47 protein-coding genes, 1 tRNA gene and 1 riboswitch (2 of these 49 running past the window's edge) are annotated in these 57,671 nt (G+C 71.6%); of the genes, 21 read left to right on the top strand and 27 right to left on the bottom strand.

The features are described from left to right. Positions 1-553, top strand: partial view of an ABC transporter permease gene (locus tag M5362_RS25705; protein ID WP_260230118.1) — the end only. 1,985 nt of this gene lie to the left of the window's left edge; 553 of the gene's 2,538 nt are visible here — the last part of the coding sequence; the start codon falls outside the window, past its left edge; it ends in the stop codon at positions 551-553. Between the two features lie 69 nt (positions 554-622). Here M5362_RS25705 and M5362_RS25700 read toward each other — a convergent pair whose 3' ends face one another. The 9 genes from M5362_RS25700 to M5362_RS25655 all read right to left on the bottom strand — a co-directional run bounded on the left by M5362_RS25700 (position 623) and on the right by M5362_RS25655 (position 11,060). Continuing rightward, positions 623-1,927 carry a cyclopropane-fatty-acyl-phospholipid synthase family protein gene (locus M5362_RS25700; RefSeq protein ID WP_260230117.1) on the bottom strand — a complete coding sequence of 435 codons (1,305 nt, stop codon included), beginning with the start codon at positions 1,925-1,927 and terminating at the stop codon, positions 623-625. Between the two features lie 175 nt (positions 1,928-2,102). Continuing rightward, positions 2,103-3,482 carry an NAD(P)/FAD-dependent oxidoreductase gene (locus M5362_RS25695; protein WP_260230116.1) on the bottom strand — a complete coding sequence of 460 codons (1,380 nt, stop codon included), beginning with the start codon at positions 3,480-3,482 and terminating at the stop codon, positions 2,103-2,105. A 369-nt stretch (positions 3,483-3,851) separates the two neighbouring features. Beyond that, positions 3,852-4,766, bottom strand: coding sequence for a Ppx/GppA phosphatase family protein (locus M5362_RS25690; protein WP_260230115.1), 915 nt, complete (start codon positions 4,764-4,766; stop codon positions 3,852-3,854). Then, positions 4,763-5,302, bottom strand: a complete 540-nt coding sequence (locus tag M5362_RS25685) for a DUF501 domain-containing protein (RefSeq protein WP_260230114.1) — start codon at positions 5,300-5,302, stop codon at positions 4,763-4,765. The genes M5362_RS25690 and M5362_RS25685 overlap by 4 nt, the downstream gene beginning before the upstream one ends. A gap of 64 nt (positions 5,303-5,366) precedes the next feature. Next, entirely contained in the window at positions 5,367-5,840 is a 474-nt protein-coding gene (locus M5362_RS25680) for a septum formation initiator family protein (protein ID WP_260230113.1), read from the bottom strand. Between the two features lie 106 nt (positions 5,841-5,946). Further along, positions 5,947-7,233, bottom strand: a complete 1,287-nt coding sequence (eno, locus tag M5362_RS25675; RefSeq protein ID WP_260230112.1) for a phosphopyruvate hydratase — start codon at positions 7,231-7,233, stop codon at positions 5,947-5,949. A gap of 338 nt (positions 7,234-7,571) precedes the next feature. Further along, on the bottom strand, positions 7,572-8,255 hold the full coding sequence (locus tag M5362_RS25670) for a transglycosylase family protein (protein ID WP_260230111.1): 684 nt from the start codon (positions 8,253-8,255) through the stop codon (positions 7,572-7,574). A gap of 2 nt (positions 8,256-8,257) precedes the next feature. Continuing rightward, positions 8,258-8,433, bottom strand: a riboswitch (cyclic di-AMP (ydaO/yuaA leader). Positions 8,434-8,691: 258 nt separating this feature from the next. Next, complete coding sequence (locus M5362_RS33210; RefSeq protein ID WP_308354911.1) at positions 8,692-9,627, bottom strand: transglycosylase family protein; 936 nt, start codon at positions 9,625-9,627, stop codon at positions 8,692-8,694. A gap of 179 nt (positions 9,628-9,806) precedes the next feature. Next, positions 9,807-11,060, bottom strand: coding sequence for a cytochrome P450 (locus M5362_RS25655; protein ID WP_260230110.1), 1,254 nt, complete (start codon positions 11,058-11,060; stop codon positions 9,807-9,809). 98 nt (positions 11,061-11,158) lie between these two features. Between M5362_RS25655 and M5362_RS25650 the strand changes: the two genes are divergently transcribed. After that, on the top strand, positions 11,159-12,364 hold the full coding sequence (locus tag M5362_RS25650) for a globin domain-containing protein (protein ID WP_260230109.1): 1,206 nt from the start codon (positions 11,159-11,161) through the stop codon (positions 12,362-12,364). On the opposite strand, the gene M5362_RS25645 is transcribed toward M5362_RS25650, so the two are convergent. From M5362_RS25645 to M5362_RS25635, 3 genes are all read right to left on the bottom strand, one after another. Then, positions 12,365-13,453: a nucleoside triphosphate pyrophosphohydrolase gene (locus M5362_RS25645; RefSeq protein WP_260230108.1), complete on the bottom strand. Its 1,089-nt coding sequence runs from the start codon at positions 13,451-13,453 to the stop codon at positions 12,365-12,367. It abuts the gene before it with no gap. Between the two features lie 29 nt (positions 13,454-13,482). Continuing rightward, the gene (locus M5362_RS25640; RefSeq protein ID WP_260230107.1) at positions 13,483-14,127 is read right to left on the bottom strand and encodes a SurA N-terminal domain-containing protein; all 645 of its coding nucleotides are present in this window, start codon (positions 14,125-14,127) and stop codon (positions 13,483-13,485) included. Between the two features lie 93 nt (positions 14,128-14,220). Next, complete coding sequence (locus M5362_RS25635) at positions 14,221-15,207, bottom strand: glycosyltransferase family 2 protein (RefSeq protein ID WP_260230212.1); 987 nt, start codon at positions 15,205-15,207, stop codon at positions 14,221-14,223. Positions 15,208-15,332: 125 nt separating this feature from the next. On the opposite strand from M5362_RS25635, the gene M5362_RS25630 reads away from it, so the two are divergent. After that, the gene (locus tag M5362_RS25630; protein WP_260230106.1) at positions 15,333-17,726 is read left to right on the top strand and encodes a YfhO family protein; all 2,394 of its coding nucleotides are present in this window, start codon (positions 15,333-15,335) and stop codon (positions 17,724-17,726) included. 1 nt (position 17,727) lies between these two features. Here the strand turns inward: M5362_RS25630 and M5362_RS25625 are convergent, their stop codons facing one another. Further along, a complete protein-coding gene (locus tag M5362_RS25625) occupies positions 17,728-18,297 on the bottom strand; it encodes a GNAT family N-acetyltransferase (protein ID WP_260230105.1) in 570 nt (189 codons plus the stop codon). Positions 18,298-18,432: 135 nt separating this feature from the next. Here M5362_RS25625 and M5362_RS25620 point away from each other — a divergent pair, with 135 nt between their 5' ends. The 3 genes from M5362_RS25620 to leuE all read left to right on the top strand — a co-directional run bounded on the left by M5362_RS25620 (position 18,433) and on the right by leuE (position 22,260). Next, entirely contained in the window at positions 18,433-19,050 is a 618-nt protein-coding gene (locus tag M5362_RS25620) for a hypothetical protein (protein WP_260230104.1), read from the top strand. 1,028 nt (positions 19,051-20,078) lie between these two features. Next, positions 20,079-21,572, top strand: a complete 1,494-nt coding sequence (locus tag M5362_RS25615) for a B12-binding domain-containing radical SAM protein (RefSeq protein WP_260230103.1) — start codon at positions 20,079-20,081, stop codon at positions 21,570-21,572. A gap of 34 nt (positions 21,573-21,606) precedes the next feature. After that, a complete protein-coding gene (gene leuE / locus M5362_RS25610; RefSeq protein ID WP_260230102.1) occupies positions 21,607-22,260 on the top strand; it encodes a leucine efflux protein LeuE in 654 nt (217 codons plus the stop codon). Between the two features lie 56 nt (positions 22,261-22,316). Here the strand turns inward: leuE and M5362_RS25605 are convergent, their stop codons facing one another. From M5362_RS25605 to M5362_RS25590, 4 genes are all read right to left on the bottom strand, one after another. Beyond that, positions 22,317-22,700, bottom strand: coding sequence for a hypothetical protein (locus M5362_RS25605; RefSeq protein WP_260230101.1), 384 nt, complete (start codon positions 22,698-22,700; stop codon positions 22,317-22,319). 121 nt (positions 22,701-22,821) lie between these two features. Then, positions 22,822-24,342, bottom strand: a complete 1,521-nt coding sequence (locus tag M5362_RS25600; protein ID WP_260230100.1) for a serine/threonine-protein kinase — start codon at positions 24,340-24,342, stop codon at positions 22,822-22,824. Continuing rightward, positions 24,339-24,893, bottom strand: coding sequence for a hypothetical protein (locus M5362_RS25595; protein WP_260230099.1), 555 nt, complete (start codon positions 24,891-24,893; stop codon positions 24,339-24,341). Before M5362_RS25595 ends, M5362_RS25600 begins: the two co-directional genes overlap by 4 nt. A 164-nt stretch (positions 24,894-25,057) precedes the next feature. Then, positions 25,058-27,169, bottom strand: a complete 2,112-nt coding sequence (locus M5362_RS25590; RefSeq protein WP_261366405.1) for an N-6 DNA methylase — start codon at positions 27,167-27,169, stop codon at positions 25,058-25,060. 193 nt (positions 27,170-27,362) lie between these two features. Between M5362_RS25590 and M5362_RS25585 the strand changes: the two genes are divergently transcribed. Then, the gene (locus tag M5362_RS25585; protein ID WP_260230097.1) at positions 27,363-28,133 is read left to right on the top strand and encodes a DUF4352 domain-containing protein; all 771 of its coding nucleotides are present in this window, start codon (positions 27,363-27,365) and stop codon (positions 28,131-28,133) included. Between the two features lie 74 nt (positions 28,134-28,207). After that, on the top strand, positions 28,208-28,969 hold the full coding sequence (locus M5362_RS25580) for a hypothetical protein (protein WP_260230096.1): 762 nt from the start codon (positions 28,208-28,210) through the stop codon (positions 28,967-28,969). Between the two features lie 186 nt (positions 28,970-29,155). Here the strand turns inward: M5362_RS25580 and M5362_RS25575 are convergent, their stop codons facing one another. Together M5362_RS25575 and M5362_RS25570 are read right to left on the bottom strand one after the other, a co-directional pair. Further along, positions 29,156-29,902 carry an N-acetyltransferase gene (locus M5362_RS25575; protein WP_260230095.1) on the bottom strand — a complete coding sequence of 249 codons (747 nt, stop codon included), beginning with the start codon at positions 29,900-29,902 and terminating at the stop codon, positions 29,156-29,158. A 43-nt stretch (positions 29,903-29,945) separates the two neighbouring features. Beyond that, positions 29,946-30,623, bottom strand: coding sequence for an HNH endonuclease family protein (locus tag M5362_RS25570; protein WP_374214525.1), 678 nt, complete (start codon positions 30,621-30,623; stop codon positions 29,946-29,948). Positions 30,624-30,745: 122 nt separating this feature from the next. Here M5362_RS25570 and M5362_RS25565 point away from each other — a divergent pair, with 122 nt between their 5' ends. Further along, on the top strand, positions 30,746-30,940 hold the full coding sequence (locus tag M5362_RS25565; RefSeq protein ID WP_260230094.1) for an antitoxin: 195 nt from the start codon (positions 30,746-30,748) through the stop codon (positions 30,938-30,940). A gap of 209 nt (positions 30,941-31,149) precedes the next feature. On the opposite strand, the gene M5362_RS25560 is transcribed toward M5362_RS25565, so the two are convergent. Beyond that, positions 31,150-32,136 carry a hypothetical protein gene (locus M5362_RS25560; protein WP_260230093.1) on the bottom strand — a complete coding sequence of 329 codons (987 nt, stop codon included), beginning with the start codon at positions 32,134-32,136 and terminating at the stop codon, positions 31,150-31,152. 96 nt (positions 32,137-32,232) lie between these two features. Between M5362_RS25560 and M5362_RS25555 the strand changes: the two genes are divergently transcribed. Both M5362_RS25555 and M5362_RS25550 read left to right on the top strand, forming a co-directional pair. Continuing rightward, the gene (locus tag M5362_RS25555) at positions 32,233-32,829 is read left to right on the top strand and encodes a TetR/AcrR family transcriptional regulator (protein WP_260230092.1); all 597 of its coding nucleotides are present in this window, start codon (positions 32,233-32,235) and stop codon (positions 32,827-32,829) included. Between the two features lie 29 nt (positions 32,830-32,858). Then, a complete protein-coding gene (locus tag M5362_RS25550) occupies positions 32,859-34,151 on the top strand; it encodes an SGNH/GDSL hydrolase family protein (protein ID WP_260230091.1) in 1,293 nt (430 codons plus the stop codon). A gap of 197 nt (positions 34,152-34,348) precedes the next feature. On the opposite strand, the gene mfd is transcribed toward M5362_RS25550, so the two are convergent. The 3 genes from mfd to M5362_RS25535 form a co-directional block, all read right to left on the bottom strand. Beyond that, positions 34,349-37,879, bottom strand: coding sequence for a transcription-repair coupling factor (mfd, locus tag M5362_RS25545; protein ID WP_260230090.1), 3,531 nt, complete (start codon positions 37,877-37,879; stop codon positions 34,349-34,351). A gap of 303 nt (positions 37,880-38,182) precedes the next feature. Then, the gene (locus M5362_RS25540; RefSeq protein WP_260230089.1) at positions 38,183-40,756 is read right to left on the bottom strand and encodes an ABC transporter permease; all 2,574 of its coding nucleotides are present in this window, start codon (positions 40,754-40,756) and stop codon (positions 38,183-38,185) included. After that, a complete protein-coding gene (locus M5362_RS25535; protein ID WP_260230088.1) occupies positions 40,753-41,541 on the bottom strand; it encodes an ABC transporter ATP-binding protein in 789 nt (262 codons plus the stop codon). Before M5362_RS25535 ends, M5362_RS25540 begins: the two co-directional genes overlap by 4 nt. Positions 41,542-41,941: 400 nt before the next feature. On the opposite strand from M5362_RS25535, the gene M5362_RS25530 reads away from it, so the two are divergent. Together M5362_RS25530 and M5362_RS25525 are read left to right on the top strand one after the other, a co-directional pair. After that, positions 41,942-43,519, top strand: a complete 1,578-nt coding sequence (locus tag M5362_RS25530; RefSeq protein WP_374214524.1) for an IS200/IS605 family accessory protein TnpB-related protein — start codon at positions 41,942-41,944, stop codon at positions 43,517-43,519. Between the two features lie 80 nt (positions 43,520-43,599). After that, complete coding sequence (locus M5362_RS25525) at positions 43,600-45,150, top strand: MFS transporter (RefSeq protein ID WP_260230087.1); 1,551 nt, start codon at positions 43,600-43,602, stop codon at positions 45,148-45,150. Here the strand turns inward: M5362_RS25525 and M5362_RS25520 are convergent. The 3 genes from M5362_RS25520 to M5362_RS25510 all read right to left on the bottom strand — a co-directional run bounded on the left by M5362_RS25520 (position 45,135) and on the right by M5362_RS25510 (position 50,182). Continuing rightward, the gene (locus M5362_RS25520; RefSeq protein WP_260230086.1) at positions 45,135-46,100 is read right to left on the bottom strand and encodes a cellulose-binding protein; all 966 of its coding nucleotides are present in this window, start codon (positions 46,098-46,100) and stop codon (positions 45,135-45,137) included. The genes M5362_RS25525 and M5362_RS25520 overlap by 16 nt on opposite strands. Before the next feature lie 106 nt (positions 46,101-46,206). Next, the gene (locus M5362_RS25515) at positions 46,207-49,182 is read right to left on the bottom strand and encodes an SUKH-4 family immunity protein (protein ID WP_260230085.1); all 2,976 of its coding nucleotides are present in this window, start codon (positions 49,180-49,182) and stop codon (positions 46,207-46,209) included. 7 nt (positions 49,183-49,189) lie between these two features. Then, positions 49,190-50,182, bottom strand: coding sequence for an SMI1/KNR4 family protein (locus tag M5362_RS25510; RefSeq protein ID WP_260230084.1), 993 nt, complete (start codon positions 50,180-50,182; stop codon positions 49,190-49,192). Between the two features lie 244 nt (positions 50,183-50,426). Between M5362_RS25510 and M5362_RS25505 the strand changes: the two genes are divergently transcribed. Together M5362_RS25505 and M5362_RS25500 are read left to right on the top strand one after the other, a co-directional pair. After that, a complete protein-coding gene (locus M5362_RS25505; protein WP_260230083.1) occupies positions 50,427-50,936 on the top strand; it encodes a YwqJ-related putative deaminase in 510 nt (169 codons plus the stop codon). 10 nt (positions 50,937-50,946) lie between these two features. Next, complete coding sequence (locus M5362_RS25500; RefSeq protein WP_260230082.1) at positions 50,947-51,462, top strand: SUKH-3 domain-containing protein; 516 nt, start codon at positions 50,947-50,949, stop codon at positions 51,460-51,462. On the opposite strand, the gene M5362_RS25495 is transcribed toward M5362_RS25500, so the two are convergent. Further along, the gene (locus tag M5362_RS25495) at positions 51,459-52,796 is read right to left on the bottom strand and encodes a sensor histidine kinase (protein ID WP_260230081.1); all 1,338 of its coding nucleotides are present in this window, start codon (positions 52,794-52,796) and stop codon (positions 51,459-51,461) included. The genes M5362_RS25500 and M5362_RS25495 overlap by 4 nt on opposite strands. Before the next feature lie 154 nt (positions 52,797-52,950). On the opposite strand from M5362_RS25495, the gene M5362_RS25490 reads away from it, so the two are divergent. The 6 genes from M5362_RS25490 to pth all read left to right on the top strand — a co-directional run. Next, complete coding sequence (locus tag M5362_RS25490) at positions 52,951-53,811, top strand: hypothetical protein (RefSeq protein WP_260230080.1); 861 nt, start codon at positions 52,951-52,953, stop codon at positions 53,809-53,811. Positions 53,812-53,824: 13 nt separating this feature from the next. Beyond that, positions 53,825-53,896, top strand: a tRNA-Gln gene (locus M5362_RS25485). Positions 53,897-54,002: 106 nt separating this feature from the next. Beyond that, entirely contained in the window at positions 54,003-55,448 is a 1,446-nt protein-coding gene (gene glmU / locus M5362_RS25480; protein WP_260230079.1) for a bifunctional UDP-N-acetylglucosamine diphosphorylase/glucosamine-1-phosphate N-acetyltransferase GlmU, read from the top strand. 121 nt (positions 55,449-55,569) lie between these two features. After that, entirely contained in the window at positions 55,570-56,544 is a 975-nt protein-coding gene (locus tag M5362_RS25475; RefSeq protein WP_260230078.1) for a ribose-phosphate diphosphokinase, read from the top strand. A 256-nt stretch (positions 56,545-56,800) separates the two neighbouring features. Then, positions 56,801-57,397 (top strand): 50S ribosomal protein L25/general stress protein Ctc, encoded by a 597-nt coding sequence (locus M5362_RS25470; protein WP_260230077.1) that lies wholly within the window; start codon positions 56,801-56,803, stop codon positions 57,395-57,397. A gap of 132 nt (positions 57,398-57,529) precedes the next feature. Further along, positions 57,530-57,671, top strand: the beginning of a protein-coding gene (gene pth, locus M5362_RS25465) for an aminoacyl-tRNA hydrolase (RefSeq protein ID WP_260230076.1). Its footprint extends 455 nt past the window's final position; 142 of the gene's 597 nt are visible here — the first part of the coding sequence; its start codon is at positions 57,530-57,532; its stop codon lies off the right edge, out of view.

Here is a 57,671-nt window from a genome sequence, read left to right as displayed (position 1 = left end):
GCAGTCCTACATCCCGCAGGTCTTCGTCTCGATGGACGGCGGCGCCTCGGCGGCCAACGAGAAGGCCCTCGCGAAGGCGATGGGCGAGAACCCGGCCATCACCGTCATGGACCAGAAGGACATCCGTGACCTGTTCGGCGGGCAGATCAACCTGCTCCTGAACATCATGTACGGCCTGCTGGCGATGGCCCTGATCATCGCGATCCTGGGCGTCGTGAACACCCTGGCCATGTCCGTCTTCGAGCGTCAGCAGGAGATCGGCATGCTGCGCGCGATCGGTCTGGACCGGCGCCGCGTGAAGCGGATGGTCCGTCTGGAGGCCGTGGTCATCTCGCTCTTCGGCGCGGTGGTCGGCATCGGCCTCGGCGCGTTCCTCGGCTGGGCGATCGGCGAGACGTTCAAGAGCAGCCTGCCGGGCTACGTCCTGGTCCTGCCCTGGGACCGGATCGGGATCTTCCTGGTCCTGGCCGGACTGGTCGGCGTGCTCGCGTCCCTGTGGCCGGCCCGCAGCGCGGCCAGGCTGAACATGCTGACGGCCATCAAGACCGAGTAGCAGGACCCCGAAGCGAAGGGCCGGACTCCCCGACGGGAGCCCGGCCCTTCGCCGTTCGCACGGTCGCGCCTACTCGTTCCACACGCGCGGCCGCAGCGCCACGCCCGAGGTTCCCGACTCCGGTGTCCGCACGGCGAGGAACTGGTTCACGCCGATCCGGTTGCGCTCGAAGGAGACCGCCGATGCGGCCATGTAGAGCCGCCAGATCCTCGCCCGGCCCGGCGAGGTGTGCCGTACGGCCCTGGCCCAGTCGCTCTCCAGATTGGCCACCCAGCGGCGCAGCGTCAGGGCGTAGTGCTCGCGGATCGCCTCCACGTCCCGTACCTCGAAGCCGGCGTCCTCCAGCGTCGCCAGCGTGCGTCCCATCGGGGCGAGTTCGCCGTCGGGGAAGACGTACGCGTCGATGAAGGGGTCGACCTCGTAGGCCGCCTCGTCCGGTTCGGGGCGGCGGGAGATCTGGTGATTGAGCAGCCGGCCGCCCGGCTTGAGCAGGGCGTGCAGTATCCCGGCGTACTCGCGGTACCGGACCTGGCCGACGTGTTCGGCCATGCCGATGGAGGAGATCGCGTCGTACGGGCCGTCCTTGACGTCCCGGTAGTCCTGGACCCGGATCTCGATACGGTCCGTCAGGCCCTCCTCGGCGATCCGCTTGCGGGCGTAGGCGGCCTGCTCGCGGGAGAGGGTGATGCCGACGACCTGCGCGCCGTACTCCCGGGCGGCGTGGATGGCCATGGAGCCCCAGCCGCAGCCGACGTCGAGGAGCCGTTCGCCCTCCTTCAGGTTCAACTTGCGGGCGATGAGGTCCAGCTTGTCGCGCTGGGCCTCTTCGAGGGTCCCGCCGTCGTTCCCGCCGTTCGTCCAGTACGCGCACGAGTAGACCATCGAGGGCCCGAGGACGAGTTCGTAGAAGTCGTTGCCCACGTCGTAGTGGTGACTGATCGCCTGTTTGTCGCGGTGCTTGCTGTGCCGCGATCCGGTGCGCCGGCGCATCTCCTCGGCGGGCGGTGCCGGGGGCGGCAGCGGCCCGGCCAGCTTCAGCAGCGCGGCGGCCGCGGCGCGCAGCCTCGGGTCGCGTACGGACTCCAGGGCGCTCCTGGTCTCCCCGGCGCGTTCCCAGAGCAGCCCCGCGAGCCGGTCGAGGACCTGGTAGAGATCGCCCTCGACGTCGATCTCACCGGCCACCCAGGCCCGGGCGATGCCGAGTTCGCCGGGCTTCCACAGCAGCCGGCGCAGGGCGCGGCGCTGCCGGACGACCAGGACGGGGCCGCCCGTGGGGCCGGCTTCGCTGCCGTCCCAGGCTCGCAGCCGCACCGGGAGCGGGGACCCCAGCAGGTCCTCCGCGAGAGTGGTCAGCCGCAGTGCGGCGTCGGCCATGGTGCACACCTCCGTGATGTCGTGCCCCAGAAATGTTCGTCACCACGTAAACACCGTCCGTAGGCGAAAACAGTCCCGCCGCCGCACAACGACTCGGCAAAAACAGCCGAAAGGGCCGTCCGCACCACGGATGGCGGACGGCCCTTTCGGTTACGACGGGTTCTGCTTCAGCGCGTCAGGAGGCCTTGGCCTTCTCCTGCGCCGGGGCTGCGGGAGCCGGGGCGGGCTTGGCCGCCTCGTAGAACTCCTCGCGCGGCGTCTCCATCGCACCGAGGGAGACGACCTCGCGCTTGAGGAACATCGCGAGGGTCCAGTCGGCGAAGACGCGGATCTTGCGGTTCCAGGTCGGCACGGCCATGCCGTGGTAGCCACGGTGCATGTACCAGGCGAGACGGCCCTTGAGCTTGATCTTCGCCTTGCCCATGACGATCATCGCGACGCCCTTGTGGAGGCCGAGGCCCGCCACCGCACCCTTGTTGGAGTGCGAGTACTCCTTCTGCGGGAAGCCCCGCATGCCGGAGACCACGTTGTCGCCGAGGACCTTCGCCTGGCGCAGCGCGTGCTGGGCGTTCGGCGGGCACCAGGCGTTCTCCACACCGGCCTTGCGGGCGGCGAGGTCCGGCACCTGGGCGTTGTCGCCGGCGGTCCAGATGTAGTCGGTGCCGGTGACCTGGAGGGTCGGCTGGGCGTCCACGTGGCCGCGCGGGCCGAGCGGGAGGCCGAAGCGGGAGAGCGCCGGGTTGGGCTTGACGCCCGCGGTCCACACGATCGTGTTGGAGTCGACCTCGAGGCCGTTCTTCAGCACGACGTGGCCGTCGACGCAGGAGTCCATGGACGTCGAGAGGTAGATCTCGACACCGCGGCCCTCGAGGTGCTCCTTGCCCCAGCGGCCCAGCTCCGGGCCGACCTCGGGAAGGATCTTGTCGGCGGCGTCGACCAGGATGAAGCGCATGTCCTCGCGCTTCACGTTGGTGTAGTACTTCGCCGCGTCGCGGGCCATGTCCTCGACCTCGCCGATGGTCTCCGCGCCGGCGAAGCCGCCGCCCACGAAGACGAAGGTCAGCGCCTTGCGGCGGACCTCCTCGTTGGTCGTGGAGTCGGCCTTGTCGAGCTGCTCCAGGACGTGGTTGCGGAGGCCGATGGCCTCCTCCACGCCCTTCATGCCGATGCCCTGCTCGGCGAGGCCGGGGATCGGGAAGGTACGGGAGACCGCGCCCATCGCGATGACCAGGTAGTCGAACGGCAGGTCGTACGCCTCGCCGACGAGCGGCGCGATCGTGGCGACCTTGCGGTCCTGGTCGATGCTGGTGACGCGACCGGTGAGCACCTCGGCTCCGCGCACGACGCGTCGCAGCGGGACGACGACGTGGCGCGGGGAGATGCTGCCTGCGGCGGCTTCGGGGAGGAAGGGCTGGTACGTCATGTACGAGCGCGGGTCGACGACCGTGACGGTCGCTTCCGCATAACGCATCTTCTTGAGGATGCGTCGAGCTGCGTACAGGCCTACGTACCCACCGCCTACTACGAGGATCCTGGGACGCTCCGTGGTGCTCATGCATCCGAGTATCCACCCCTCTCAGGGGGGTCGCTCGTGCGCCCCTTCACAAGGTCTTGGGGTACCTCTGCTACACTCCGCCGCCCACGTGACCCAGGTCATGGTCGTGCAAAGGAACCAGAGTGCGGGGGCGAACGTTGTTCACCCCTACTGAACTGGCCCGGAGAGCCGCCGTTAACGCGAAACCACCGGGTGCGTTCACACGATGGAAACTTCGAGCGAACCGGGCTCCCCGCCTACGAAAGAGCCCCGACAGGGGCTTCGGAGGCCCCCATGGCCCTCCACAGCCCCCATCAGGGCCCTTTTCCTTGTGAAGAACTTCACGAACTTTCTCGGCGGACCGTTTTCGGACGCGTCGCCGGGTGCCCGTTATGCCACGGACAGTGCGATTCCGTCCAGGATGTCGTGCTCGCTGACCACGACCTCGCGGGCGCCGGTCCGCTCCATGATCTCCAGCAGGACGAGCGCCCCGGAGACGATGACGTCGACCCGGCCCGGGTGCATCACGGAGATCGCGGCGCGCTCGGCGTGGGTGGAGGCGACCAGCGAGTCGACGATCTCGGCGACCTTCTCGTACGGGACACGGGAGTGGTGGATCTTCTCGGAGTCGTACTCCTGGAGCCCCAGCGCGATCGCGGCGACCGTGGTGACCGAGCCCGCGAGCCCGACCAGGGTCCCGGCCTCGCGGATCGGGACGGTCTCCTCGGCCAGGTCGAGGGCGGCCCGGATGTCGGCGCGGATCGCGGCGACCTCCTCGGCGGCCGGCGGATCGCTGCGCACATGCCGTTCGGTGAGCCGCACGCAGCCGATGTCGACGGACCGGGCGGCCTCGACGTGCCGGTCGCCGACGACGAACTCGGTGGAGCCGCCGCCGATGTCCACGACCAGGTACGTCTGCGCGCCCGGCAGCTCGCCCGTGGCGCCGGTGAAGGAGAACTCGGCCTCCTGGTCACCGGTGATCACCTCGGGCTCGACGCCCAGGATGTCCAGGACACCGCGCACGAACTCCTCGCGGTTCTCGGCGTCGCGGGAGGCGGAGGTGGCCACGAAGCGCAGCCTCTCGGCGCCCAGCTCCCTGATGACGGCCGCGTAGTCGCGGCAGGCGGCGAAGGTCCGCTCCAGCGCCTCGGGCGCGAGGCGGCCGGTCCTGTCGACGTCCTGGCCGAGCCGGACGATCGTCATCCGCCGGTCCAGCTCGATCAGTTCGCCCGTCTCGGGGTGGACGTCGGCGACGAGGAGGCGGATGGAGTTCGTACCGCAGTCGATGCCCGCGACCCGGGTCACTCCGCCGACTCCTTCTCGTCCGTGCACGGCGTGACGCAGGGGCCCTTGGCCCACCACTCCGGCAGCATCGCGATCGCCTCGTCGCCCAGCGGGTTCACGCCCGGTCCCGCGGCCAGCGAGTGGCCGACGAGGACGTGCAGGCACTTGACCCGGTCGGGCATGCCGCCGGCGCTGGGGAAGCCCTCCAGGACCTCGATGGCGTCGCGGCGGGCGATGTAGTCCTCGTGCGCGGCCCGGTAGGAGGCGGCCAGCTCCGGGTCGGTGGCGAGCCGGGCCTGCATCTCCTTCATGACCCCGTTGGCCTCGAGCGTGCCGATCGCGGAGGCGGCGCGGGGGCAGGTCAGGTAGTACGTCGTGGGGAACGGGGTGCCGTCCGGGAGCCGCGGCGCGGTCTCGACGACGTCCGGGTTGCCGCAGGGGCAGCGGTGCGCGATGGCGCGCAGACCCCGGGGCGGGCGGCCGAGCTGCTGCTCGAAGGCGGCGACGTCCGCCTCGGTCGGCTCGGTGCGTGCGGTCTGCGGAGGGGGCGTTTCCATCGTTACGTCTTGTCTTCTCGTCGGAGGTCGGTCGGTGGGTCTGCTTCGGTGCGGGCCGCCCGCGCTAGCGGGGCGCGTCCGCGCGGTCGACGCCGTCCCAGAGGTCGGAGTACCAGGGGCGTTCGGCAGCGCCCTGCTCGGTGCGCCGGGCGCGCTCGGCCTCGGGGTCGTTCACGGTGAAGCCGGTCTCGCCGGGCATCACGTAGTGGAGGTGCTCGCGGGCGAGCCTGCGGACGTAGGCGGGGTCCTGGAGCCGGGCCTTCTCGTCCCGCAGCTCCTCGACGCGCGCGGCGGCCTCGGCGGCCTGGCGCTCCTGGTCGGCGATCTCGCCGCGCTGGGAGACGTACTGCCGCATGGGGTACGCGAGCGCGACGATCAGTGAGCAGACGATCAGGGCGAGGAAGGCGGCGCGGCCGGTGAGCCGGGAGCGGCGCGCCTGACGGCGGGTCTGGGAGCGGTAGACACGGGCGGCGGTCTGCTCGCCGAGCAGCCTGATCCTGGTCGCGGTCGAGAACCGGTCGCGGTCCTTCGCGGCCATGTCCTGTCGCCTCCCCTGTGTCGTCCCGTAACGCGTGCGTCCCCGCACACGGTACGGGACCGGGTGCGGGGACGTACGTAACCGAGGGTTCCCCGGGATCAGCTGATCAGCCCTTGAAGCGCGGGAAGGCGCTGCGGCCGGCGTAGACGGCCGCGTCGTCGAGGATCTCCTCGATGCGCAGGAGCTGGTTGTACTTGGCGACGCGCTCGGAGCGGGCCGGGGCGCCGGTCTTGATCTGGCCGCAGTTGGTGGCGACGGCGAGGTCGGCGATGGTGACGTCCTCGGTCTCGCCGGAGCGGTGGGACATCATGCACTTGAAGCCGTTGCGCTGGGCCAGCTCGACGGCGTCCAGGGTCTCGGTCAGCGAACCGATCTGGTTGACCTTGACCAGGAGGGCGTTGGCGGCGCCGTCCTCGATGCCGCGGGCCAGGCGCTCCGGGTTGGTGACGAACAGGTCGTCGCCGACGATCTGGACCTTGGAGCCCAGCTTGTCGGTGAGGACCTTCCAGCCGTCCCAGTCGTCCTCGAACAGCGGGTCCTCGATGGAGACCAGCGGGTACGCGGAGACGAGCTCCTCGTAGTACTCGGTCATCTCGGCGGCCGAGCGGGACTTGCCCTCGAACTCGTACGAGCCGTCCTTGTAGAACTCGGACGCGGCGACGTCGAGCGCCAGCGCGATGTCCTTGCCCGGGGCGTAGCCGGCCTGCTTGATGGCCTCCAGGATGAGGTCGAGCGCCTCACGGTTGGAGTCCAGGTTCGGGGCGAAGCCGCCCTCGTCGCCGAGGCCGGTGGACAGGCCCTTGGTCTTCAGGACGGACTTGAGGGTGTGGTAGACCTCCGTGCCCCAGCGCAGGGCCTCGGAGAAGGACTCCGCGCCGATCGGCGCGATCATGAACTCCTGGATGTCCACGTTGGAGTCGGCGTGCGAGCCGCCGTTCAGGATGTTCATCATCGGAACGGGCAGCAGGTGCGCGTTCGGGCCGCCGAGGTAGCGGAAGAGCGGGAGGTCGGAGGCCTCGGACGCGGCGTGCGCGACGGCGAGGGAGACGCCGAGGATGGCGTTGGCGCCGAGGGAGGCCTTGTTGTCCGTGGCGTCCAGGTCGAACATGGCCTGGTCGATGAGGCGCTGCTCGGTGGCGTCGTAGCCGACGAGCTCCGGGCCGATCTGCTCGATCACGGCGAGGACGGCCTTCTCGACGCCCTTGCCCTGGTAGCGGTTCTTGTCTCCGTCACGGAGCTCAATGGCCTCGAAGGCACCGGTGGAGGCACCGGACGGAACGGCAGCACGGCCGGTGCTGCCGTCGTCGAGGCCGACCTCGACCTCGACCGTGGGGTTGCCTCGGGAGTCCAGGATTTCCCGGGCTACGACGACGTCGATGGACGGCACGAGCATCTCCTTCTGGGATGTGACGCTAGATGTGACGCTTGCGGTGCAGGGTCGCTTTGGCCTTGCGGCAAGAGCCTAACCGGCTCCAGGGCTCCCGTCGGCCGGGCGCCCGCCCCCTGGGACGAAAAAGGACCCAAGGGCATGCATCCGGGGACAAAGACACCCCAACCTACTTGGCGGTAACCCCGGTGGGCCCCCGGGCACGCGGTAACCCCGTCGGCCCCCGGGCGCGCGGAAACCCCGGCCCGGAGCGCACGGGGGAAGAAACGCTCCGGACCGGGGTGGTCACCGCGGGAGGGTCGTATGACCCGCGTGAGCCGCCGGACTCACGCGGGCCGCCGGGCTCACTTCAGGTGAAGCTGCTGGCCCGGGAAGATCAGGTCGGCGTCGTCGACGACGTCCTTGTTGAGCTCGAAGAGCTTCGCCCAGCCGCCCTTGACGTCGTGGGCGGCGGCGATGGTGCTCAGGGTGTCGCCGGCGACGACCTTGTACTCGCCGTCACCCTTCTCGACCTTCTTGCCGGTCGGGGTGGTGACGGTCTTGGACTCGGCCTTCTTCGGCGTCGCCTTCGGGGCCGTGCGCTGCTCGCTGCGGGTGGTCGGCTGCTCGGCCTTCCGCTCCGGCTGCGGGGCGCTCTCGACGGCACCGCCGGGGGTGGCGTTGGACAGGCCCACGCCACAGCTCGGCCAGGCGCCCTTACCCTGGCCGGCCAGGACCTTCTCGCCGATGGCGATCTGCTGGGACTTCGAGGCCTGGTCGGCGGTCGCGGCGTACGCGGTGCCGCCGTAGGCGGCCCAGGTGGAGCTGGAGAACTGCAGGCCGCCGTAGTAGCCGTTGCCGGTGTTGATGGACCAGTTGCCACCGGACTCGCACTGGGCGACGGCGTCCCACTCGGAGGCCGTGGCGGCCGAGGCGGAGCCGGCGGCCATCAGCGGGGCGGCGACGGCGACACCGGCGACACCGGCGAGGGCGACGGCGCGGGTGGCCTTGGAGGCACGACGGTGTTTGCCCTTGGCGGAAAACAGCATGGACTTCTCCTCACCGACGCCTGCGAGGTGAGCTGTCGGGTTCGGGCCATGTGAGTTGCCCGGCCGCGCGACCTAGCGCGCGGCTTCACCCCAAGCCGGTCCGTCGGCCGTCTGTCTCAACGGCCGGGGACGGCACTTACCTTGGGTCCCCCGCTCCTGCCTACGGCGCTTACGCGACGACTGTTCCCATCGGACCGACGGCAGGATTCGGCGTTTCGGTCGACGGGGCCCGCGGTGGCGAGCGGACTGACCGTAGACACAGACCCTGAGGAAGTTCAAAGAGGCCCATGAGGGACAAAACACCCCTACTTGCCACGGGACGAAGGGTATTTACGCAGGTGAGAGGCGACGGGAGCGGAGTTTGCGGACGGGACGCGCCAGTTGAGGCAAAGAGACCCATGTCTCACTGGCGCAGAACCGGACATACATCCTCGAACTACCCCTGCTTCGCCGCCTCGCCGAGACCGAGGCCGAGGTCGAGGTCGAGGCTCTGGCCAGGGAGGATGAGGTCCGGGTCGGCGCCCACCGTCGAGCGGTTGGCGTCATAGAGGGCGTCCCAGCCGCCCGGGAGCTCGTTCTGCTGGGCGATCACGGAGAGGCTGTCGCCCGGCTTGACGGTGTATTCACCGATGGCGCCGGAGATGTCCTGAGCAGCCGTATTGTCCGACGTGTCGCCACTGCCCGCGTTGTCCTTGACGTCCGGCTTCGCCGCATCCGCGTCGGGGGTCACGTCAGATGTCGGGGTGTCGGTCGGCGAGGCATGGCGACCCTTGTCGCCGTTCTTGCCCGGATTGTCCGTCTCCTCCGGGGCCGCGTCACCGCGGTGCTTGCCGGTGCCCGGGGTCGCCGGGCCCGAGGGGCTCGTCGGCGTGGTGGGCGTGAGGGAAGTCTCGGGGGTGGCCGCCGGGTCCTGCGTCGCGGGCGCGCTGGTCTCCGGGGTGGCGGTCTCGGGGACGCCGGTCTCGGAGCCGGCCGGAAGGCCCGTGGTCCGGTTCGACTCCGGGAGCGGGCCCGTGGGCTCCACCGGCTTCACGGCCGGCCCGGGGTCGACCTCGGGCTTGGCGCCGTCGTCGGTCAGCCCGGCGATCGGGGCACAGGTGGCCCACTGCTTGTCACCCGCGGCGAACGCCCGCTCCGCCACCGCGATCTGCTGTGCGCGGCTGGCGAGGTCCGCGCTGGTCGCGTACGCCAGGCCGCCGTGACGCTCCCAGCTCTCCTGGGTGAACTGGAGCCCTCCGTAGAGACCGTTGCCGAAGTGGGCGCTCCACAGGCCTCCCGACTCGCACTCGGCGACCCGGTCCCAGGTCGCGGCGTCGGCGGCGGACGCCGAGCCCGCGCCGAGGAGGGGAAGCGCCAGGGCCGATCCCGTCACGCCTGCGGCGACAACGATGGCGGGGGCCTGGCGGGGTCTGCGGTGTCGTCCGTTCCCGGAGCGCATGGGGAGGGCCTTTCGCGTGACTGCTGAGGTGACGGTGAACGTAGCGGCATTCGAACGTCTGTCACAAGTCGATGCAGCGGAGATCACGTAAAAGTCACAGTCTTGACGAGGTGTCAGCTCGCAAGAGGGGTGAAGTCCACCGGAAGCGTGCGCAATCCACGCATGATGAGCCCTCCGCGCCACCGCAGGTCGTCGGGGTCGGCCGCAAGTCGCAGGTCCGGCAGGCGAGTCAGCAGCGTCGCCAGGGCGATCTGCCCTTCGAGCCGGGCGAGCGGGGCGCCGATGCAGTAGTGGATGCCGTGCCCGTAGCCGAGGTGCTGGTTGTCGCGCCGGGACAGGTCGAGCGTGTCCGGATCGCCGAAGCGCTCCGGATCGCGGTCGGCGGCGGCCAGTACGACGAGGACCGGGTCGCCCGCCGGGATCCGCTGCCCGCCGATCGTCAGCGGCTCCATGGCGTACCGCCAGGTCGCCAGCTCCACCGGCCCGTCGTAGCGCAGCAGCTCCTCGACACCGGTCTCCAGGAGCCCCCGCTCCCCCGCCGCGAGCGAGGCCTGGAGCCGCTCGCGCTGCCCGGGGTCGCGCAGCAGCGCGTAGACGCCGTTGCCCACCAGGTTGACCGTGGTCTCGAAGCCGGCGAAGAGCAGGATGAAGGCCATCGCTGCGGCCTCGTTCTCGGTGAGGTGCTCGCCGTGGTCGGAGGCCTTGATGAGCCCCGAGATCAGGTCGTCGCCGGGATCGAGCCGCTTGCGGTGGATCAGCTCCGCGAGATACCCGCGCATCTTCTTGACCGAGCGCGCCACCCCGCCGCGCGGCCCTCCGCCGTGCCGGATCATCATCCCGGCCCAGTCCCGGAAGTCGTCCTGGTCCTCGCGCGGCACGCCCAGCAGGTCGCAGATCGCGTAGATGGGCAGCGGGAAGGCGAACTCGTGGATGAGGTCGGCCTCGCCCTTCGCCGCGAAGGAGTCGATGAGCCCGTCCGTCAGCTCCTGCACCCGGGGTGCGAACTCGGCGACCCGGCGCGGGGTGAACGCCTTGGAGACCAGTCGGCGCAGCCGGGTGTGGTCGGGTGGGTCGATGTTGAGGAGATGTGTCATCAGCTCGGCCTTGCGCTCCCCCGGGATCCCGGTCTTCCCCTTGGCGTGCGGGGACTCCGCGTGGTGGGCCGGGTTCTTGGAGAGCCGCTGGTCGGCGAGGGCCTGCCGGGCGTCCGCGTACCGCGTCACCAGCCAGGCCTCGACCCCGCTGGGGAGCTTCGCCCGGTGCACCGGCGCGTGCTCGCGCAGCCAGGCGTACGCGGGGTACGGATCGGTGGCGAACTCCCAGGTGAAGAGCTCGGGCGCGGGGGGCTGGGCGGGGGGCGTGCTCACGCTGAGACGGTACAAGGTCGCCGCCGCGCCCGTTCCGCGCCGGCCCGGTCCCCGAGATGTGATCGTCCTGTGAAGACGCGTGGCCTAGATTCTCCCGCGTGGATGCCCAGTTACTCAGAAGCACGTTCGCCGTCGTCGAGAGACGGGCCGAACATGCCGTCACCTTCTTCTACTCCCACCTGTTCTGGCACAATCCGGGCGTCCGTGACCTCTTCCCCGAGGACATGCGGGCCCAGCGGGACCGGCTCTTCGCCGCGCTCACGCAGGTCGTGAGCCGCCTGGAGGACCCGGGACTCCCCGAGTACCTCACCCATCTGGGCCGTGACCACCGCAAGTTCCTCGCCTCACCCGCGCTCTACGCGGCCGTCGGCACCAGCCTGACCGCCGCCTTCGCCCACGCCTCCGGGCCCGCCTGGACCGTCGAGGCCGACAAGGCGTGGACCGAGGCGTACGGGTATGTCGCCGGGCTCATGATGCGGGGCGCCGAGGAGGCCGACGCGGCGGGCGAGCCGGCGTGGTGGGACGCCGTCGTCGTACGGCACGTCCGGCTCGGCGAGGACCTGGCGGTGCTGACCCTGAAGCCGCGCCGGCCCTTCGCCCACCTGCCCGGCCAGTACGTCGGCGTCAGCTCGCTGCGGGTCCCCCGGGTGTGGCGTACGTACTCCCTGGCCAACGCCGTCCGCGCGGACGGCACGCTGGACCTGCACGTCAGCCGGATCCCGGGCGGCGCGATGAGCACGGCGCTGGTCGACGGGACACGGGTGGGCGAGCCGCTGCGGCTGAGCGCCCCCGGCGGCGCGCTGACCGCGCGGACCCCGCCGGGCCGCCCGCGCAGCTACATCGCGGCCGGGACCGGCTGGGCGCCGGTCAAGGCGCTCCTCGAAGAGGCGGCGGAGGGGCCGGAGGCCGTCCCGGCCCGGCTCTTCCTGGTCGCGCGCGCGAAGGAGTACCTGTACGGGAGGGAGGACGTCGAGCGCCTCAGGGAGCGGATACCGGGGCTGAACGTCACGTACATCACCTCCGCGCCCGGCCGTCCCCGCGACCAGGCGACCGAGCGCCTGCTCCACGCGCTGTACACCTGCGGCAACTGGCGGGCCCACGACGTCTACCTGGCGGGACCGCCCGGCTTCCTCGCCGAGACCCTGCCGGTCCTCGACCGCCTCGGCGCGGCCCGCGTGCACCACGACCACCTGCCCGCCGGCGCCGGCCCGCGCGGCCGGCCGACGAGCACGGCGGAGTGGTTCATCGGCCCCCCGGACCCCCACTGGCACGACCCCGAGGCCCGCGCCCCGCGCAGGCCCTGATCAGGACGACGCCGGCCTCGCGGCGCTCTCGGTGCTCCCGGCGTTCCCGGTGCTCCCGGCGTTCCCGGTGCTCGCGGCGTTCCCGGTACTCCCGGCGTTCCCGGCGTTCCCGGTGCGCCCGGTGGCGGTCTCCGTCGCGACGATCGTGTCGCGGTAGACGCGGGCGGCCGCGCGCAGCGCCGCCTCCGGGTCGGTCCCGGCAGCCTCCGCCCGCGCGGCGAGGGCGAGCAGCTCGTAACCGATCCCCTCCCCCGTCGGCAGGTCGACGTCCAGGCCCGCCGTCCGCACGCGGCCCGCCAGCTTCGCGGCGAGCGCGAGGCCGGGCTGGCCCAGCGGCACCCCGTCGGTGACCGAGTCGCGCTGCTTCTCGATCGCCTTGGTCCGCAGCCAGTGCTCCTTGACCTCCTCCGGCGTCTCGGCGGTGGCGTCGCCGAAGACGTGCGGGTGGCGGTGGACCAGCTTCTCCACGATCGTCCCGGCGACGTCGTCGACGGAGAACGGCTCCTCGGCGTCCTCCTCCGCGATCCGGGCGTGGAAGACGACCTGGAGCAGGACGTCCCCGAGCTCCTCGCGCAGCGCCTCGCGGTCGCCGTCCTCGATCGCCTCGACGAGTTCGTACGCCTCCTCGATGCCGTACTTGGCGAGCCCCTTGTGGCTCTGCCGCGAGGACCACGGGCACTCGCGCCGGATCCGGTCCATGACCTGCACCAGGTCGAGGAGGCGGGCGCCCGGCAGATCGTACGAGCCGGGCAGCAGCTCCAGGTCGGGCATCGTGAAGCGGCCGGAGCCGGCCAGCCGGGCAAGACCGTCGGTCAGCGCCCGGTCGCCCTCGCCGGAGGGCAGGACGACGACGGTCCGGCCTCCGGCGCAGGCGTCGACGAGGTCCTGCGCGGCGGGACCGGCGTGCTCCACGGCGATCCCGGCCTCGCGGAGGTACGGCAGCTGCGGGTGGTGCTCGTCCGCGCACAGCACCCGGTCGGCGGCGCGCAGCGCCTGCCACGCGGGCCAGGACAGCAGTCCGGGGGCCACACGGTGGCTGGCGGTGAGCAGGACGATACGGCCGGGCTCGACGGGTGATTCAGCGTTCACCCTTCGACCTTACGTGGACGGCGAACGGGCTACGCACCCGCTTCCGCGGCCGCCGGGTCCTGGCTGATCTGGCGCAGCCAGGGCGCCGAGAACGTGCCCAGCTGGATCTTGGCGTCGTCCCACGTGCCGAAGCGCGGGTTCACGTCGATGCTGAGGTCCTTGGAGGCCGCCGTGAAGACCTCGGTGAGCTTCTTCTGGCCCTCGGGGGTGTTCTCGATGCCCAGCTTGGCGGCGATCTTGTTCATCAGGACCGCCCGGCGGACGACCCCGTCGATCTGGTCCGGGGCGACGCCCTGCTGCTGGAGCAGCGTCGCGGCGAGCTGCTCCTCGCCGCCGCTCTGCTGGGTGAACTCGGCCCGGGTCCGCTGGATCTCGGCGCGGGTGGCCGTGATCCCGTTGTCCTCGGCGACCCGGTCCACCACCCGGTCGAAGATCATCACGTTGAGCTTCTCGCGGTTGAGGTCGCCGGTGGCCTGGATCAGCTGCGCGGCCTGCGGGGAGGCCTCCTGCGCGGTCCGGACGTCCCGCACCTGCGCCTGGAGGCTGGACACCTCGATCCGTTCGCCGCCGACGACGGCCGCCGCCCCTGGGTGGGGCTCACCGCCGCAGGCGGCGAGCAGCGGGGCCGCGGCGAGGAGCGCGGCGGAGACGGAGAGCGCAGTGCGGCGGTGCAAAGGAGCCTCCCGGCGTGGGTCGTGCGTGAGTAACGACCTTGCGGTGATCGATGTTAGGCAGTCACCGGAGCCGGGGCCACTGCTTCGCGGCCACTACTTCGTCGTGACTGTCTCGACCAACGACGTAACGGTTCGGCTGGTGTCGGTCCTGGGCCGCGGAACATCCGCGTTCGTCGCCTTCACCAGGAAGTGCGGCCGCCGTTTCACCTCGTAGTAGATGCGTCCGACGTACTCGCCCACGAGCCCGAGCATCACCATCTGGACACCGGCCAGGGCCGTGACGATGACGAGCAGCGTGACGTATCCGGGCGTGTCCACGCCGTTCACCAGGGCGTCCCCGACAATCCACGCCGCGTACGCCAGCGCCACCGAGACCAGGATCATTCCCAGATAGACGGCGGCCCGCAGCGGCTTGTTGTTGAAGGAGAGCAGCCCGTCGAGTCCGTAGTTGAGCAGCTTTCCGAAGGTCCATTTCGAGCGGCCCTGCTCGCGCACCGCATTCTCGTACTCGAATGTGGTGGTGCGGAATCCGACCCAGGCGAAAAGGCCCTTGGAGAAGCGGTTGTACTCGGTGAGTTCGAGGATCGCGTCGACGGTGCGGCGCGAGAGCAGCCGGAAGTCGCCGACGCCGTCCACCAGCTCCACGTCCACCAGCCGGTTGATCGCCCAGTAGTAGGCGCGCGCGGTCATGGTGCGGGTGACCCGGTCGCCCTTGCGCGTACGCCGGGCGATCACCTGGTCGTACCCCTCGGAGTGCAGGGCCACCATGCGGTGCACGAGCTCCGGCGGATGCTGGAGGTCGGCGTCCATGATGACGACCGCGTCGCCCTCGGCGTGCTGGAGGCCTGCCAGCATCGCGGCCTCCTTGCCGAAGTTCCGGCTGAAGGAGACGTAACGGGCGCGGGGGTCGGAGGAGGCGATCTCCTCCAGAAGGGGGAGAGTCCGGTCGTGGCTTCCGTCGTCCACATAGACCAGCTCGAATTCTCCGTCGAAAGCGGAGAGTTCGGCGGTCACATGGTCGTGGAAGCGACCGATGATCTCCTCTTCGTTGAAACACGGAACCACGATCGAGAGCAGCACGAAGGACACGACAACCCACTCGGATGTCTCCGGCCGATTCGAAACGTGACGGCGAGGCGACCATTGAGTGAACTGGCCCCGCTCGATCACCATTTCGCGTTCCGTACTGGCATATTCACACCATCATGCCTGCTCAGACGAGACCGGCCGTGGGCCGCGCCGCCGCCCTCGCCGCCTTCCTCACGGCGCTCGCGGTGTGCGCGGGGAACGCGGTCGCCCGCACCTTCCCCTTCGGGCCGGAACGCCGCGGCGTCAACGACCTCGCCAACCAGTTCGTCCCGTACCACGCCCATCTGTGGGACCTGCTGCACGGGCGCGGCGACGGCGGGCTGCTGCTCAACTGGCAGTCCGGCTGGGGCACCAGCTTCCTGCCCGACCTCGGGACCTATCTGGGCAGCCCGTTCGCGCTCCTGGTGGCGCTCTTCCCGCGCGAGGACATCGAGTACGCGGTCCATGCCGTCACGGTCCTGAAGACGGCGGCCGCCGCGGCCGCCATGACCGTGGCGCTGCTGCGGCTGCGGCCGGGCCCCTGGTGGGCGGCGGCGGTGCTCGGCGCGTCGTACGGGCTGTGCGGCTGGTCGGTCATCGAGGCCACCTACAACCCGATGTGGCTCGACGGGCTGATCGCGTTCCCGCTGCTGTGCCTGGTCGGCGAGTGGGTGCGGCGGGGCCGCCGGCCGCTTGTCGGCCCGCTGGTGGTCGCGCTGTGCTGGGTCGGGAACTTCTACACGGCGTACATGGCGACCATCGGGGCCGCCCTGGTGCTCCTGGTCCGCCTCGCGGCCGCGCGTGAGCTGCGCGTCCGGGTGGTCGTCCGCGCGGTGGTGACCGTGCTGCTCGGCATCGGGCTCGCCGCGCCGGTCCTGGTGCCGGTGTTCCTCGGCTCCACGCACGCGTACCCGGGCTGGACCAACGAGTTCCAGCCGGCCGGCTGGGCCGACTTCCTCGCCCGGCTCCTCCCGGCGACGTACGACTTCTCCACGCCCGCCGCCTTCCTGGGCACGGGGACCCTGCTGCTCGCCGGCGCGCTGCTCTTCCACCGCGAGGTGCCGCGGCGCGAGCGGTGGCTGTGGGCCGGGTTCGCGGTCGCGGTCGCGCTGTCGCTCCAGTGGGCGCCGACGCATCTGGTGTGGCATGTCTTCGCCACGCCCAACGGCAGCCCGTACCGGCAGACGTTCGTCCTCTCCGGGGTCCTCGTCCTCGCCGCCTGGACCGGCCTCTCGTACGGCTGGCCCGGCCGGCGCGCGCTGCTCGGCGGGGTGGGCGTGGTGGCGGCGGCCGGGGTCGGCGCGGTGGCGAGCGAGCTGGTGACCGGCTGGTCGTACCCGCTGTTCGCCCTCGGACTGGCCGCGGCGGCGGGCGCGCTGTGGCTGGCCGCACGCGGCGGGCCCCCGGTGGTGGCGGCGGTGCTCCTGGCCGGGGCGCTCGTCGGACAGGCGGCCGCGACCACGGCGTACGCGGACCGGGCGCGCCTCGGCCGGCTCGACGACTACCCGGCCTGGGGCGCCGAGCAGGACCGGCGGACCGAAGCGCTCACCGAGGCCGACGGCTGGCCCGCGTACCGCACCGACTCCGGCCGCGAGCAGATCACCGGCAACGAGCCGCTGCTCTTCGGCGGCCAGGGCGCCGCGTACTACAGCAGCCACACGCCCTCCGTGCTGACGACGACGCTGGCCTCGCTCGGCGGCGGCTGGACGTCCCGCGGGCGCAATCTGCAGAGCCTGGACAACCCGGTGACGGACGCGCTGTTCGCCGTCGGCGCGCGGTGGCGGGGCGACGCGCTCGTACGGACGGGACCGGTACTGCCGCTGGTGACGGTGCGCCCGGAGGGTGCCGCCGAACCGCGGTACGGGGCCTCTCCGTTCCGCAACCAGGAGATGCTGCTGGGGGCGTCCGTGTACACGCTGCCGGGGAAGGGGGCCGCCTGCCCGGTCGGGAGCGAGGTCTTCCTCTGGGCGCCCGACTTCAGGGGGACGGCCCGGCTCGGCGCGGGCGGCGCGCCGGTGAGGATGAGCGGTGAGATGCCGAAGCGGCGGGCCGCGATGACCTCGCTGGGCGTCCAGGGGACAGCGGGCACGGAAGTGGTCCTCACGGGGGACCGCGGTCGTGACCACGAGGTCGGCTGCCTGGACCGGCAGCGGCTGACGGCGGCGGTGGAGGGCCTGCGCGCGAAGGCGGCGACCTCGATCGACGTCACCGGCGGCGGCATCCGCGCGGAACTCCCGCCCGGGACGAAGGGGACCGTGGTGGTCGCTGCCCCGAGGATCGCGGGCTGGACCTGCGAGGGCCGGCCGGCGGACGCGTACGGGGGGTTGGTGGCCCTGCGGGCCGACGGCCGCACGTCGGTGAGCTGCGACTTCCGGCCGCCGGGGCTGCGGGCGGGTCTTGGCCTGGGGGCCTGCGCGGCGGTCCTCCTGTGCGGGTGGGCGCGGTGGCGGGGAGGGCGGGGACGGCGCCCGTCCGCGCAGCCGCCGGCGCGAGCGGAGGTCCGGGCGGAAGCGCTCGCACGGACGGGCTGAGTCAGAGCGGATTCCGGCTCGACGTGGTGTCGAGCCGCCAGCGGACCTCGCCCTCGTGCCACACGTCGGTGGGCGTGAGCCCGACGGCGGTGGCGACGGCGGCGGAAGCGGCATGGCCGGGGTGGATGTGCGCGACGAACGTCCGCACCCCGTGGGCGGTGAGCAGGCCGATCATCCCCCGGACCGCCTCGGTGGCGATCCCGCGCCCCTGCCACGGCGTCCCGACGACCCAGGCGACCTCGGCGGTCCCGGCGCCGTGACGGGCCACGGGGTCGCCCGCCGGGTCGGTCGCCGGGTCGGGCGCACGGACGGTCGCCTGGACCGTGCCGACGAGACGGCTCTCGTCGTCCAGCCGGACGACCCAGTTGCACCAGGAGACCCCGGCCTCGGGCGATCCGGCCGTCTGCCGCTCGTAGCGGGCACGGAGCTCCGGCAGGGTGGGCGGCGTACCGCCGATGAAGGTGTGGAGCGCCGGATCGCCGAGCACACCGGCCATCTCCTCGGCGTGCGCGACGGCCAGAGGAAGGAGGGTGAGCCTGGGGGTGCGGACGGTCTCGGTCGTGAGGGTCACGCCACGGAGTATGCGCCGCCGGCCGCACCGACTCGCACCCCGGCCCCTCCTCAGCAGCTGAACTGAGCTTGAGGGCAAGCGCATTGAGTAGGGGTACTCATGTGGGCGGTGGTCGGCAGTCCGCAGAGTGCGGACATGCGATCGAGTCTCTTCCCGAAGTCCTTGTTGTCGGCCGCGCTCGGGGGCGTCGTCGTCCTGGCCGGCTTCGGCGCGCAGAACGCCACCGCCGGTCAGACCTCCATGGTCAACGCCGCCGCGGCGATCGACACCGCGGAGGCGCGGTTCCTCGAGATGGCGGACCTCTTCTCGCAGAGCTGTGCGCCGGACGTCTCCGGCGGCGTCGACGGCGTGGCGTCGACCTCCGTGGCAGCCGCCGCGGCAGCGGAGCCGAGCCCCGACTCCACCCTGCCCATCCTGGTCGACCCGGTGCCGCTGACCTCGACAGAGGAGTGCCTCGCGCAGAGGCACCGCCTGCGCATCAGCAAGGCGTTCTCGGGGACGGACACGGCCACGTACGAGCAGTTGCGGAGCAAGCTGGCGGGCCTGAACTACCCGGCGGCGCGGATCCACCGCATGCCGGACTTCTCGGGTGAGCCCGTGGCAAGGCTCGACCTGCGCGTGGGAGCCGAGCACGTGGCTCTGGAGATCACCGACATCGACACCGGTGTGATGGTCGAGGCGTTCGGCGCTCCGGAGGATGTGAGCGTGACCGAGGTGCGGCTCCAGCCGCGGCTGGACCCGCCCACGTCGTGATGCTCTGCCGACGCTCTCAGGTCACGCTGCGAGCCTTCTCGCCGAGCGTCCGCAGTCGCGGCACCGGCCCGGTCCCGGGGCGCGGAAGGCGCGGTCGCAGTCCTCGCAGGTCTGCATCGGGTCCGGGGCCTGGGGTTTCACCTGGATCGGGAGTGGCGGTGGGAGCAAGGCCGTCAGGCGGTGGGCGAGGAGCCCCGCAGGGTGCCTCAGGTCGTCCGGGAGGCACGCCGTGAGGGTGCGTCGGACGGCGTCCGGTTGGATGCCGAGGGCGAACCAGGCGTCGACGCCGGGGGCCAGTCGCTGGACGTCCCGTACCGACAGCAGCAGGCGGGGTCGCGTGCCCGCAGGCCGAGGAGGAGGTCCGCCGCCGGGCCGTCCGGCAGGCGGAGCGGCGACGCGGGAGGAGATACCGGGGCCCGCTCGGCCCGGGGCCCGGGCTCGGGAGCAGGCGCAGGTTCCGGGCCCTCCGGTTCCGGGCCGTCCGGGTCCCGCTCGGGGCGCTCCGGGCCCTCCGGGTCCGGCTCGGGATCCGGTTCGTCAGGATCGGACCCCGACTCCGCCATCCCCGGGCGGTTGTACGAAACCGTGCGCGTCGCCATCCGTCCGCCCGGCAGGCGTTCGAGGGTCCTGGCGAGATAGCCGTACGCCTCCAGCTCCCGTAACGCGGCGGCGATGAGGAAGGCGAGGCAACACCCTCCGCAACGGAACTCCCAAGCGGCGGTTTCCGGCCAACAGTACGGCGGGGGATTTGGGCGGGAACTCGCCTCGAGCGTCACGGAGCGTAAGGAAGGCCTCGGGAGCGTGGATGGGTCCGGTGGGGCGTTGACCGCCGAATTCCCGGATTCATAACGTCCGCTTTGTTTTCGCGGAGCGGAGATGGCATGCGGAGACGCTTGTGACGCGGGGTCACCCGGACCTGCGTTCGAGTCCCGGAGGATGCGGCCTGAAGGGCCGGGTGGGGTGCTGACAGAGATCGACTTCGCAGTGCACGATCACAGCGCGTCGGACTGGCCCACGAAAGGACATCGATGTCGCTCAAGGTGCTGCTCGCCAACGCCCCCAACCCCACGGCCAACGGAAACGCCTCCAACTACGCCTGCTATCCGCACATCGGTGTCGTCCAGCTCGCCACTGCCGTGCGCGACACCTACGGAGGGCAGGTGGAGCTCCGGGTGGTCGACGGGGGCATCAGCAACACCGCGCAGGTACAGCAGGCCGTCCGGGACTTCGCACCGGACGTCGTCGGGATCAGCGCACTGACGCCGACCTATGGCGAAGCCCTCAAGATCGCGGCCACGGCCAAGCAGGCCGGCGCCCAGGTCGTCCTGGGCGACGACCACGCCGGGTTCTTCCCCGAGCTGATCCTGGACAACAGGCCCGAGATCGACTACATCGTCGCCAACGACGTCGGCGAGACGCCGTTCGTCGAACTCATCGGCACCCTGATCCAGGGTTGCCCCGTGACCGGCGTCTCCTCACTCGTACACCGTCGTGACGGCGTCGCCGTGCGCAACCCCGCACCCCAGTACGCCCTCACCGACCGCAACACGATCCCCGACCTCGGATTCATACGCGACGAACTCGACATCTACGCCGAGAACTACCGCGAGCAGTTCGGGCACCTCCACAGCCACAAGGTCATCCCCATCACCGTCAACAACGCCCGTGGCTGCGAGAACGGGTACAAGCGCTGCACGTACTGCAGCATCGCCGACCTCAGGGTCAACACCGGCGATCCGCGCGGCTTCTGGAAGGCCATCGATGTCTACAACCGGGAATTCGGCATCAACCTCTTCTTCGAGGTGTACGACAGCTTCACGGCCAGCCCCCGGTACGTCGACGCCCTGATCGACGCCACTCCCCCGCATCTGCGCCGGCGCATCGACAACGGCGAACTCGAAGTCATGGTCTACGCCCGGGCGCTCGGCCTCACCAAGCGCAACAACGTCGACAAGTGCCGCCGCCTCGGGGTCACCCGCGTCAACATCGGCCTTGACGCCGCCGACCCGGAGATGCTGGAGGCCCAGCGGAAGAACAAGACCACCGACGCCACCAACCTGGAGGCCATCCGGATGCTCAACAAGGCCGGGATCTCCGTGCACGCCTCTTACATCGCCGGAGCGCCCGGCGAGCGAGCCCGGACCCTGGACCGGACCATCGACGGGATCCGCCAGATGCTCGGCGAGGTGGAGCTGTCCTCCGTGGAGTTCTCGCGGTTCATACCGCTGCCGAACAGCCCCGCCTGGGACCTCCTCGTCGACTACGAACGGCCCAACTTCTTCAAGGACAGTGCCGACATCGACGCGTACCTGTCGGGCCTGGACATCACCATCACCCCGGAGCGGCGCGCCGAACTGTACGACCGCTTCGGCGAGGAGGACCTCCTCGACATCGAGGAGCTCGCCGCCGCCTGGGCCGAGAACTTCACGCACATCACCGAGGAGTACGCGCTGCGTAGGATCGCGGACGTGGACGAACTCGTCACCGCGCACAACGTGCGTACCGGCAACAACGTCGGATGACCGCCGCGGGCGGACCGGACGGAAGGAGATGTCGATGCTGGGAGTAACCAACCTCTCCACCTATGCCCTGGGGACCCTCCTCATCATTCTTCTCCCGGGCCCCAGTTCGCTGTACACCCTGTCCGTGGCCGCCCGCCGAGGGGTTAGGACCGGATACCGCGCCGCGGCGGGCGTCTTCGTCGGAGAGGCTCTGCTGATGGTCGGTACCGCGGCCGGGCTCGCCTCGCTGCTGCGTACCAACGCGCTGATCTTCTCGGTCATCAAATACGCCGGGGCCGGTTACCTCGGCTGGATCGCGCTGGGGATGATCCGCGCGGCCTGGGGGATGTGGCGCGGCCGCCATCACCCGGTGGAGACGGAAACGGCGGACACGGGTGGGGGCCGGGACGAGCGGCCCTTCCGGCGCTCGCTGGTGATCACCCTGCTCAATCCGAAGGCGATCCTCTTCTTCATCTCCTTCTTCGTGCAGTTCGTGGACCCGGCCTATCCGCATCCGGCCCTGTCGTTCGCCCTGCTCGCCGTGATCTACCAGGTGATCAGCGTGAGCTACGTGACGGTACTCATCCTGGGCGGCACCTACCTCTCCGCGCAGTTCCGCCGCCGCAGGAGGCTGTCCGCCGGGCTGACGAGCGGCGCCGGGGCACTGTTCCTCGGGTTCGCCGCCAAGCTCGCGACCACCGACGGCTGACACGCACGGAGGGCCGGACCCCGCCGGGTCCGGCCCTCCGACTACTTCACGACCCGTTACTTGACGGGGTTCAGGCAGAGCACGAACTTGTCCGACTCCAGCTGCTGCGCGAGCGCGACCTCGCTCACGTCACCGCACTTCTCGACGTCGAAGGTGTCGTCGACGACCTTGACGACCTTGTAGAGGTCGGGCACCTTCTCGCCGCACGGCTTGCTCTCGACCTCGGGGTCGGTGTCGGAGCCGGTCACCGTCACGCACTCGCCGGCCTTCGCGTGCACGGGCGCCTCGCCGGTGAGGTAGGGGAGGCCGAGCCTCCAGAACAGGATCGCGGCGATCGCCACGACGATGCTCAGGAGCGTCTTGCCTATGTTGCGCTTCTTCTTCGCCGGCTCGGCGGGCGCGAGGGGCTGCTCGGGGGAGGCGGGCGGCTGGGTCGTCATGAAGGATTCCTTGGGGACGTGAGCATGATCAGACGCGAACGCTACATCGCCCCCAACGGGCAAATCGGACCCGGAAGATCCACTTCCCGATCAGTTGTGGAGTCGTGATTCTGGCGCCCCGTCAGGCGAAACGCCCCATCTGCTGCTGGCGTGCCAACGCGCGCCTCAGATCCGTCGGAAGCGCGTGGTACGGGCCGTACGCCCGCTCCGTGTCGTAGAGCAGCGCCTGGAGCTGCTGGTGGGCCGCGGTGTGGTCGCCCATCGCCAGGAGCAGGTTCCCGATCCGGCGGCGGATGTCGAAGAACCGGGCCTGGTCCGCGCCGTGTTCGACGAACGGGAGCAGCGCGCGGTACTCCGTGAGCGCGGCGGCCGTCTCCCCCAGCTGCTCCAGACACTGGGCCGCCTCGTAGCGGAACTGCAGGGTCTGCGGGTCGGCCGGGCCGGCCTCCGCCGCGCGGTCCTCCGCGAGGCGGCGCAGCTCCGGCAGGGCGCGGCGGTACTGGCCGTCGTCCATGAGGGTCGTCGCGTACTGCTTGCGCAGGATGCGGACGACGGACGAGTGCTCGCCGTGCTCGGCGGCGGCCGCGGGCAGGATGGAGCCGAGGAGGTCGACGGCCCGCGTGAGGGAGCCCTCCCCGAGGAGCCGCTTGACCTCGTCGACCGTGGCGGCCACGTCCGGGCGCGCGACGGGCGGGGTGACCGGCGGCGCGACCGGCGGGGGCGGGACGGAGGCCCGGTCGGGCCAGGGGGCGTGCGGGCGCAGGAAGGGACGGGTCGGGTCGAGCGGCCCGGCGGGGGCCCCGCGCGCGGGGAGCATCGGCAGCAGCGCCTCGTACACCTCGTGCGCACTGGAGGGGCGGTGCTGCGGGTCCTTGGACAGCAGCCGCAGCACGAGCGCCTCCAGGGCCTCCGGCACCTCGGGGCGCAGCTGGCGGACCGGCAGCGGCGGCTCGTACAGGTGGCGGTGGAGCACACCGAGCGCGGTCGACCCGGCGAAGGGGACGTTGCCGCTGAGCAGTTCGTGGAGCAGGACACCGAGCGCGTACAGGTCGGTGTACGGGCCGACGGCGCCGCCCATGGCCTGCTCGGGCGCCATGTAGGCCGGGCTGCCGATCGGCGAGCCCGTGTGGGTGAGGCGGGTGGTGTCGGTGTCCAGGACGGAGGCGACGCCGAGGTCGAGGACGGTGACGGTGCCCTCGGGGCGCACCATCACGTTGCGCGGCTTCAGGTCGCGGTGGACGATCGGCACCGCGTGCACGGCGGCGAGCACCGCGCACAGCTGGGCGGCGACCGAGACGGCCCACTCCCAGGGGTACGGGTCGTGCTCGGCGAGATGGTCGGCGAGGTCCGCGCCCTCGACGTACTGCATCACGAGGTAGAGGTCGTCGCCGTCGCTGCCGGCGTCGTGGACGGTGACCAGGCCGGGGTGGTCGACCTGCGCCGTGACCCGGCACTCGCGCACGAAGCGGCGCCGCAGCTCCTCCGCGGCGGTTGCCGGGCCGGTCATGGTGGCGGGGCGGAGCAGCTTGACGGCGACACGGCGGTCGAGCCGGCCGTCGTACGCCGTCCAGACCTGGCCCATGCCGCCCTGGCCGATGACGGTGGACAGTTCGTACCGGCCGCCGATGACGCGTCCGTTCACTTCCCCTCGTCCTTGCGGAGAAGGTTGCTGAGCTCGTCCAGCTCGGCCCGGACCTGGTCGATCCGGGGACCGGGCTGCGGGTTCTGGACCGGCGGCGTCGGCGTCGGCGTCGACTGCGGTCGCGGCGGCTGGTGGGGCTGCGGCTGGTGTGGCTGCTGCTGTTGCTGTTGCGGCGGGGCCACGGGCTGGGGCGGGACCGCGGCCGACGGGTAGCCGTAGCCGGTCTGGGGCCGCGGCACCGTCGTCCCGTACGGGCTGTACGGGGCGGGGGCCGACGGCGCGAGGCCGAGGCGGACCTTGTCGTGCCGGATGTCGACGACCAGGAAGTAGACGGTGAACGCCGTCGCGTTGAGGAGGATCAGACCCATGGCGATGTCCGCCTGCGTCGTCTCGATGTCCTCCGGCAGCAGGATCATGCCCGTGATCATGACGGCCGCGGAGACCCCGCACAGGATCCAGTCGCGCGTGCGGCGGGTCACGACGGCGAGCCGGATCATCGTCCCCCACGTCAGGAACCCGATGCTGAACAGCGGCAGCATCGCGAAGAGCACGCGGAGCACGATCACCGACGCCGGAACGGCACGCGAGGGTGGCGGTGGCACATAGCCGTGGCCGTACATTCCTGCTCCTGGGCACTGGGGTCGGTTGCGAAGACGAGCGTATACACCGACAGCGACAACGGCCCCAGGGTTGTACCGAACCGTTGCCGGACCGATCAGGGCGCCACCGTTCCGTCCGCGAGACCGTCGTACAGCCCCTGCACCAGCTGTTCGCCGAGCCGCCCGGCGAGCCGCAGGGCGCCCTCGAACTCGGCGAGTGCCCTGAACCGCTCTCCGTACCGCTGCTGTTCGGTGAGCGGCAGCCTCGGGAGCTGGAGACGGCGGACGTCGAGCCGGGTGGCGGTGGAGGCGTAGCTGCTGGCCTGGCGGGTGTTGGCGGTGCCGCGGAGGAAGCCGGCCAGGAACCAGGGGTCGAGCGCGGCCGGGTCGGGGCGCAGGAGCTGGAGGTTGCGGCCGAGGGCGGCGCCGGCGGTGGCGGCGTCGACGACCCGGGCGAGGGAGCCGCCGCCGAGGACGGGGACGACCACATCGCCTTCGGCGAGGAGGACGGGCTCCTCGGGCACGCCGTCGGGGAGGGAGCCGGAGGGCGGCTGGGCGGCGAAGACGTCGTTCTCCGTAAGGACTCGGACGGGACTTCCGGGTGCGGGGAAGGAGAGGGTGCCGGTGCCGCCCGCACGCAGTTCGAGGGCGCCGGTACGGGCCAGTTCGCCGACGGTCACGCCGGTGGGCCGGGCGGCCGCGGCCGGGTCGGCGGCGGTGTCGGCGGGCAGGGCGGGGGGCGGCGTGAGGGCGACCGTACGGCCCAGGGTCTCGGCCAGCCGGTCGCGGACCGCGAGGAGTTCGCCGGCGCCGCCGCCCGCGGCCGGGGGCGGCAGATGGCGGGCGGGAGCCAGGTCGACGTCGTCGTCGAGGAGTTCGATGACGGGCACGGCCCGGCTCGCGCCGGGGGTCTCGGTGACGGTGCCGTTCCTGTCGAAGGGCAGCCACGCGTCCAGTACGGCGGTGTGGACCGCCTGCCAGTCGAGCTTGTCGCGGCCCGCGGCGCCGGTGTGGTCGGCGGTGGTGTCGACGACGAGGAGTTCCGGGGAGGGGGTGACGCCGGGGGCCGGCTTGCGCAGCACCCACAGGTGGAGCGGGATGCCGTACGGCGGGGCCGCCCCGGCGGGCAGGGCGACCACGGCCCGCAGCGCGCCCCTGCGCAGGAGGTCGGCGCGGATGCGGCGGCCGGACCGGCGGGAGGCGGCGGCGGGAGGCATGAGCAGGACGGCGGTGCCGCCGGGGCGGAGCCGTGCCAGGGCGTGCTGGACCCAGGCCAGTTCGGATTCCGTACGGGCCGGGAAGCCGTACTCCCAGCGGGGGTCGTAGGCCAGTTCGTCGTGGCCCCAGTTGCGCTCGTTGAACGGCGGGTGGCAGAGCACGGTGTCCGCCGTGAGGTGCGGGAAGGCGTCGGCGCGCAGGCTGTCGCCGGTCCGTACGCGGACGTCGGCGTCGGAGGCGAGGGCGAGACGCAGCGCGGTGAGCGCGGCCAGGTCGGGGTCGGCGTCCTGGCCGTGCAGGGCGCCGGGGTGGTCGACGGCGCGGAGCAGGGTGCCGGTGCCTGAGGCGGGGTCGAGGACGGTGGGGCGGGGGCCCGCGCCGGGGGCGGCGAGGGCGGCCATCAGGGCGGCGGGGCCGGGCGGGGTCAGCGTGTACTGGCGCGGGTTGGCGTCGAGGTGACGGCCGAGCAGGAACTCGAAGGCCTGGCGGGCCCCGGTCTCCGCGGCGAGTTCGGCGGCCCCCCGCAGCAGGGGCACGGCGGGGGCCAGTTCGCCCGCGGTGGGGGTACGCACGGCCCTCTCGGCGCCGAAGCGTTCGGTGAGGACCTCTTCCAGGGCGACCGGCAGGGTCTCGGCGAGGCGCTCGTCCGAGACGGCGGCGAGCTTCGGCCAGGCGGTGGAGCGGTCCCGTACGAGCAGCAGGGCGCAGCCGGCCTGGACGAGGGCGGTGACGGCGCCCGCCGGATGGCCGGCGATCTGCTGCCAGACGCGCTCCCGCAGGGGTACCTCCGCGAGCTTGCCCTGGGCCCGGAGCCAGCGCTCGACGTCGGCGAGGGCGAAGGAGGGGCTGGTCTCCGTGCCGCCGACGGGGCGGGGGAAGTCGGCGTGGCGGCGGCGCCAGTTGCTCACGGCGGCCCGGCCGACTCCGGCGAGCCGGGCGATCCCGGCCGCGGTCACCTCTGCTGCGTGCTCCGGCACCTGGCTGCCTCCTCTTGGTTTCCCGCACGTCATCCCCGTGTCCCGTGCTGTGGCGCCGATCCTACCGATGAACGCAAGCCCCACCCCTTCACAGCGTGAGCCGATTCAATTTCCGTGAACCGTGTTGACTCGGTTCACAGCCTCTGCTGTTATTGATCCATCGCTCCACGGGGTCTGCGAGGGCCCTGATCAACCATCGACGCGTCATGTCCGGAGGACACCACCCATGTCGTACGACACCCAGACCCCGCAGGCGCCGCACGTGGCCATGCGCAACGGGCTCGGCACCGCGGCCCTCACCCTCGGCATCATCGGCACGGTCGCCGGTGTCATCCCGCTCTTCTTCTGGCTGGCCGGCCTCCTGGGCCTGATCGCGCTGATCCTCGGCCTGGTGGGCCGGGGCCGGGTGAAGCGGGGCGAGGCGAACAACAAGGGCGTGACGACGACCGGCGTGGTCCTCGGCCTCGCGGCCCTGGTCCTCTCGGTGGTGGGCGCGGTGATCACCTACACGGTCGTGAGCGACGTGGTCGACGCGGTCGAGGAGGCCGCGCCGAAGGATCCGTCGGGCGGCACGGACAAGGGGGGCGCCGCCAAGGGGGACGTCGGCAAGGGCCTCGCGGCCGGTGACACCGCGATCTACGACGACCTGAAGGTCACGGTCTCGGAGGCGAAGGCGTACAAGCCCAGCGAGTTCGCCGCCGGCCACACCGAGGGCAACAAGGCGTACCAGGTGACCGTGGTCATCGAGAACGGCGGCAAGGAGAAGTTCGACGCCACGCTCGCGACGCTGACCGCCCGCGCGGGCAAGGACGGCGTGACCGCCGAGCAGGTCTTCGACGAGAAGGTCGGCACGGGCTTCAGCGGCACGATCCTGCCCGGCAAGAAGTCGACGGTCGTCTTCGCCTTCGACACCCCCAAGGACGCGAAGAACCTCTCCGTCGAGGTCAGCCCCGGCCTGGAGCACGAGGCCTCCCAGTGGGAGCTGAAGGTCGGCTGACCCTCCCCCCGCCCCGCCCCCACCCCCACCTCTTCGTACGCCCGTGACCCCCGCCCCACCCCGGAGAACCCACCATGACTGCCGCCCGCCACACCCGAACCCGCCGCACGGCCCTGGCCTCCGCGCTCTGCGCCGTCGTCGCACTCGGCGCCACCGCCTGCGGGCCCTTCTCCGACGACGCCAAGGCCTCCGGGCCCTTCGGGGACCTGAGCGGGACCCAGATAGCCGACAGGGCGATCACCGCGACGAAGAAGGCCGACTCCCTGACCCTCGACCTCGCCACGAAGACGACCGACGGGCCGATGAAGGCCTACCTGGCGATGGACACCCGCGGAAAGTGCGCCGGCACCCTGACGGTCGGCACGACGGGCACGGCCGAACTGATCAAGGCCGACGACAAGGACGTCTACCTCCGCTTCGACGAGGCGTTCCTGCGGGCACAGGCCGAGGGCGAGCCGGCCGAGGTCCAGGAGGCGGTCCTCAAGGAGCTCAAGGGTCGCTGGGTGAAGACGCCGGTGACGGACCCGGACGCCAAGGACAACCTCGAACTCTGCGACCTGACGGCCCTCCTCGGCGAATTCGAGGCGGGAACCGCCTTCGCGGTCAAGGGCAAGGAGACGACCGTGGGCGGCAGGAAGGCGCTGACGCTCACGGAGAAGGCCGGCGGCGAGACGACGACCGTCTACGTGGCGACGGAGGGCGAGCCGTACATCCTGAAGATCGTATCGGCGGGCGGCGAGGAGCCGGGGACGATGACGTTCACCGACTACGGCAAGCCGGTCGAGGCGAAGGTGCCGGCGAAGAAGGACGTCGTGGACGAGGAGAAGACCGGCTGACGGCACGGGCGGAAACGACGAGGGTGTGAGGGCCGCGGGGGCCGTCACACCCTTCACGCCGTTCACGGACGGGGGCGGTTCACGGGCGGCCCGCGGGTTCCCGGGGGCGCGTTTCACAGGCGGCCCGCGGTTCACAGTCAGCCCGCGGGTTCACAAGGGGTCAAGGGGGCGCAATCGGGCCGCGGTTCACAGTCGGTGGCGGACCCAGACGTTCGGTTCGACGTAGACGGCGTAGCCGCGGGAGGCCTCGCAGTGCACCGGGACCAGCGCGCCCTCGACCTCCACCGGGCCGTCCGTGTCGAACGGCAGCCCGGTCCAGGCGCGCCACTGCTCCACGGATGCGCCGACCGTCATCGAGGCCGGGGCCACCGCCTCCACCGTGGCGCCCGCCCGGACGTGGACGCGCAGCCACGGGTCGTGGGGCAGTCCGTCCGCCTCACGCGTACGGAAGGCGTACTCGTGGATGGAGGACGCGGCCTCCAGGTGCTTGCCGTTGGGGCGGACGGGGGCGACGACCTCCGAGAAGCCGAGCCGACGGGCGTTGTCCCGCATGGCGCCGAGCATCTTCGCCGAGATCCCCTTGCCGAGCGCGCTCGTGTCCACGGTGACCTCGATCGCGCTGACCGTGTCGGGCACGCGCCCGTGACGCCGGTCGGAGAACGCCCAGAGGAGCACCTGGTCCCAGCCGGTCGCGGGCAGTTCGCCCCGGCCCTCGGCATGGAGCTGGAAGGGGACGCTGAGCGCACGGGCGACGACCGTGCCCGCGGGGTCGGTGGCGACGAGGACGTACTCCGGCAGTTCCGCGACGATCCGGCCGTAGTGGGACCAGCCCACCGGGTCGTTGACCGTGAACTCCGGCCAGAGGTCCTTCATCGCCCACATCGCGCCTTCGAGTTCGGGGCGCTCCGCGAGGGTCGTTATGTTCAGCTCCATGGGAGCGGAGGCTAACGACTGTTCGCGCAGGTGAGGAAATGATTTACGGCAGCTTCTGGTCCGGGCAGCCGCCGAGGACCCGCTTCATCGCGTCGCGCTCGCCCCGGGTGACCCAGACCCCGTACTTCTTCTTCACGGCGACCTGCGCGGCGACGTACGTGCAGCGGTACGCCTTGTTCGGCGGCAGCCAGGTCGCCGCGTCCCCGTCGGACTTGCGGCGGTTGGCGGAGGAGTCGACGGCGAGCAGGTTGAGCGGATCGTTGGCGAACCGGCGCCGCTTCTCCGCGTCCCACTTCTGCGCACCCTTCTGCCAGGCGTCGGAGAGCGCGACGAGATGGTCGATGTCGACCTTGCTGCGGCCTCGTACGAAGTCGACGCGGTCGCCTGTGTACGGGTCGTCGGCGAGGACCCCGGTGGCGACCTTGCAGCGGTCGTCCTTGAAGCGGACGTCCGCGAGGTCGCGCTTGAGGATGTCGTCGCGGGTCCCGCAGCCGTTGCCGTCGACATCGGCCCAGGCCCGGCCGAACTTCTCCCGTTCGTAGCCGGACTTGGGTGCGCGGCCCTTGACGGTGAGCGTGTCCACGGCGGCGAGCGCGGAGCCTCGCGCACCGGGCGCGCCCTCGGACGCGGAGCCGTCAGGGACCGTCGTACAGCCGGAGGTTATGAGGACCGCGGAGGCGAGGGCGGCGGCGAGGGCGGAGGTCCTGCGGTAGCTGGGCACGCGGGGATCCTAGCCAGACCCCGCGTGGTCCAGACCACTAAGCCGCCCGACGCGCGGAATCGACAGGGGGCGCGTAGCGTCGAATGAGCGGTTTATCCCCTTTCAAAGGAGTCGCTCACATCATGGGGATCATGGACAAGCTCAAGGGCATGATGGGCCAGCACCCGGACAAGGCCCAGCAGGGTGTCGAACGCAGCGGCGACATGCTCGACCAGAAGACCGGCGGCAAGCACGCCGGCAAGGTCGACCAGGGCCAGCAGAAGGCACAGGAGTACATCGACAAGCAGCGGGGACAGGACCAGCCCCCGACACCCTGACGACTCCGCCACACAGCTCCGGCCGTGGGGTGCGCCGCGCGCGCGTCCCACGGCCGCGCTGCGTTCGGGCGCCCCCCACGGCCGTGGGGGCGCCGCCCCCACGGCCGCGGTGGCTTCGGACACGGTCCGCACGGCCGCGGTGGCTTCGGACATGGCCCCCGCCGAGCCGTCGCCCGCCCCACCGCCGAGCCGGGTTCCGGCGTCCGGTCTCAGACCTTGCCGATTCCCAGGGTGTTCTCGGTCGGCAGCAGACCTGAGCCGAGGGCGGCGAGCCAGGGCTCGCCGAGGAGTTCGGCGAGGCGGGCCGTGGAGTCCGGGCCGAGGGCGGCCCAGGGGGCGGCGGCCAGTTCGTCCGTACGCCGTTCCACCTCCGCCCGCAGGGCACGGCCGGCCTCGGTGGCCGTGCCGTCACCGGCGTCGAGGAGGCCACGGGCGGCCAGCCGGGCGCGGGCGGCGGACCAGTCGGCCTCGCTCCAGCCACGACTGGCGAAGGTCGCCTCGGAGGCCGCCCCGACGGCCGCGAAGGAGACCAGGGACTCGACCGGGTCGAGCCCGGCGGCCAGGAGCGCCGCGAGATGGCCGTCGCCGCGGTGCTCGCGCAGGATCGTCGCGGCCTGCCAGAGGACCAGGTGCGGCGCGTCGGGCCAGGGCAGCTCGGCATGGGCGGCGGCGAGCGGCCGCCCGGCCGTCACGGCGGCCTCGGCGGCGCGCCGCGCGAGCACGGCCGCCTCGGCGATCCCCGGGCCCCCGACGAGCTCCGGCCCGCGACGGCCTCCATCGCCCCCATCACCCCCGTCGCCCCCGGCCAGGCCGTCCCCGGCCACCCCGCCCCCGCTCTCCGCCTTGCCGAACACCGAGCGGTAGGTGCGGTCGACGGCGCGCAGCCGCGCGGCGAGGACGTCGGCGGGGGCGGCCGTCCGCCAGATCCCGGGCACGTACCGGGCCACCATCTCCGGGCTGAAGCTGTAGAACGCCGAGGCGATCCGCTCGGCCCCGGCCGGGCCGAGGGGCGCGGCGCGCCAGGCGAAGTACGAGGGCCAGCGCTCCGTGACGTCGTAGCCGAGCGCGCGGGCCTCGTCGAAGGCCTCGGGGGCGTAGTAGACGAGCGCGTGCAGGGGCTCGATCAGGTGCCACATCTGCCGTACGCGGCCGGGCTCCACGGCCCCCGGGGCCTCCACGCTCATGTCCGTGTTCATCTCCGCCTCCTTCACCGACAGTCATCTTGACACCGACTAGATTGCTCCCAGTCCCACGAACTTGTCAATGCCTAGATTCCGCGTAGGCTGCTGTCCATGAGCAGTGGGCGCACCTATCACCACGGTGACCTGCGGCAGGCGGTACTCACCGCCGCCGTGGACGTCATCTCCACCGACGGCCCGTCCGCGCTGAGCCTGCGCGACCTCGCGCGTCGCGCGGGGGTCTCGCACGCGGCGCCGGCCCATCACTTCAAGGACCGCGCGGGCCTTCTGACCGCCGTCGCGGCCGAGGGCTTCGACCTGCTCGCGGAGGCGCTCGGCGAGGCGGAGGACCTGAAGGACGCGGGAGTGCGTTACGTACGTTTCGCCACCGAACACCCGGCGCACTTCCAGGTGATGTTCCAGCCGGACCTGCACCGGCCCGACGACCCGGAGCTGCTCGCCGCCAAGGAACGGGCCGGGGACCGGCTCCGCGCGGGGGTCGCCTCCGTCGACGGCCGGGGGCCCGACCCGCGCCTCGCGGGCGTCGCGGCCTGGTCCCTCGCCCACGGTTTCGCGACGCTGCTGCTCAGCCACAACCTGGTGGGGCCGGTCGGCGACCGGAACCCCGAAGAGGTCTTCCGCACGCTCGCCGGCCTGCTGTTCGCGGCCGAGGCCACGTCACCGCCAGGAGACGAACGACCCACGGAATAACCGGAGTCCAGCTCCGATTGACCACAGGCATGACCATCACGACCACGCCCACGCCCACGACCACGACCGCCTTACGCCGCGCCGCCGTCGCCGCCATGACAGCCGCCGCCCTGACGGCGCTCCCCCTCGCCGGCAGCTCCGTGGCATCGGAGCACCGGCCCGACCACGGCACATGGCGCGGCGCCTGGGCCACCTCGCCCCACGCCCCGACCGCCCCCCTGGGCCCCAACTGGTCCCAGCAGGGCTTCTCGAACCACACCGTCCGCCAGGTCGTCCGGGTCACCACCGGCGGCACCAAGGCCCGGATCGAACTCTCCAACCGCCACGGCACGACCCCCCTGCGGATCACCGGCGCGACCGTGGCCCGCACGGACAAGGGCGCCTCGGTGAAGGCCGGTTCCGTCCGGCAGCTGTCCTTCGGCAAGGGGCGCTCGGTCACGATTCCCGCAGGCGGAACGGCCCTGAGCGACGGCGTACCGTTCCCGGTGAAGGCGCTGGAGTCGGTGACGGTCACCCTCTACCTGGCCGCGCCCACCGGACCGGCCACCTTCCACCACTTCGCCTCCGCCACCAGCTACCGCGCGGACGGCGACCACCGCTCCGACCGCGACGGGACCGCCTTCACGGAGAGCAGCGAGTCCTGGTACTACCTCACCGGCGTCGAGGTGAGCGGCGGCGCCCAAGCCCGCCGGGACGGCATCGTGACGTTCGGCGACTCCATCACCGACGGCGTCGGCTCGGTACCGGACGCGAACAACCGCTACCCCGACGAGCTGGCCGAGCGCCTCGCCGCCGCGGGGAAGCCGCGGAGCGTCCTCAACCACGGCATCGGCGGCAACCAGGTCACCAACGACACGACCTGGGCGGGCGAGAAGGGCATCGAGCGCTTCAAGAAGGACGTTCTCAGCGAACCCGGCGTGCGGACGGTCATCCTCCTCGAAGGCATCAACGACTTCGGCGGCAGCCTCGCGAACGGCGTCGTCGCCCCCACCCCCGAGGTCTCGGTCGAGCAGCTCGTCCAGGGCCACCGCTCACTGATCCGCCAGGCCCACGCCAAGGGCATCAAGGTCGTCGGCGCGACGCTGACCCCGGTCGAGGGCTCCTTCTACGACACCCCGGCCGTCGAGGCCAAGCGGGACGCCTTCAACCACTGGGTCCGCACCTCCGGCGCCTACGACGCCGTGGTCGACTTCGACCGCGCCGTCGCCGACCCGGCCGACCCGGACCGCATCCTCCCCGCCTACGACTCCGGCGACCACCTGCACCCGGGCGACGCCGGGTACAGGGCGATGGCCGAGGCGCTCGACCTCGACGCGCTGTAGGACACGGAGCCTGTAGGACACGGATCCGGGGCCGGCCACGACCGGCCCCGGACCGACCCGGGCCCCAGCCCGGCCACGACCGGCCCCGGACCGACCCGGGCCCCAGCCCGGCCCCGGACCGACCCGGCCGACCCGGACGCCCCAGCGCGACCCCCGGCGGACCCGGACCGACCGCCCCCGAGCGGCCGCGAGGCCCTCTACGACCCCAGGATCGTCGTCAGGAACTCGCCCGTCCACGCCAGCAGTTCGCGGCCCACCACCGGCTTTCCGCCGATCTTCCCGCTCGTCGGGCGCGGCACCAGGATCTGGTGGACGGCCGGCTTGACGACCGTACGCGGGTAGAGACGCTTGAGCCGCAGCTCCTGCGACTCCCGCAACTCCACCGGCGCGAAGCGGATGTTCGGACCCTGCAGGACGATCTCCCCGACCCCGCACGCGCGGGCCAGCATTCGCAGACCGGCGACCAGGAGCAGGTTCTCCACCGGCTCCGGCAGCTTGCCGTAGCGGTCGGTGAGCTCCTCCCGTACCGCCTTGATGTCCTCCTCCGTGTTGGCGGAGGCGATCGCGCGGTACGCCTGGAGGCGCAGCCGCTCGCCCGGCGCGTAGTCGTGCGGGACGTGCGCGTCGACCGGCAGCTCGATCTTGACCTCCAGCGGCGGCTCCTCCTCGACACCGCCCTCCAGAGAGGCCCGGTAGTCGGCGACCGCCTCGCCCACCATCCGTACGTACAGGTCGAAGCCGACGCCCGCGATGTGACCGGACTGCTCGCCGCCGAGCAGATTGCCCGCGCCGCGGATCTCCAGGTCCTTCATCGCCACGTACATGCCCGCGCCCATCTCCGTGTGCTGGGCGATCGTCGCCAGCCGCTCGTGCGCGGTCTCGGTCAGCGGCTTCTCCGGCGGGTACAGGAAGTACGCGTAACCCCGCTCGCGCCCACGGCCCACACGGCCGCGCAGCTGGTGCAGCTGCGACAACCCGAAGTTGTCGCCGCGCTCCACGATCAGCGTGTTGGCGTTGGAGATGTCGATGCCCGACTCGACGATCGTCGTCGAGACGAGGACGTCGAACTTCTTCTCCCAGAAGTCGACCACGACCTGCTCCAGGGCCGACTCCGACATCTGGCCGTGCGCGGTCGCGATCCGCGCCTCCGGCACGATCTCCCGCAGCCGCGCCGCCGCCCGGTCGATCGACTCGACGCGGTTGTGGATGTAGAAGACCTGGCCCTCGCGCAGCAGTTCGCGGCGGACGGCCGCGCCGATCTGCTTCTCCTCGTACGGCCCGACGAAGGTCAGGACCGGGTGCCGCTCCTCCGGCGGGGTGGTGATCGTCGACATCTCGCGGATGCCGGTCACGGCCATTTCGAGCGTACGGGGGATGGGGGTGGCGGACATCGTCAGGACGTCGACGTTGGCGCGGAGCTTCTTCAGCTGCTCCTTGTGCTCGACGCCGAAGCGCTGCTCCTCGTCCACGATGACCAGGCCCAGGTCCTTGAACTTGGTCTCGGAGGAGAAGAGCCGGTGCGTGCCGATGACGATGTCGACCGAGCCGTCCCGCAGCCCCTCCAGCGTCGCCTTCGACTCGGTCTCCGTCTGGAAGCGGGAGAGCGCGCGGGTGGCGACGGGGAACTGGGAGTACCGCTCCGAGAACGTGCCGAAGTGCTGCTGGACGAGGAGCGTGGTCGGTACGAGGACGGCGACCTGCTTGCCGTCCTGGACGGCCTTGAAGGCGGCGCGGACCGCGATCTCCGTCTTGCCGTAGCCGACGTCACCGCAGATCAGCCGGTCCATCGGGACCGTCTTCTCCATGTCCTCCTTCACCTCGGCGATGGTGGACAGCTGGTCGGGCGTCTCCACGTACGGGAACGCGTCCTCCAGCTCCCGCTGCCAGGGGGTGTCGGGGCCGAAGGCGTGGCCGGGGGCCGCCATCCGCGCCGAGTACAGCTTGATCAGGTCGGCGGCGATCTCCTTGACGGCCTTCTTGGCGCGCGCCTTCGTCTTCGTCCAGTCCGCGCCGCCCAACCGGTGCAGCGTCGGCGCCTCGCCGCCCACGTACTTCGTGACCTGCTCCAGCTGGTCGGTGGGGATGTAGAGGCGGTCGCCGGGCTGGCCGCGCTTGGCCGGGGCGTACTCCACCAGGAGGTACTCGCGGGTCGCGCCCTGGACGGTCCGCTGGACCATCTCGATGTACCGGCCGACGCCGTGCTGCTCGTGCACGATGTAGTCGCCGACCTCCAGGGTCAGCGGGTCGATCGTCTTGCGCCGCTTGGCCGGCATCCGCTGGCCGTCCTTGCCGGCCGCCTTCTGCCCGGACAGGTCGGTCTCGGTGAGGACGGCGAGCTTGAGGGCCGGGTCGACGAAACCGAAGTCGATGGAGCCGGTCGCCACATGGACGACGGACGGGGCGATCTCGGCCAGATCCGCGTCGAGACGGGCCGCGATGCCCTCGCCGCCGAGCACCTCGACCGTGCGGGTCGCCGGGCCGTGCGCCTCCGTGACGTAGACCGTGCGCCAGCCGTCGGCCAGCCAGCCCTTGGTGTCGGCGAGCGCGCGGGCGGTGTCGCCGCGGTACGTCTCCGGCGCGTGCATGCCCAGCTTCACCGTGTCGGAGTCGGGTGTCTCGTCCGCCGCGAAGGGGGAGACCGACCACCACATCATGTCGAGCTCGCGCGCCCGGTCCCGTACGTCCGCGATCCCACGCAGGGAGGCCGCGCCGACGTCGATGGGGGCCTCGCCGCCACCGGCCGTGGCCGCCCAGGACGCCTGGAGGAACTCCTGCGACGTCGCGACGAGGTCGGCGGCGCGCGTACGGACCCGCTCGGGGTCGCACACGACGGCCATCGAGCCCTTCGGCATGACGTCGAGCAGCAGCTCCATGTCGTCGACCAGGACGGGGGCGAGGGACTCCATGCCCTCGACGGCGATCCCCTCGGCGATCTTGCCGAGCAGCTCACCCAGCTCGGGGTGGGCCTCCGCGAGGACGGCGGCGCGCCGCTTCACCTCGTCGGTGAGGAGCAGCTCGCGGCAGGGCGGGGCCCACAGGCCGTGCTCGGCGACCTCCAGGGAGCGCTGGTCGGCGACCTTGAAGTAACGGATCTCCTCGACGTCGTCGCCCCAGAACTCGATCCGGAGCGGATGCTCCTCGGTCGGCGGGAAGACGTCCAGGATGCCGCCGCGTACGGCGAACTCGCCGCGCTTCTCGACCAGCTCCACACGGGAGTACGCGGCGGCCGCGAGGCCCTCCACGATCTCGTTCAGGTCCGCGGTCTGGCCGGTGCGCAGGGCCACGGGCTCCAGGTCGCCGAGACCCTTGACCTGCGGCTGGAGCACGGACCGCACGGGCGCGACGACGACGGAGACCGGGCCGGCGGCCGGGTCGTCGGAGGCCGGGTGGGTGAGGCGGCGCAGCACGGCGAGGCGGCGGCCGACCGTGTCCGAGCGGGGCGAGAGCCGCTCGTGCGGCAGCGTCTCCCAGGACGGGTAGTCGACGACCGTGTCCGGGTCGATGAGGCTGCGCAGGGCCGCGGCCAGGTCCTCGGCCTCCCGCCCGGTCGCCGTGACGGCGAGCACGGGCCGCCCGGCGTCCCGCGCGAGCGCGGCCACGGCGAAGGGCCGCGCGGCCGCGGGCCCGACCAGGTCCACATGCGTGCGGCGTCCGTCGGACGCGGCCTTGACCGCTTCGGCGAGGGCCGCGTCCTTGACGACGAGGTCGAGCAGACCGTGCAGGCTCATGGACTTCCATCCCGGGAGAGGGCAACGCGAACAGCCCGACACGTCGAACGGGCCGGGGGCTTCCAGCGTACGACGGTCCACCGACACCCGCGTGCGAAAACCCGTGCGGCCGGGCGGGTCGGGTGAGACGGGAGGGCCGGAAGGGGCGGGCGGCCGAGCCGGCAGGTACGGGTGGCGCTCCCAGACGGACGGACGGGCTCGCACGGGTGGAGGCCCCGGTCGGCGTCGCGTGGACGTCGGCCGGGGCCTCACAGCCCGTGGGGGCACCCCCGTGGCCCCCTCGGTATCGGGACCGCCCCGGAGCTACTCGGTCGCGATCGCGTTCAGGACGTTCATCCGGCCCGCACGGAACGCCGGGACCAGGGCGGCGAACAGGCCCACGAAGGCCGAGGCGACGAAGACCGTCAGGATCGTCGGCCAGGGGATCTCCAGGACCCCGAGGCCCTCCAGGGCCAGGAGCTTCTGGGCCGCCGTGCCCCAGCCCATGCCCAGGGCCAGGCCGAGCAGCGCTCCGAAGAGGGCGATGACCACCGACTCCAGCCGGATCATCCGCCGCAGCTGGCGGCGCGAGAGACCGATGGCGCGCATCAGGCCGATCTCCCGGGTCCGCTCGACCACCGACAGCGCGAGCGTGTTCACCACACCGAGCACGGCGACGATGATCGCCAGCGCGAGGAGCCCGTACACGATGTTGAGCAGCTGGCCGACCTGGTCCTTCAGATCCTGCTTGTAGTCGGCCTGGTTCTGCACCTTGTACTGCGGGTAGGCGGCGAGCGAGCCCTTCAGCGCCTCGTACGCCTCGGCCTCCTTGCCGTCCACCGCCGTCGCGAACATGATCATGCTCTGGGGCATCTTCTCGGCCGCCAGGTACCGGCTCGCCGTGGTGATGTTGGTGTACATCACGCCCTTGTCGATGTTGCCCTCGTCCGAGGTAATCGCCGCGACCTTCAGCTTCGCGCTCCGGCCGCCCTTGAAGGCGACGGTCAGCTCGTCGCCGACCTTCACGCCGTGCTCGGCGGCGTAGTCGCTGCCCACGGACATCGCGTTCGCCCCGTACGCGGCGGAGAGCTCACCGGCCGTCGTCTCGCGCCGTACGTCCTCGGCGTACGACGGTTCGGCGGCGACGAGCCCCTCGTCCACCGTCTTGCCGGCCGGGTCGGTGATCTTCGTTTCGACCCACGTGTACGCGGTCACGTGGTCCAGGCCCGGCGTCTTCTCCAGGGCCGCCTGGGCCTGCGGCATGATCGGCTGCCCGGTGGCGGACTGCACGATGAAGTCCGCGCCGACCGAGCGGTCCAGCTCCTCCGTCGCCGAGGCGACCATCGACGAGCCGACCACCGACAGACAGGCCACCAGCGCGAGCCCGATCATCAGGGCGGCGCCGGTCGCTCCCGTACGGCGCGGGTTGCGCAGCGCGTTGCGCTCGGCCATCCGCCCGACCGGGCCGAAGACCCTCAGGACGACGGCGCCGAGGACCCGCACGACACCGCCCGCGAGCAGCGGTCCGACGACGATGAAGCCGACGAGGGAGAGGACGATGCCGAGGCCCAGCCACAGGGACCCGGGGCCGGCCTCCTCCGCCCGCGTGGCCGTCCACAGCGCGGCCGCGCCGCCCAGGGTGAGCAGCAGGCCGAGCCCGCCCCGGATCCGGCCGGCCCTGCCGTCGGCCGGGGTGCCGGCGTCGCGCAGGGCGGCCATCGGGGAGACCTTCCCGGCCCGGCGGGCGGGGATGTACGCGGCGAGGACGGTGACGACGACACCGAGGACGACACCGACGACCGGGGTCGTCCACTTCACCGTCAGGTCCCCTGTGGACAGCTCCATGCCCATCGCGGACATCAGCTTCATCAGCCCGACGGCCACTCCGACACCGGCCGCGACGCCCGCGATCGAGCCGACGACGCCGAGGAGCAGCGCCTCGACGAGGACGGAACGGTTCACCTGCTTGCGGCTGGAGCCGATCGCCCGCATCAGACCGATCTCGCGGGTGCGCTGGGCGACCAGCATGGAGAAGGTGTTGACGATGAGGAAGATGCCGACGAGGAAGGCGATCCCGGCGAAGCCGAGCATCGCGTACTTCATCGGCTTCAGGAAGCCCTCGACGTCCTTGGCGCCCTCGTCGGCGGACTCGGCCTGGGTGAGGAGCTTGTAGCCGCCGCCGAGCTCCGCGGCGACGTTCTTCTTGAGCAGGTCATGGCTGACGCCGGACGCGGCCGTCACCTCGATGTTGGTGAACAGGCCGGGCTTGCCCAGGAGTTCACGCTGCGCAGTGGCGGTGTCGAAGTAGACGACGGTGGCGCCGGGGTTGGTGACCTTGAAGGACGCGATGCCGGAGATACGGGTGGTGAAGTCGCCGGTCACGGCGATCGTCCGCAGCTCGTCACCGATCTTCAGCTTGTGCTTCTCGGCCGTACCGGCGTCCAGGAGTGCCTCGGTGGGCCCGCGCGGGGCGTGACCGGAGGTGATCTCCATGGAACGCAGTTCCCTGGGGCTCCAGTTGACCGCGATGGTCGGTGCGCCGGTGGAGGATCCGAGGTTGTTGTTGTCGGCGTCGGCGACGGTCACGCTGAGCGAGATGACCTTGCCCTCGGCGGACTTGACGCCCTCGGCCCCGGCGACCTTCTCGACGACCGAGGCCGGCAGGGTCTCGGGGCGGCCGCTCTGCGGGGTCTCCTCGCCGGTCGCCGCGCCTTTGGGGCTGACGGTGACATCGGCGGCCGTCGCGGCGAAGAGCTTGTCGAAGGTGGTGTTCATGGTGTCCGTGAAGACGAGCGTGCCGCTCACGAACGCCACGGACAGCAGGACGGCGACGGCGGAGAGCGCCATGCGGCCCTTGTGCGCGAAGAAGTTGCGCAGGGAGGTCTTCAGGACGGTCATGACGTCCGCCCGCGCGCGTCGAAGTCCTTCATGCGGTCGAGGACGGCGTCGGCGGTGGGCCGGAACATCTCGTCGACGATCCGGCCGTCCGCGAGGTAGAGGACGCGGTCCGCGTAGCTGGCGGCGACCGGGTCGTGGGTGACCATGACGATGGTCTGCCCCAGCTCGTCCACGGACTGCCGCAGGAAGCCGAGGACCTCGGCGCCTGCGCGGGAGTCGAGGTTGCCGGTCGGCTCGTCACCGAAGATGATCTCGGGCCGGGCGGCCAGCGCACGGGCCACGGCGACGCGCTGCTGCTGACCGCCGGACAGCTGCGTGGGGCGGTGGCCGAGACGGTCCGCGAGCCCGACCGTCGCCACGACGCGGTCGAGCCACTGCCGGTCCGGCTTGCGGCCGGCGATGTCCATCGGGAGCGTGATGTTCTCGAGCGCGTTGAGGGTCGGCAGCAGGTTGAACGCCTGGAAGATGAAGCCGATCCGGTCGCGGCGCAGCTGGGTGAGCCGCTTGTCCTTCAGCCCGGTGATCTCGGTGTCGTCCAGGTGGATCTGACCGCTGGTGACGGTGTCGAGCCCGGCGAGGCAGTGCATCAGCGTGGACTTGCCGGAACCCGAGGGCCCCATGATCGCGGTGAACTGCCCCCGCGCGATGTCCACGTCGACGTGGTCGAGCGCGACGACCCGGGTCTCGCCGGCTCCGTACGCCTTGACGACCTGCCGCGCCCGCGCGGCCACGGCCGTACGTCCTCCGGTCTCCCCGTGCTGGGGGATGGTCACAGCCGAAGTCACGGTATGTCTCCTATGTCTGGTACGGATCCGACTCGTGTCCGAGTCTGCGAGAAGGGGGGCAGGGAATCACTGGTGCCAGTCGCACTCTTCGCCCTGGGGTTTTCCGTAAGACCAAGGTAAAGACGGGCACCGCCCATCTCCTCCTCCGCCGGGACGAACAGCCCCTGCCCCTTATGGGGGAGGGGCCCCCTAGGGGTCTCGGCGCAGGGATGGACCTCTCCAGACCACCGGTAGGAGCGATCAGACATTCGAGAGAGGGACTGGTGACCTTTCCCCTGTCGATTCGTTGACCCGTTCGACACGAAGACCCAAGGGGGTTGCGGTGCGAGCGGATGGGGTGCGGTCGATTTCGGGCCTGCGGGATGCAGCCGCGCCCTTCGTCGTCCCCAGACCGTCGGGTGTGGCTGTTCGCGACCGGCTCAAGGGTCTGACCGCGAATGACGCGGAGGTTCTGCGGCTGATCGGCTCACACATGGGACGCCTCGCCTCCCGTGACCTCAAGGCGCGTTGCGCAGATGGTTCGAAGCACTCCGGCGAGAAGTGGGCGGCGAGGAAGCGTGCGGTGACGGTGCTCTCGTCGTCCCGGTGGGCGGGGACGGTGACGAAGGCATCGCATGACCAGTGGGGGCTGGCGCGGCGCTGCCAGGCCACGTACATCCAGGGTCTTGAGGCGGGGGTCGGGATGCTTCGGCATCGACTGTCCCTACCGCTTGGTCAGCGCGGCTCGAAGCGGACGCCGGGTGGTTACCGATCACGGCGGGAGTGGCATGCGAAGTCCAGGCGGCTTGCTCTTCTGGAGGCCCGGCATGAAGCTGCGGTCGCGGACTGGCGGACCGGCCGAGTACGGGTGACTCGTGGAGGCAGGCGGCTACTGAACTCCCGCCACCGCCTCGCTGATGTACAGCTCACCGAGACCCAGTGGCGCGAACGTTGGGAAGCGCAACGGTGGTTCCTCCAGGCCGACGGGGAGTCGGGGAAGCGGTACGGCAACGAAACCATCCGGGTCACACCCGAGGGGGAAGTATCGATCAAGCTGCCTGCGCCACTGGTAGGCCTGGCGAACGCCCCTCACGGCCGCTACGTGCTTGCGGCGCGCGTGCGGTACGCGCACCGAGGCACGGAGTGGGCAGACCGAGTCGAAGCGAACAGGGCCACCGCGTACCGCATCCACCTGGATGTGACTCGTGGCCGCTGGTACCTGACCGCCTCCTGGCAGCTCACGCCCACCCCAGCGGTCCCGCTGGAGGCGGCACTCGCACACGGTGTGATCGGAGTGGACACCAATACCGACCACCTCGCCGCGTGGCGTCTCGACGTTCACGGCAACCCGATCGGAAACCCACGCCACTTCCTCTACGACCTTTCCGGCGGCGCGCGGCATCGAGACGCCCAGATCCGGCACGCCCTCACCCAGCTCCTGAACTGGGCAAAGACCTGCAGGGTGGCCGCGATCGCGGTCGAAGATCTGGACTTCCATGCAGAGAAGACCCGGGAGAAACACGGCAGGCGTAAGCGATTCCGGCAGCTGATCTCGGGGCTCCCCACGGGCCGGCTTCGCGCCCGCCTCGCCTCGATGGCCGACGCCACAAACGTCACCGTCATCGCCGTCGATCCCAGCTACACCAGCCGGTGGGGCGCCCAACACTGGCAGAAGCCCCTCACCAGCAAGACTCGCAAGACCACTCGCCACGACGCTGCCGCCGTGGCGATCGGAAGGCGTGCTCAAGGGCATCCGATCCGGCGACGGGCGACACCGCCCCACGACGACAGGAGTGATCGTCGTGGGCATCGGACCGCCCAGGCCCCACCGGATGCCCTCGGGCGCGAGGAACCCCGCCCCCGCTTTCCCGGACCGCGCACACGATGCGCGCCGCCCGGGCGCGGAGAGAACGCGGGAGACCAGCGCGCCCCTCACCGTTCGGGGTACGCGGCTGAGCATGGGACCTGGCGACAGGACCCACTTCCGCTCAGTTCTTAGAAACGGTTCTCCATCCGTGGGTCGAGTGGGAGGCTGGGCCGACGGAATTAGGTGTACGACCCATCGGATGGAGTGGCCGGGTGTCACGGACGACGACGCGACAGGCAGCGGCACCGGCGACGGCTCCCCGTGGGCGGGGGCCGGTCGTCGCCGCCCTGATGCTCGGCATGGCACTCGCCGCGCTCGACGGCACGGTCGTGTCGACCGCCGTACCGCAGATCGTCGGCGACCTCGGCGGCCTGTCCGTCTTCTCCTGGCTCTTCTCCGGCTATCTGCTCGCCGTCACGGTCACCCTGCCGGTCTACGGGAAGCTCTGCGACACCTTCGGCCGCAAGCCGGTCCTGATCGCCGGAACGATCCTCTTCCTCATCGGCTCCCTGCTCTGCGCGGCCGCCTGGAACATGGGCTCGCTCATCGCCTTCCGGGTCGTGCAGGGCCTGGGCGGCGGCGCGCTCCAGGGCACGATCCAGACGATCGCGGCGGACCTGTACCCGCTGAAGGAGCGCCCCAGGATCCAGGCGAAGCTCTCCTCGGTCTGGGCGACGGCCTCGGTCGCCGGACCGGCGGCCGGCGGCCTCCTCGCCGGATACGCGGACTGGCGCTGGATCTTCCTGATCAACCTTCCCGTCGGCCTGGTGGCGCTCTGGCTCATCGCCCGGTACCTGATCGAACCGGAGCGGCAGACACGGGCGACGGAGGCAACCGTGTCCGGCGAGCCGGAGCCGGCGCGGAAGGTGTCGGTCGACTGGGCGGGTGCGGTCGCCATCTTCGCGACCGGGACCCTGCTGCTCACCGCCCTCGTCCAGGGCGGCATCGCCTGGCCCTGGCTCTCCGCGCCCTCCCTCGGGCTGTTCGCGGGCGCGCTCGCCCTCGCCGGAGTCACCGTCCTCGTGGAGCGCCGGGCCGCCGACCCGATCATCCCCGGCTGGATCTGGCGCCGCCGCACCATCTCCGCGGTCAACCTGGCCCTCGGCGCGCTCGGCCTGCTCATGGTCGCCCCGACCGTCTTCCTGCCCACCTACGCCCAGGCCGTCCTCGGACTCGGCCCCATAGCCGCCGGCTTCGTCCTCTCCGCGATGACGCTCAGCTGGCCCGTGACCGCCGCCCTCTCCAACCGCGTCTACAACCGCATCGGCTTCCGCCTCACCGCCGTCGTCGGCATCACCCTCGCCCTGCTGGTGCTGCTCGCCTTCCCCTTCCTCCCCTTCCCCGGCGAGCCCTGGCAGCCCGCCCTGCTGATGCTCCTCCTCGGCGGCGCGCTCGGCCTCTTCCAACTCCCCCTGATCGTCGGCGTCCAGTCGACCGTCCCGTATGAGGAACGCGGCACGACGACCGCCTCCGTCCTCTTCTGCCGCCAGGTCGGCCAAAGCGTCGGCGCCGCCCTCTTCGGCGCGATCGCCAACGGCGTCCTGGCCTCCCGCCTCGGCGCCGACACCGACCTGGACAGCCTCGCGTACGCCCTGGACCACGCCGACGACACCCTGCGCCGCGCGGTCGACGCGGCCGTCGACTACGTCTACCTGGGCGCGGCGGGCGCCGCCGCCCTCGCCCTGCTGGTCCTGCTGACCCTGGCCCCGCGCCGCTTCCCGGTCCTCAAGGAGCACCAGGACTCCGGTCAGCCGTCGGCCTGAGGCCCGTCGCCGGCCTGAGGCCCGTCGCCGTCCACGCTCCCGCTCCCCCCGCCGTCCCCGTTCCCGTTCCCGTCCCCCGGCTCCGTACCGGACGAGGAGCCGCGGCCGGTGAGCGACGCGAGCGAGGTGCGGATGTGTTCCATGTGCGCGTGGATCTCCTCCCGCGTCTCCTCGTGCTCCCGCAGCACCCGCTCCGTCTCCCGCTCCATCCGCTCCCGCCGCGCCCGCGCCTCGGCCAGCACCTCCGCCGCCCGCGCCTCCGCGTCCTCCTGACCGTGGCGGGCCTGCTCCTCCGTCCGTACGAGGGCGCGTTCGGCCTCCGCCAGCCGCGACCGGGCGGCGGCGACCAGCTCCTCGTGACGGGCGTCCAGTTCGGCCGCACGGGACACCGCCGTGTGCTCCGTCCTCTCCCGTACCGACGTCTGCTCCGCCCGCTGGGCCTCCAGCAGCGCCGCCGCCCTGCGGGCCGTGTCCTCGAACACCTCCCGCGCCGCCGCCCGGCGCCCCGCCGCCTCCTCACGGGCGGCCGACCGCACCGCCTCGGCCTCCGCGGCCGCCCTGCCGAGGGTCCCCGCGGCCGCCGCCTCCGCCTCCCCCCGTACCGCGTCGGCATACGCCCGGGCCGACTCCGCCGCCTCCCGCGCCGCCTCCTCCGCCGCCTCCGCGAAGGACTGCGCCGCCTCCTCCGCCGCCCGTACGAGACCCTCGTCCTCCGCCTCCGCGAGTTCGAGGATCATCCGCGCCCGCTCGCCCAGCGACTCGTACCGCTGCGGCGCCAGCGCCTCCACCTCCGCGCGCAGCCGGGCCGCCTCCGCCTCCATCTCCCTCGCGAGGACCGTCAGCCGTGCCGCCCGCTCCCACCCGGCGTCGCGTTCGCCGGAGAGCACCGCGAGGTGACGGTCGACCTGCTCGGGGCGGTAACCGCGCCCCCGCCCGACGGCGAAACCCATCCCTGACGCCCCTTCCGTAACGGCTCAAATGCCAAGGATGCGTCATCAGGCACGACAAAAGGCGCCCGACGTGTCGTACACGTCGGGCGCCTCCGTCACACGCGGACTACAGCAGTCCGTCCCACATCTGCTCCAGGAGCACCGACCACCAGTTCTCGGGCGACGCCAGCGCAGCCGGGTCCAGCATCGCCAACTGCGCCTGGAAGTCGACCGTCCAGCGGCCCGCCTGCTCCGGGTTGAGCCCGAACCGCAGCCGCCACATCCGACCGAGCAGCGCCATCGAGCGGGCGAACTCCGGCAGCCCGCTGTTCACGAACTGCGGCGGCACCGGCCCACCCCCCGGACCGGCCTCGACCGGTACGGCGACGATGTGCGCGGTCCCGTACTGGACACAGATCGCCCGGCCGAAGTCCGAACCGATCACGAGGTACGACCCCGCGTCCGACGCCGGCTGGATCTGGCGCTGCGCCGCGAGCTCGGCCAGGGTCGGCACCACCGGCTGGGCCGGCTGCGCCCAGAAGAACGGACCGAAGTCGGCCGGCAGACCCGCCCATACGAGGGTCAGCGCGACGACCTCCGGCACACCCTGGCGGGACACGGCCCGCTGGTCGAACCGGCAGATGCCGGGGCCGAACGCGCCGCCCATCTCCTGCGCGATCCCCTCCGGGGGGATCGGCGGGGCCGGCTGCACCTGAGGAAGCGGAGCACGCACCGGCGCCGGGCGGGCCGGGCCGTCCGCCACCTGATGCAACTCGCCCTGATGGGTAAGCAGTTGCCGCATGCCCTGCTGACGGCCCGCGTGATCCTTGCCGTACGGCGCGATGTTGGTGATCCGCGCCTGCGGCCAGGTCTCGCGGATCATCCGCGCGCAGTAGCCGCCCGGCAGTTCGCAGGACTCCAGCTCCGTGTGCAGTTCGAGAACCTGCTGCGGCGGCACGTTCATGGCGCGCAGCTCGTGCAGGATCTGCCACTCGGGGTGCGGGGTGCCGGGGGCGGACCGCCGGATGATCTGCGCCTCGGAACCGTCCGGCGCGCGGTAGCGCAGCACGGCCTGGTAGCCGGGTCCCACGGTCGGCTGACCGGTGGGCTGCTGCGGATACCCGTACGCCGGGCGGGCGCCCGGCACCGATGGCGGCGGCATCGGCGGAGCCGGCGGGCCGCCCGGACCGGGCTGCGCCAGCATCGTCGCCGCGTGGTGCACACCACCGGGCGGGGTCCCGGGCGCACCGGGCGCGCCAGGAGCACCGGGGGCGCCGGGAGGTCCGGGCGGGGCGATGCCGCCGGGACCGGGGTGGGCGAGCATCGTCGCCGCGTGCGCGACGCCGGCACCGGCACCGTCGGACCCGCCGGGCACGCCCGGAGGCGCGGGCGGAGGCGGCGGCGCGCCGGGCCCGCCCTGGTTCGGGTGCGCGAGCATGGTCGCGGCGTGGTGCACGGGCTGCGGAGGCGTGGGCGGCCCGGGAGGCCCGGGAGGCTGGGGCCCGTCGGGCCCGAGCTGCGCCACCAGCTGCGTCGGTACGTAACCTCCCGCGGGCGCACCGGGAACCCCCGGCGCCTGAGGCGGCGGAGGAGGATTCCCGCCACCACCCCGCGCACCGCGCGGAGGCAGCGCGGCCTTGCTGGTCGCGGCGTCGGCGATGTCACCGGCTCCGGGCCCCCGGGGCGCGGGCGGAGGCATGGGCATCCCAGGCGGGGGCGTGCCACCGGGTGCGGCGGGCTTGGCGGGCGCGGCGGGCGCGGACGGGCCACCGGCGGCCGCCGGCGCACCGGGCGCGGAAGGAGCGCCGGGCGCGGCTGGGCCGCCGATCGAGCCCCCGCCGCCCGGGGCCGACGGAAGCCCATGGCCGCCGGACGAGCCGGGAGCACCCGGGGCCGAAGGCACACCGTAGCCACCGGACGAGCCGGGAGCACCCGGGGCCGACGGCGCACCGGGACCACCGGGCGCCACCGGGGCGGCCGGAACCCCCGGCGCCGCGGGAGCGCCCGGGCCACCGGACGAACCAGGGCCGGCAGGGGTCACCGAGCCGCCGGCCGATCCCGGGCCGCGCGGCGCGAACGGGTCACCCTCGCCGGGCGGCGGCGAGGCGTTCCGGTCGAGGGCCCGGGCGATCGCCGTCGGCGGAAGCGCGCTTCCGCCCGACATCAGGGCCGTCGGAGCGTCCGCGCCGACGATCGGGAGCGGCGTGTCCTCGTCGTCCGCACCCGAGAGCGGCGGCGCGAAGACCGTCGCGGGGAGCGGCACGGAGCCGTCGGCACCGCCCGAGCTCGCGTTGGCGTCCGCCCACGGGCTGCTCGACGGCGTCCTCGCCGGAACCCCTTCGGAAGCCGTCGGCTCGTAGTCGACCGACCGGCCCTCCGAGCCGGCCGGCACACCACCGGGCGGGGTCCCGGGCGCACCGGGCGCGCCAGGAGCACCCGCGCCGCCCGGCGTACCCACCGCACCCGGCACGCCCGCGCCAGCGCCAGCGCTCCCGCCCACGGCGGAAACCGGCTCGGCACGCCCAGACTCCACCGAAACCGGCTCGGACGAAACCGGCTCGCCACGCCCGGACTCCGCCGAAACCGAGCCCACCGAAACCGGGTCACCCGAAACCGGGTCACCCGAAACCGGCTCCACGGGCGGCAGTGCGCCGCCGCCCGTCGACTCCGGTGTCGACGAACTCCCGCCCGCCTGCGACGCGTTCGGACCCTTCGGCGGCAGACCCAGCTTGTCCGCCGCGTCCTGAAGCCACTCCGGCGGAGTCAGCAGGAACGACGTCGCGTTCAGATCCACCCGCTCCGGCGGCGCGGGCGCCGACGCACCCGCACCCGCCTCGTCGTCGACCGCCCCGTACTCCTCCTCGTACCGCCGGATCACCTCACCCACCGGCAGCCCCGGCCACAGCGTCGCCTCGCCGCTGTCCCGGGCGATGACCAGCCGCTGGCGGCCACCGTCCGAAGTCGGGCCCTCCTCGCGGTCCTCCGCCCAGACGACGAAACCAAGACCGAACTCCCGTACCCGCACCTCCCGGTGCTGGTACGCCGGCACATCACCGTTGATCCATTCCTCGGCGCGCTCCTGCGCCTGCGCGAACGTCACCACAGCCAGTTCACTCCCCCACCGGGACCACGGACACGGCGCGCGCGAAGCCGCCGTCCACCATCAGGTTCGCCACCGTCTCCAGCTCCGGCGGATTGCCCGCCAGCCGCTGCAGGAACGCGTCGAAGTCCTCTCCGCACGGCAACAGCAGCCGCTCCACCCGCTCGGCCACGCTCCACCCGGCCGTATCGACCGTGTCCCGCGCGTCGTCGTACGCGCAGAACCACACCGTCCCGACCCGGTCGCCCTTCACCTTCACCGCCAGGATCCCGCCCTGCACGAACGCGACACCCAGATAGTCCTTGGTCAGATGGTCACGCAGGCACTTGTTGACGTAGACGAGATCGTTGACCCCCGCCTCGTCGCGCACCGTGAAGAACGGCTGGTCCACCAGGAGACCAAGCTCCGCGTCGAGAGCCGCGCCCACCGGCGCACAACCGCCCGCCGCCTTCAGGAAGGAGCGGTACGCGCCCGGCAGGCGGTACCCCAGGTCCTCCTCCACCCCGAGCAGTTGCTGCTCGGTCACCGACACCAGCCCCTTCGGCACCCCGAAATGGGCCGGCCGGGTCTCCTGAAGCGGACGGGTGCCACGCTTGCCGTGATCGACCGCGGCCGTCGCCACCCCACCGTGATGACGCAGCAACGCCTTCACCTCGACCGGGACCAGCTCCATCCGCCGGCCGCCCGCCACGTGGTGCCACGTCCAGCCGTGCGGAGTCGCCACCGAGGGAATCGTGTCCCACAGCTCGTGACCGGTCGCGGCAAGCGCCGCGTTCGCCGACACGTAGTCCGTCAGCCGCAGCTCGTCCACACCGAAACCCTCGGGTGGATCGGCGATCTCCGCCGCCGCCCGGGCGTACGGCGAGAAGTCCGGATAGCCGCGTTCGTCCACCCGCACCCCTCTGGGGTGCCGGGAGGCGCGGACCGGGTCCGGGAAGTGCACGACCTGCCCGGCGTACGCCGCGTTCGGCGGTGCGGCTTGCCCGAGCCGACCTGTCGTCATGGCGGTTGCCCCCTGCGCTGGCTGCTGGCTGATTCCGCACAGCCTATGCGCTGCCACAAGCCCATGACCCGGCCCGATACCCCCACCGCCACAGCCTGTGACCAACTGTCACGAGCGGATGACGCACCGGCGATAGTTCCGACACACCGACACCCCGTTTGAGTACCCCGCTTCCACATGAGGCGTCCCATTTGGCACTCTGTTCCAGCAACTCGGGGGATTGCAGGAGGGGAAGACACGCGCCATGTACGCAGCACCGACGCCCACGCAGGGTGACCCACGCCTCAACTGGAGCAGCACCGAGCCCACCCGCGCCCCGTTACTGCGCTTCCGCCGCGACGGAATCCTCCCCACCGTCGGCGCCGCGCTCTCCGTACGCGGCGAAACACTCACCTGCACCGCGGGCCGCGGCGACCGGCCGCCCACCCTGCACCCACTCGTTCAGGACTTTCTGGACACCCTCACCAGCGGGCAGCGCGAACGGTTCACCGGACGCTGCCCCGAGGCGATCCTGCTCTCCCGCCACCTGACCTCCACCGAGACGGCCCGCTCCAAACGCGCCCAGCGCAAGCCCCTCACCCACGGCGAGGCACGCCGCTCGCTCAAACACGCCAAACTGACCGCGCGACGCATCCGCGAGGACGGCGACCCCCTGCACGGCAGCTACGCCGCGCCCTGCCGCTCCTGTACGGCGATGCTCGCCCACTTCGGTGTACGCACCGTGGACCCCACCTCGACTGTCGAGAACGGCTGACCGCACCTTCATGCCCGACCACCTGAGCACCACCCGGTTCCCGGTCAACGTCGACGCCGCCCTCCGCGAGGCGGGGTGGCAGCCGGGCCGCTGGGACATCAAGATCGCCGAACAGTGGGCCGACGCCCTGCGCGCCCACGTCTCACCCGGCGGCCACCGGCACAGCGTCTTCCCCGCCGCCGTGGAGGCATGGGCCGAATTCGGCGGCCTCCAGGTCACCGCGCCCGGCACCGGCCGCCAGATCGCCCCCGCGACCCTGCGCTTCGACCCCCTGGCCGGCCTCCACCTGGCCCGCACCCTGGCCGACCTCGGGCGAGCCCTCGACACGGAGATCGCCCCCCTCGGAGAGGAGGGCGAGCACCAGGCCGTACTCGCGATCGACCTGGAAGGCCGGGTCTACGGGCTGGACCACACCGGCGACTGGTTCCTGGGCCACGACATCGACGCGGCGCTCGCGACCCTGATCACCGGGGCACAACCGACACGACTCGCCACCGGCCAGACCACCGACTCCCCGACCCCCTAGAGCGCCGGCTCCCCCACCGGCAGCACCGCCGACACCCGGAAGCCGCCCCCGTCCGTCGGCCCCGACACGAACACACCACCCAGCCGCGACACCCGCTCACGCATACCGACCAGACCGTTCCCCCCGCTCGGCAGATGCGCGTCCGCGGCCTCCGCGTCCGAAGGACCGTTCTCGACCTGCATCGCGACCTCCGCCTCCCGATGCGCGAGCCGGACGATCACCTTGGCCCCGGCCGCATGCTTGTGCACATTGGTCAGCGCCTCCTGGACCACCCGGTACGCCGTCCGCTCGACCTCCGCCGCATACACCCGCGCCTCACCCGACACCGTCAGCTCCACCACGGCACCCGCCTGACGCGACTGCTCCACCAGACGCTCCAACGCGTCCAGACACGGCCCGTCCTCCGAAGCCGCCTCCGCCGCGGCCGCCGCCGCAGCCCGGCCCACCGCCGCCAACGGAACCGGCGAAACCTGGGACATCACAGCCACCGCCGCGTCCTCCCGCAGCACACCCAGCATCTCCCGCAACTCCGTCAACGCCTGCCGGCCCATGTCACCGACCAGAGCCGCGTTCTTCACCGCCTTCTGCGGATCCTTCAACGCGACCGCCTGCAACGCCGCCGCATGCACCACCATCAACGACACCCGGTGCGCGACCACGTCGTGCATCTCGCGCGCGATCCGCCTCCGCTCCTCCTGCCGCGCCCACTGCGCCCGCTGCTCCGCCCGGTCCGCAAGCAGCGACAGCTCCTGCTCCAGACTGTCGGCACGCTCCCGCAGACTCTCCATGAGCCGGCGCCGCGCCCCTATGTAGAGGCCGAACAGAACCGGCGGCGCGTTGAGACCCAGCGTCATGAAGACCGCGACGGTCGGGACGTACCAGCCGCTGGGATCGAAGTCCGGCTGACCGACATCCGCCTGCGCGACGTCCTGCCGCACCCGCACCACCGTCACGATGAAGACGGCGACCGTCGACATGCCCGCGAGAGCGGCCGTGAACCGCCGCGGCACCTCGGAGGCGGCGAGCGTGTACAGCCCGACGATCCCCATCAGATAGCCCATCTCGGCAGGCGTGACGGCGATCGAGACCAGAACGACGACAATCGGCCACCGCCGCCGCACAAGCAGCACGGACCCGACCATCAGCCCGAACAACACCCCCACGGGCACGGGCAGCCCGGCCTTGCCGGCAAAGCCGACCCCCTCCAGCCCGCACTCCAGCGCGGACACCACGGCCAGCCCGATGTCGAGCACCGCGCTACGCCGTCTCCCCCACCACCACCAGCCACGGGCGGTCATGCCCGCTGCGTCCTGATGCGCCCCCGTTGTGGTCATGCCCTCCAGCGTACGGGCGGGGGCGAGTCATTTTCCGGAGAGTGCGGGACGCGGAAGCGCCGCACGTCAACGCCGTGCAGACACCAGTCCCTCGAACTACTGAATCGCCCAGGCTTTCGACCCGGACGTCCGAATTCCGGACGATGGTGTTCGTATGACATCCAGCACAAGCAGGTACGCGGACTTCGAGAACCTGCGCGAACAGGCGATCGCGTTACGCCGCGAGGGCCTCAGCCTGCGCCAGATCCGCGACCGCCTCGGCGTCCACAACAACGACATCCTGAACCGCCTCGTGAAGGGCGAGCCACCGCCGGACTGGACGAAACGCCCCCGCGCGAAGGACGACCTACGGGCCCGCGCGCGGGAGCTGCGGACCCAGGGCATGACGTACGACCAGATCCAGGTCGAGCTGGGCTGCTCGAAGAGCTCGATCTCCCTCTGGGTACGGGACCTCCCGAAACCGGAGCGCCGCAACCCAGCCGAGCAGGCGAAGATCGCGGCGCAGAAGCGGTGGGAACACGAGCTCCAGGTCCGGGACGTCGCACGTCGGCAGACCAAGGACGACGCCGCGGGCGAGATCGGCGCGATGACCGACCGCGAGCTGTTCCTCGTAGGAGTCGGCCTGTACTGGGCCGAAGGGACCAAGGACAAGCCGTACGCCCGCCGCGAGAACGTGATCTTCGTGAACAGCGACACCGACGTGATCCGGGTCTACCTGGCCTGGCTCGCCCTGCTGGGCATCGAGCGGGAGCGACTGCGATTCCGCGTCATGATCCACGAGTCGGCAGATGTGGCTGCCGCGGAACGGTACTGGGCGGACATCGCGGGCATCGACACCGCGCTGCTCGGCAAGACGACGCTGAAGAAACACAACCCCAGGACCGTGCGCAAGAACGTCGGAGAGAACTACCGAGGATGCCTGGTCATCTCCGTCCTGCAGTCCGCTGAGCTGTACCGACGCATCGAAGGATGGTGGAGGGGAATCGCGTCCGTCGCCGAGGATCGGCTCGGGTAAGGTCTGGTGTAGATCCGCCGTGGGGTAGCGGCATCCCGCAGGCCTTTGGAGCCTTGAGACGCTGGTTCGAATCCAGCCGGCGGAGCACACCTCGGGTCCCGACCTCCCCGGTCGGGACCCGCACTCATTTCCGCCCCTAAACCCCCCGGTATCCTGCGGGTGTCCACCACCCGAAGCCGAAGGGCATTCCCGTGAGCGCCAACCGCCCGGCCGCCGTCGTCGTCCTCGCAGCGGGTGAGGGCACCCGCATGAAGTCGAAGACCCCCAAGGTCCTGCACGAAATCGCCGGACGCTCCCTCGTCGGGCACGTCGTGTCCGCCGCGCGTGAGCTGGAGCCCGAGCACCTCGTCGTGGTCGTCGGGCACGCCCGTGAGAAGGTCACCGCGCATCTCGACGCGCACTACGCCGGTACCCGCACCGCCGTCCAGTACGAGCAGAACGGCACCGGTCACGCCGTCCGCATGGGCCTCGAAGAGCTCGGACAGGCCCCCGAGGGCACCGTCGTCGTCGTGTGCGGCGACACCCCGCTGCTCTCCGGGGAGACCCTGAAGGCCCTCGCCGGCACCCACGCGGCCGACGGCAACGCGGTCACCGTGCTCACCGCCGACGTGCCGGACTCCACCGGCTACGGGCGCATCGTCCGGGACGCCTCGGGTGCCGTCACCGCGATCGTCGAGCACAAGGACGCCTCCGACGAGCAGCGCGCCATCAAGGAGATCAACTCCGGGGTCTTCGCCTTCGACGGCCGGCTGCTCGCCGACGCGCTGGGCAAGGTCCGGACGGACAACAGCCAGGGCGAGGAGTACCTCACCGACGTGCTGTCGATCCTCCGGGAGGCCGGTCACCGGGTCGGCGCGTCCGTCGCGGGCGACCACCGGGAGATCCTGGGGATCAACAACCGGGTGCAGCTGGCCGAGGCCCGTGCCCTGCTGAACCAGCGCCTGCTGGAGCGGGCGATGACCGCGGGTGTGACGGTGGTCGACCCGTCCTCCGTGTTCGTGGACGTCACGGTGACGTTCGAGCCGGACGCCGTCATCCACCCGGGTACGCAGCTGCTGGGCTCGACGCACATCGGCGAGGACGCCGAGGTCGGTCCGAACACGCGGCTGAAGGACACGACGGTCGGCCGGGGCGCGCGGGTGGACAACACGGTCGCCGACTCCGCCGTGATCGGCGAGAGCGCCTCCGTGGGGCCGTTCGCGTATCTGCGTCCGGGGACGAACCTGGGCCGCAAGGCCAAGGCGGGCACGTACGTGGAGATGAAGAACGCGGCGATCGGTGAGGGTACGAAGGTTCCGCACCTCTCCTATGTCGGGGACGCCACGATCGGCGAGTACACGAACATCGGCGCGGCGAGCGTCTTCGTGAACTACGACGGTGAGGCGAAGCACCACACGACGATCGGGTCGCACTGCCGGACCGGGTCGGACAACATGTTTGTGGCACCCATCACGATCGGGGACGGTGCGTACACCGCCGCCGGGTCTGTGATCACCAAGGACGTACCGGCCGGTTCGCTCGCCGTCGCCCGGGGCCAGCAGCGGAATATCGAGGGTTGGGTGGCTCGGAAGCGGCCCGGGAGCGCCGCGGCGCAGGCTGCTCAGGCGGCTGCGGAGGAGCCTTCCGGCGAAAGCTGACCGGAAACGGGTACGTCGAACTCGGCGTACCGTGATACGTGCACATAAATTCGGCTGGCTCGCGCACGCGCACGGGAGCGCGGAGTTCGGGGCCAGAAGACACGTCTGAGGAGACAGTGCTGTGACCGGGATCAAGACGACCGGCGAGAAGAAGCTGATGCTCTTCTCCGGCCGCGCCCACCCCGAGCTGGCCGAGGAGGTCGCGCACCAGCTGGGTGTCGGCCTCGTGCCGACCAAGGCTTTCGACTTCGCGAACGGCGAGATCTACGTCCGTTTCCAGGAGTCGGCTCGTGGCGCGGACTGCTTCCTGATCCAGAGCCACACGGCTCCGATCAACAAGTGGATCATGGAGCAGCTGATCATGATCGATGCTCTGAAGCGGGCTTCCGCCCGGAGCATCACCGTGATCATCCCGTCGTACGGCTATGCCCGTCAGGACAAGAAGCACCGTGGGCGTGAGCCGATCTCGGCGCGTCTGGTGGCGGACCTGCTGAAGACCTCGGGTGCGGACCGGATCCTCACGGTGGATCTGCACACGGACCAGATCCAGGGCTTCTTCGACGGCCCGGTGGACCATCTGTCGGCTCTGCCGGTCCTCGCGGACTACGTGGGCAACAAGGTGGACCGTTCGAAGCTGACGATCGTCTCCCCGGACGCGGGCCGTGTGCGGGTGGCGGACCGTTGGTGCGACCGTCTGGACGCGCCGCTGGCGATCGTGCACAAGCGTCGTGACAAGGACGTCGCCAACCAGGTGACGGTCCACGAGGTCGTCGGTGACGTGAAGGGCCGGGTCTGTGTCCTGGTCGACGACATGGTGGACACGGGTGGCACGATCTGCGCCGCGGCCGACGCGCTCTTCGCGCACGGTGCCGAGGACGTCATCGTGACGGCGACGCACGGCATCCTGTCGGGGCCGGCGGCCGATCGTCTGAAGAACTCGAAGGTGAGCGAGTTCGTGTTCACGGACACGCTGCCGGTGCCGAGTTCGCTGGAGCTCGACAAGATCACGGTTCTGTCGATCGCGCCGACGATCGCGCGTGCGGTGCGTGAGGTGTTCGAGGACGGTTCGGTGACGAGCCTCTTCGAGGAGCACTGAGCCTGATCGGCTGAGCTGCTGATCGGCTGGTGAGAGGCCCGTTTCCCCTGAGGGGAGGCGGGCCTCTCCGCCGTCTTGCGAGGGGTCCGGTGATCCAATTGGGTGGGGCGACGGGCGGCGGGTAGACTGCCGTAGTTGCTCGGCGAGGGAGGCCGTACCGGTGAGGTGCGGCGGTCCGTTATCGACGCGCTCTTCGTAGCAGGCCAGTCGTGGCCGGGTAGCCACACTGTTCTGTTTCTGCTTACGAGGAGTGCATATGTCCGAGGTGAAGATCTCCGCCGAGGTTCGTTCCGAGTTCGGCAAGGGCGCCGCGCGCGCCGTCCGCCGTGAGAACAAGGTTCCCGGCGTTCTCTACGGTCACGGCACCGAGCCGGTCCACGTGACCCTTCCGGGCCACGAGCTGCTGCTCGCGCTGCGTACCCCGAACGTCCTGCTGGCCCTGGACGTCGACGGCAAGAGCGAGCTGGCGATCCCGAAGGCCGTTCAGCGTGACGCCATCAAGGGCTTCCTGGTCCACGTCGACCTGCTCCTGGTCAAGCGTGGCGAGAAGGTCACGGTCGAGATCCCGGTTCAGGCCGAGGGTGAGCTGGCCGCCGGTGGCAACCTGCTGGAGCACGTGCTGAACACGCTCTCCGTCGAGGCCGAGGCCACTCACATCCCCGAGGCCGTCACGGTCTCCGTGGAGGGCCTGGAGGCCGGTGCCTCCGTCCTCGCCAAGGACATCGCGCTGCCGAAGGGCTCGACCCTGGTGACCGAGGCCGACGCCGTCGTGCTGCAGGTCCTGGCCGCGCAGGCCGAGGAGCCGGCCGCCGAGGGTGCCGAGGAGCCGGCCGCCGAGGGTGCCGAGGCCTGAGCCGTAGGCTCTGCTTGACGCGGACGGGGTGGTGGGCTGCGGCCCGCCACCCCGTTCCGCTGTTCCCCCTGTACAACACAGGTGTTCCCTGTACGCAGATGTTCCTGTACGCAGACGAGGAGACGTCCCACGATGACGGACGACGCGAACGCCCCCTGGCTGATCGTCGGTCTCGGCAATCCGGGCCCTGATTACGCCGCGAACCGCCACAATGTGGGCTTCATGGTGGTGGACCTGCTCGCCGAGCGCATCGGCGGGAAGTTCAAGCGGGCGC

Source organism: Streptomyces sp. Je 1-79, from assembly GCF_025195125.1.
In the GTDB taxonomy this organism is placed as follows: Bacteria; Actinomycetota; Actinomycetes; order Streptomycetales; family Streptomycetaceae; genus Streptomyces.
The sequence above is the reverse complement of the archived record's forward strand: the minus strand, read 5'-3'. Positions and strand labels throughout refer to the sequence as shown.

Coding starts and splice junctions, on each gene's coding strand:
- M5362_RS25700 (WP_260230117.1), bottom strand. CDS start 1,927: ATGGCCGACGCCGCACTGCGGCTGACCACTCTCGCGGAGGACCTGCTG.
- M5362_RS25695 (WP_260230116.1), bottom strand. CDS start 3,482: ATGAGCACCACGGAGCGTCCCAGGATCCTCGTAGTAGGCGGTGGGTAC.
- M5362_RS25685 (WP_260230114.1), bottom strand. CDS start 5,302: ATGGAAACGCCCCCTCCGCAGACCGCACGCACCGAGCCGACCGAGGCG.
- M5362_RS25680 (WP_260230113.1), bottom strand. CDS start 5,840: ATGGCCGCGAAGGACCGCGACCGGTTCTCGACCGCGACCAGGATCAGG.
- eno (WP_260230112.1), bottom strand. CDS start 7,233: ATGCTCGTGCCGTCCATCGACGTCGTCGTAGCCCGGGAAATCCTGGAC.
- M5362_RS25670 (WP_260230111.1), bottom strand. CDS start 8,255: ATGCTGTTTTCCGCCAAGGGCAAACACCGTCGTGCCTCCAAGGCCACC.
- M5362_RS25630 (WP_260230106.1), top strand. CDS start 15,333: ATGCCTGCTCAGACGAGACCGGCCGTGGGCCGCGCCGCCGCCCTCGCC.
- M5362_RS25620 (WP_260230104.1), top strand. CDS start 18,433: ATGCGATCGAGTCTCTTCCCGAAGTCCTTGTTGTCGGCCGCGCTCGGG.
- M5362_RS25615 (WP_260230103.1), top strand. CDS start 20,079: ATGTCGCTCAAGGTGCTGCTCGCCAACGCCCCCAACCCCACGGCCAAC.
- leuE (WP_260230102.1), top strand. CDS start 21,607: ATGCTGGGAGTAACCAACCTCTCCACCTATGCCCTGGGGACCCTCCTC.
- M5362_RS25605 (WP_260230101.1), bottom strand. CDS start 22,700: ATGACGACCCAGCCGCCCGCCTCCCCCGAGCAGCCCCTCGCGCCCGCC.
- M5362_RS25590 (WP_261366405.1), bottom strand. CDS start 27,169: ATGACGTGCGGGAAACCAAGAGGAGGCAGCCAGGTGCCGGAGCACGCA.
- M5362_RS25585 (WP_260230097.1), top strand. CDS start 27,363: ATGTCGTACGACACCCAGACCCCGCAGGCGCCGCACGTGGCCATGCGC.
- M5362_RS25580 (WP_260230096.1), top strand. CDS start 28,208: ATGACTGCCGCCCGCCACACCCGAACCCGCCGCACGGCCCTGGCCTCC.
- M5362_RS25575 (WP_260230095.1), bottom strand. CDS start 29,902: ATGGAGCTGAACATAACGACCCTCGCGGAGCGCCCCGAACTCGAAGGC.
- M5362_RS25565 (WP_260230094.1), top strand. CDS start 30,746: ATGGGGATCATGGACAAGCTCAAGGGCATGATGGGCCAGCACCCGGAC.
- M5362_RS25560 (WP_260230093.1), bottom strand. CDS start 32,136: ATGAACACGGACATGAGCGTGGAGGCCCCGGGGGCCGTGGAGCCCGGC.
- M5362_RS25555 (WP_260230092.1), top strand. CDS start 32,233: ATGAGCAGTGGGCGCACCTATCACCACGGTGACCTGCGGCAGGCGGTA.
- M5362_RS25550 (WP_260230091.1), top strand. CDS start 32,859: ATGACCATCACGACCACGCCCACGCCCACGACCACGACCGCCTTACGC.
- mfd (WP_260230090.1), bottom strand. CDS start 37,879: ATGAGCCTGCACGGTCTGCTCGACCTCGTCGTCAAGGACGCGGCCCTC.
- M5362_RS25540 (WP_260230089.1), bottom strand. CDS start 40,756: ATGACCGTCCTGAAGACCTCCCTGCGCAACTTCTTCGCGCACAAGGGC.
- M5362_RS25520 (WP_260230086.1), bottom strand. CDS start 46,100: ATGGGTTTCGCCGTCGGGCGGGGGCGCGGTTACCGCCCCGAGCAGGTC.
- M5362_RS25510 (WP_260230084.1), bottom strand. CDS start 50,182: ATGACGACAGGTCGGCTCGGGCAAGCCGCACCGCCGAACGCGGCGTAC.
- M5362_RS25505 (WP_260230083.1), top strand. CDS start 50,427: ATGTACGCAGCACCGACGCCCACGCAGGGTGACCCACGCCTCAACTGG.
- M5362_RS25500 (WP_260230082.1), top strand. CDS start 50,947: ATGCCCGACCACCTGAGCACCACCCGGTTCCCGGTCAACGTCGACGCC.
- M5362_RS25495 (WP_260230081.1), bottom strand. CDS start 52,796: ATGACCACAACGGGGGCGCATCAGGACGCAGCGGGCATGACCGCCCGT.
- M5362_RS25490 (WP_260230080.1), top strand. CDS start 52,951: ATGACATCCAGCACAAGCAGGTACGCGGACTTCGAGAACCTGCGCGAA.
- M5362_RS25470 (WP_260230077.1), top strand. CDS start 56,801: ATGTCCGAGGTGAAGATCTCCGCCGAGGTTCGTTCCGAGTTCGGCAAG.